This is a genomic window from gamma proteobacterium symbiont of Axiagastus rosmarus (genome assembly GCF_059730925.1).
Genome location: NZ_AP035925.1, coordinates 229,456 through 287,126, shown reverse-complemented (window position 1 = coordinate 287,126; position 57,671 = coordinate 229,456). Strand labels below are relative to the sequence as shown.

Here is a 57,671-nt window from a genome sequence, read left to right as displayed (position 1 = left end):
CATTACCTATTATTTTTATGCACTAGGTGAGGGATATCAGTCATTGGAAAAAAAGGACCGCATTTGCTTTAAGCAAATGCAACCCCCTGCTAATTGTCTGGATAAAAATTTACTGATGAAAATTCAGCGGAAGCAGGATGGTGGCGTGATATTCTCACTGGATTCAGGAGATTACACAGTGAATAAAGACAATGAAATGAGTCGATTGCAGAAGAGCAATTGATACATAGCGCGATAAATCGCGCCGCTACAGTGTGTGCGGTCGATAATGACGAAAGTCACTGTCGAATTTACCGTAGCGGCGCAATTCATTGCGCTAATTAACACGCAAATTTACAGCCCGGCATTGTCACGAATATATTTACGGGCTTTCACTGCATATTCGAATGGGTTAGCGAGGGCCGGATCCTGCTCCGCTTCGACCACCATCCAGCCTTTATAGCCGTAATCATCGAGGATTTTGAATACCGGTTTGAAATCGATCACGCCATCGCCTGGTACGGTGAAGGTGCCTTTTTTCACTCCGTCGAGGAACGACAGCGAGTTTGCGCGCACCTCTGCCACCACGCTGTCACGCACATCCTTCAGATGCACGTGGAAAATACGCGGCAGATGCTGGGTCAGCACATCCAGCATCACCTGCTGTGATCCTTCGGAGTAGTAAATGTGGCCGGTGTCGTACAGCAGACCGACGTTATCGTTGGTCATTGCCATAAAACGGTCGATCTCGGCTGGCGTCTGAATGCCGGTACCCATGTGATGATGCAGCGTCACGCGCATCCCTTTCTGCGCTGCGATCGCCGCCAGTTCGTTGTAACCTTCTGCCGTCAGGCGCCACTCTTCGTCAGTGAAAACCGGCTTCTGCTCCAGCACCGGCAGCGATGTGCCCTGAATGCTTTTGCTCTGTTCCGAGCAGCCAATCACGCGCGCGCCCATGGCGTGCAGGAAGTTCATGTGGTTGATGAACTGATCGATGGTTTTCGCTTTGTCACCGTTGGCAAAAAAGGTACTAAACCAGGCGTTACAAATCTGCATACCGCGGATATCCAGCATCGGCTTCAGCACTGCCGGATCGCGCGGATACTTGCTGCCCACTTCGCTGCCGGTGAAACCCGCCAGTGCCATCTCGCTGACCGTTTGCTGGAAAGTATTTTCGCTGCCGAGTTCCGGCATGTCGTCGTTGGTCCAGCCAATCGGCGCAATCGCCAGTTTGACGTTCTCTTGGTTCATTTTCAGCTCCCTGATACAGAGAGGCAGCGGTAATCCGCTGCCGTGGATAGGTTTAGCGCTCGCGCCTGATTATTTCTGGTAAAACGCCGGACGCGGCGGCATGGCAACGGGCTCAATCGCGCCGCTGGTTTGCGCCTTCAGGCAGGCATCGGCAGCCACCGAGGCGGCAAAGCCATCCCAGGCGGAAGGCCCGCTCAGCTGGCCCGCTTTCACATCATTGATAAACGCCTGCAGCTCAACGTCGTAGGCGTCGATAAAGCGATCTTTCCAGTCGGTCAGCAGCGCGTTGCCAAGGCGGGCATCTTTGCGCATCTGAATGGCCGACGGCTCCGGCAGTCTGGCGATGCCCTCTTCGCCCACCACTTCACACTGAATGTCATAGCCGTACGCACAGTTAACAAAGATCTCTACATCGATGCGGATGCCCTTCTGCGTTTCAAACAGCACGATCTGCGGATCTTTCAGCTTCGCGTGTGACTTTGAAGTCGTGCGCGGGAACACCACCTGCACGCTTTTGTAATCGTCCTCGGTCAGCCAGCGCAGGACATCCAGCTCGTGAATCAGGGTATTGGTAATAGCCATGTCGGTGGTGTAATTCTCGCCGACGCTCTGATTACGGTGTGCGCAGTGCAGCATCAGCGGCTCGCCGATGTCACCGTCGGTGATCACCTTTTTCAGCGCGCGATAGCCGGCATCATACGGGCGCATAAAGCCCACCTGCACCAGACGTTTGCCGTGCGCGATCTCGGCGTCGACAATGCGACGGCAGCCCTCCGCGCTCAGTGCCAGCGGCTTCTCGCAGAACACCGGTTTCCCGGCGGCAATCGCGGCCAGCGTGAACTCTTCATGCGTCGGGTCCCACGAGGTCACAAGCACGGCATCCACTTCCGGCGAGTTAATCACCTGATGACCATCCTGATACACTTCGGCCTGGATATTCAGCCGCTGCAGCGCCGCGCGCGCCCCTTCCACATTGATGTCTGAAACCGCCACCACTTTTGCGCCCTGCAGCACGTTGTTGCAGCGACGAATATGTTCCTGACCAATTGCGCCGGTACCGATTACACCGAGTTTGAGCGTCATAATTACACCTGTAGAGTCGGATAAGTAGGGTAAAACGGGCCGGGCAGCGCCGGCCTGAAAAGGGTTAGTACTTACGCGCCTGTTGAATATGCTGATTGAGCTTGTCGGCCACCTGCTGCGTCCGCTCTGAGGTGGAAGCCTGCGCCACGCCGACGTGCCACCAGCTGAAGTATTTGTGCACCATGGTTTTCGGCAGCACTTTGATGTCAATCAGGGTCGAAACCGTCTGCTGCTGCGCATCTTCCAGTGCCGCTTTCAGCTGCTCCAGCGTGGTGACACGGTAGGTTTTACAGCCGTAGCCGGCGGCTATCGCCGCGAAATCTACCGGCACGAAGCCGCCATCCAGCTTGCCGCCCTGCGGATTACGGAAGCGGAACTCGGTGTTGAAACTGTCCATGCCGTGTTCCATCTGCAGGTTGTTGATGCAGCCATTGGTCATGTTATCCAGCAGGATGACGTTGATTTTCGCCCCTTCCTGAATCGAGGTGACCAGCTCGGAGTGCAGCATCATGAATGAGCCGTCACCCACCATGGCGTAGACTTCGCGCTGCGGCTGTGCCAGCTTCACGCCCAGCGCGGCATTCACTTCGTAACCCATGCACGAGTAGCCGTACTCAACGTGATACGCGTTGTAATCTTTGGTGCGCCATACGCGCTGCAGGTCACCCGGCAGACTGCCGGCGGCGGCGACAATCACCGCATCCTTTGGCAACTGTTCGTTTAAGGTGCCCAGCACGCTGCTCTGCGTCAGCACCGACTTTGTCAAACGCTCAAACTCGGCGAACAGCGCGGTGCGATCGATGTGGTCAGCGATTTCCGGAATAAAGTCGTCGGTGTTGAAAGTGGCGGCGTACACGCGCTGCGTCTCTTTCAGCAGCTTGCTCTGCGCCTGTTCAATCTGACCACCCCAGTGATTCTCAAAGCCGTTCAGTCCGGCTTCCAGCGCGGTTAATCCCTCGCGTGCATCCGCCAGCAGCTGCACGCCATCCAGCTTGTAGCTGTCGAAGTTGTTGACGTTAATGTTGAGGTAGCTGATTTCCGGATGCTGGAAAATCCATTTTGAAGCCGTGGTGAAATCGGTATAGCGCGTACCAATACCGATCACCAGATCGGCCTCTTTAGCCAGCAGGTTCGCCGCCAGACAGCCGGTTTCACCCACGCCGCCCACGTTCAGCGGATGGTCGGAAACGATGGTGCCTTTGCCGGCCTGCGTTTCGGCAAATGGAATATTGAAACGCTCGGCAAAGCTCAGCAGCGCCTGACCGGCATCGGAGTATTTCACGCCGCCACCCACTACAATCAGCGGCTTGTGCTTACGCGCAATCAATGCCAGCGCCGCGTCCAGCTGGGCCGCCGTCGGCAGACGCCGGTCAAGCAAATGCACGCGTTTCTGGAAGAAGTATTCCGGGAAATCCCAGGCTTCGCCCTGCACATCCTGCGGCAGCGCCAGCGTTACCGCCCCGGTTTCCGCCGGATCGGTCAGCACGCGCAGCGCATTGATACAGGCGGTCATCAGCTGTTCCGGACGGCTCACGCGGTCCCAGTATTTACTCACTGCGCGGAAGGCATCGTTGGTGCTGATGCTGAGATCGTGACTCTGCTCGATCTGCTGCAGCACCGGGTCCGGCTGGCGCGTGGCGAACACATCGCCCGGCAGCAGCAGCAGTGGAATCCGGTTGGCTGTTGCCGTGGCTGCCGCGGTAATCATGTTGGCGGCACCCGGTCCGACGGAAGAGGTACAGGCAATGATTTGACGGCGCAGCGACTGCCGGGCAAAACCGATGGCAGCGTGCGCCATACCCTGCTCGTTACGGCCCTGATACACCTGTAAATCGCCGCTGTCCTGCTCCAGCGCCTGGCCGAGGCCGAGCACATTGCCGTGGCCGAAAATAGCAAAGATGCCGTGCACGAATTTGGTTTCAACGCCGTCAACGTTCAGGTACTGGTTATCCAGAAATTTCACCAGCGCCTGTGCGGTAGTCAGTCTGATAGTGCCCATATGCTTCTTCCTTTACATGTGGTACCCGCTCAGGGGGTACGACGCGATTCGGGTCGGCGGTGAAAACGCGCCCGACGCTAAGTGAAACGTGTGGCGATTATAAACAAATGTTTTTTCCATTAAACCTGATTACAGAAGAAACATTTCATTTTGCGATGAAGATCAAATTCGGCGCTGAAACGCGGGCGATGACGGGACGGGATGACAGCAAAGTGAAACAACCTGCTATGCCTCAGCCATCATAACGAAATTTCATTTCACGTCAGCAGCTTCCTCTCATCCGTCATCATTTCCTGCGAGCTGGCTCACAAGCCAGAGCACCCGCGAAACGGGCAAGCCGTAAAGGGCGGGAAAGGTAGCGGCACCAGAGTTTTACCTGGCTCACAAAATCGCGATGGATGTTTCATTTCATATTGTGTTTGGAATTTTTATTCCTCATACTGCCCACATAGCCAGTCAGGCACCCCGAGACCCCGGAAGCATTGCGCTTGATAGTGGGCGGCAGCGCCCGCCGTGTCTGCTTATCACAGAAGGAAACCATCAGTATGAGTACACAACAGAAGCGGCTTGATGTGATTTGTATTGGACGCATCGCCGTCGATCTTTACGGCCAGCAAATTGGCTCGCGCCTGGAAGATATGACCAGCTTTAACAAATACCTCGGCGGCTCTTCCGGCAACGTAGCCTATGGCACCGCGATTCAGGGGCTGAAGTCGGCGATGCTGGCGCGCGTCGGTGACGAACACAATGGCCGCTTCCTGCGTGAAGAACTGCAGCGCGTGGGCTGCAATACTGACGGGCTGATCACCGATAAGCAGCGCCTGACAGGGCTGGTGATTCTCGGCATCAAAGACGAAGAGACCTTTCCGCTGATTTTCTATCGCGACAACTGTGCTGATATGGGGCTGGTTCCCGAGGACATTCGCGAAGAGTTCATTACCTCGTCCCGCGCCGTGGCGGTAACCGGCACCCACCTGTCGCATCCGGACACGCGGGCGGCGGTGCTGAAAGCGCTGGATATTGCCCGGCGCAACGGTCTGCGCACCGCGCTGGATATCGATTATCGCCCGGTGCTATGGGGTCTGACCTCACTGGGTGACGGTGAAACACGTTTCATTGAATCCGGCCAGGTGACGCAGCAGCTGCAGGAAGTGGTGCACTATTTCGATCTGATCGTCGGAACGGAAGAAGAATTCCATATCGCCGGTGGCAGTACCGATACGCTGACCGCGCTGAAAAATGTGCGTAAGGCCAGCAGCGCCACGCTGGTCTGCAAACGCGGGCCGCTGGGTTGTGTGGTGTTTGAGGGCGAAATTCCTGACAGCTGGGAACAGACGCGCCTGCACAGCGGCGTGCGCGTTGAGGTGCTCAACGTGCTGGGCGCCGGCGATGCGTTTATGTCGGGCCTGCTGCGCGGCTGGCTCAACGATGAGAGCTGGGAACAGGCGTGCCGCTACGCCAACGCCTGTGGCGCGCTGGTGGTATCCCGTCACGGCTGTGCACCGGCGATGCCAACCAAAGAGGAGCTGGACGATTTCCTCAGCCGCGATAACGCGGTGAAACGCCCGGATCTGGACGCGCGCCTCAATCATCTGCATCGCGTTACCACGCGTAAGCAGCAGTGGCCGGAGCTGAATGTGTTCGCCTTTGACCACCGTAAACAGCTGGCCGATATGGCGCGCGAAGCGGGCGTCAGCGAGGAGCGCATTCCGCAACTGAAACTGCTGCTGCTGCAGGCGGCACAGGAGGCGGCTAACGAAGCCGGTCTCAATGAGAAGAGTGGTATCCTGGCGGATACCACGTACGGCCAGAAAGCGCTCAACGCCATCACCGGCAAGCACTGGTGGATTGGGCGGCCCATCGAGCTGCCGAGCTCACGGCCACTGCGTCTTGAGCACGGCAATATTGGCTCTCAGCTGGTGGACTGGCCGGCCGAACACGTCGTCAAATGCCTGGTGTTTTACCATCCCCATGACAGTGCTGAACTGCGTAAAGAGCAGGACGAACTGGTTCTTGACGTGTGGCGCAGCTGTAACAAAAGCGGGCACGAGTTGCTGCTGGAAGTGATTCTGCCGGAGAGCAACCCGGACCGTAACGAGTCCTACTATTACGACATGCTGAGCCACTTCTATAGCCTGGGCGTGCAGCCGGACTGGTGGAAGCTACCACCGCTGACGGCGGAGAGCTGGCAGGCGATCGGCGAGCTGATTGAGCAGCAGGATCCGCACTGTCGCGGCATTCTGTTACTCGGCCTTGATGCGCCGGAAGAGAAGCTGAAAGCCGGCTTCGCCGCCGCCGCGCAGGCGACGTGGGTGAAAGGTTTTGCCGTGGGTCGCACCATTTTTGGCCAGCCGTCACGCCAGTGGCTGAACGGTGAGCTGGATGATAAGGCGCTGATTGAGACCGTGAAAGGCAATTATCTGCGCCTGATTGGCTACTGGCGCGCCGCGCGCGGCTGACGGATTTGAAGAGGATGTACTGAGAAGCGGCCTGACGGGCCGCTTTTTAGTGAGTTGCGCGCGGATGCCGTTCAGGCAGGTCGTTAAGCATTGTGGCAGGCCTGTCAGGCCGATCAGACCGCTCCGGACTGTTCCCTCTCTCACTGAATGAAGAAGCAAAACCTTGCGACCCGCCTGATAAACCGCTCCGGACTGTCCCCTCTCCCGCGTGCGGGAGAGGGTTAGGGTGAGGGAAAGCCCTCAACCCCCTGAGTTTTGTGAGGCAATTCATAAACCGATGAAATAGCCTTCACGATAGCGTCAAACAAATGAAATTTTCCATCCATCTGGTACTATAGCGCTCATTATCCAGCCATATTTCCTTTTCTGACGGGCCGAAGTAATGACCAATAACCCAACGCAATTAACCTTGTTACAGGACGATATCCGTCGTCGCTACGAGACGCTGAGTAAACGCCTGAAGCAGGTGGCTCGTTATATCCTTGATAACAGCAACAGCATCGCGTTTGATACCGTCGCTTCTATCGCCCAGCAGGCGGATGTTCCGCCCTCCACGCTGATCCGCTTCGCCAACGCGTTCGGCTTTAGCGGCTTCAACGAAATGAAACAGGTCTTTCGTCAGCACCTGATGGAAGAGACCGTGAACTATACCGAACGGGCGCGCCTGTTCCGCCAGACGGCCACCGACGACAGCGCCAGCTCACCGGAGAGCCCGGTGGAGATCCTCAACGTCTTTACCATGGTCAACAGCCAGGCGCTGCAGCAGCTGGCGATGCAGGTGAATCCCGACCAGCTGAACAAAGCGGTGAAGATGCTCAACGAGGCGGAGAACATCTACATCATCGGTTTGCGCCGCTCGTTCAGCGTGGCCTCGTATCTGGTGTATGCGCTGCGCCATCTGGAGCGTCGCGCTTTTCTGATTGATGGCCTGGGCGGCATGTTCACTGAACAGCTCAGCATGGTGAATCCGAAAGACGTGGTCATCGCCATCAGCTACTCGCCGTATGCGCGTGAAGCAGTGGAACTGGTGGAGCTGGGTGCTAAACGTGGCGCGCATCAGATCGCCATCACCGACAGCCAGGTCAGCCCGCTGGCAGCGTTCAGCGATGTCTGTTTTGTGGTGCGCGAAGCGCAGGTGGATGGCTTCCGCTCGCAGGTGGCCTCGCTGTGCCTGGCGCAAACCCTGGCGGTGTCGCTGGCGCTGAATAACAGCAGCAGCGAATAAACCTCAGGTACCGAATGGAACAAAGGCAGCCATCTGGCTGCCTTTTTTTATCTGTGCGCATCAGTGAATGCGTGTGCCGTTTAACCTGGTGCGCATTTCCGGCGACCGCGCGGAGACCCGATTAACGGCGCGGATACTGCTCACTGTTCACCCAGGCGTGATCCTTTTCCCAGGTAAATTTCCACAGCCGTACCGGCCCGGCCATCACGTTCAGATAATAGTTATCGTAACCGGCCAGAGTCGCCACCGGATGATACCCGCGCGGCACCGTTACCACATCGCGGTTATACGGGGCCATACACTCGTCGAGCGAACGGTCGTCGGTGTAGACGCGCTGCATGGCGAAACCGGGCTCAGGATCGAAACGGTGATAATAGGTCTCTTCCAGATAGGTTTCGTCCGGGCTGTCCTTCTCATCGTGCTTGTGGCTGGGGTACGAACTGGTCGCGCCCTCGTCGGTATACACTTCCACCACCAGCAGGCTGTCGGCCGGTTGATTATCCGGCAGAATGTTATGCACCAGGCGCTGATTGCGCCCTTTGCCACGGTGCTCCACGCCAACATCCTGCGGTGCAATCAGCCGCGCCGGCAGATTGCCACTGCCCGGCGCACTGCATACCGCCAGCTCCAGATCGCTGTCGGCAGTGACTTCAACCTCATCATGATGCGGCACGTAAACCGAGTAAGGCGGCGTGCGCTCAAACGGCGACTGGCGCTTACCGATGCCGGGGAATTCTGCGTCGCGGGTTTTCACCGACGCCAGACCGGCCACCAGCACCAGGCACAGCTCTCTCTCGCCGCTGCTTAACCGCAGCGTCTGGCCCTTTTTCAGCAGATAAGCGTCAAAGCCCACATATTCCCAGCCGGCGCTCTCGGGCGTCACGTGCTGGATACGCCCGTGGCTGTCCGGCTGCTGCACTTTTGAAATCAGTGACATCCTGTTTCTCCTGTTGCGCGACATTAACCCAGCGTTGGCATGCTGAATTCAGAAACGGTCTGCTGACCGCTTGGCCAGCGCACTGTTGCCGTTTTCATGCGGGTGTAGAAACGCACCCCGTCCGGACCGTGCACGTTGAGCGCACCAAACACCGAACGCTTCCAGCCGCCAAAGCTGTGGAACGCCATCGGCACCGGCACCGGCACATTGACGCCCACCATGCCCGCTTCCACGTTGTGCACAAATTCACGGGCGGTGTGGCCGTTGCTGGTGAAGATGGCGCTGCCGTTACCAAATTCGTGGCTATTCACCAGCTGCAGCGCGCTGTCGAAGTCGCTGGCGCGCATGATGCTCAGCACCGGTCCGAAAATCTCTTCGCGCCAAATCACCATCTCCGGCGTGACGTTATCGAACAGCGTACCGCCAACGTAGTAGCCCTCTTCATGGCCCGCGACTTTCACGCCGCGTCCGTCAACCACCAGCGTCGCGCCTTCCTGCTCACCTTTGTCGATGTAGCCCAGCACTTTCTTCTGGTGCGCAGCGGATACCACCGGTCCCATTTCATTCTCTTCGGCACCCTGCTGCATGCCCGGCCCCACGCGCAGCGCTTTGATCAGCGGCGTCAGGCGCGAAATCAGTTTATCAGCTGTATCGTCGCCAACCGCCACCACCACCGGCAGCGCCATGCAGCGTTCCCCGGCAGAACCGAAAGCACCGCCCATGATAGCGTTCACGGTGGCATCCAGATCGGCATCCGGCATCACAATGGCGTGGTTTTTCGCGGCGCCGAAGGCCTGCACGCGTTTGCCATGCGCGCTGGCGGTTTTGTAGATGTGCTCGGCCACGCCGGACGAGCCGACGAAGCTGACCGCCGCGATGCGCGGATCTTTATACAGCTGCTCGGCGTCTTCGTTTGAGGAGTGCACCACGTTGAACACGCCATCCGGCAGGCCCGCTTCTTTCAGCAGCTCAGCCATGCGTACCGAGGCAGAAGGATCGAGCGCCGGCGGCTTCAGCACAAAGGTATTACCGCACGCCAGCGCGATGGGGAACATCCACAGCGGCACCATCGCCGGGAAGTTGAACGGCGTAATGCCCGCGACCACACCCACCGGCTGCATCAGTGAATAGCTGTCGACGCCGGAACCGACGTTCGGTGAGTTTTCCCCTTTGATCAGGTGCGGAATGCCGCAGGCAAATTCGATCACTTCGATGCCGCGCGTCAGCTCACCCAGTGCGTCGGACCAGACTTTACCGTGCTCAGAAACAATCAGTGCCGCCAGTTCATCGCGATGTTTTTCCATCAGCGCTTTGAAGTTGAACATGACGCGGGCACGACGCAGCGGCGCCGTTTTCGACCATTCCGGAAACGCCGCATGGGCGACCTCAATGGCCTGCGCCACTTCTGCCGCCGTGCTTTGCGTCAGTTCGCGGATCACTTTGCCGGTCGCCGGATCGTAGACCGGAATGGTTTCGTTGCTGGCGCTGTGCGTGATTTTGCCGCCGATAAAGTTTCCTACGATAGTCATGTCGTTGCCTCTTTGATGTGTAAGGTCCCTGCAGGCCGCGGGTCAGTCTGGGTCGCGCCCGATCAGGCAATACGGAAAGCGTGCTATGAAGCTATTACAGTGAAATAAATTTTTCAAATAGTTCTTTTTGGAAAATTTACTTTTAGCGGCCTGGATCGCATTTTTCCGCCAGCGTTAGCGGACTGGCGCAAAGTGCGGGCCTGATGACAATGCCTATGCTGCCTGCGCCCGTAATCAGCAGCAGGGAGATTAGCAGGACGAGCAGTCAGCGAGAGGGTCAGCGCCGCAGCGTGGCTGGATGAAACGAAATATGAAATTTTTGCGAGGCAGATCCAATATCCGTTATTTCATAATTCAATTAAAACGAAATAAATGTTTTCTTTGCAGTATCTGCAGGCAATACGATGTGAAACGAACCCTTATCTGTGTCTTAGCGACACGCTTTTGTTAGTGTTGGCCTCGGTCGGAGGCCTTTTTTTCACCTGTTTCCCCCATCCGATGCGTGATTGCCGCAGCGGATTGCCCGATGCACATCAATGCGCGCTCTGTCATGTTGTAGATACCGTCTTGCCGGTTACCTGGCAAGACATATTTCGGCATCGAACGGACGACCCGATTTCAGCACGCCATAAGCCAGCTGCAGCAGCTTCTTCATCGCCGCGCACACCACGACTTTTCCCGTTTTCTTACCCGCATCCAGCCGTTTCTTCAGCGCACTCACCGCCGGATTCCACTTCATCGCCACTATCGCAGGCATGTACAGGGCCTTGCGCATCGCGCTGTTGCCCATCTTCGATATCCTGCTTTTGCCCTTCCACTCACCGGACTCCTGCCGCATCGGATTCAGACCCACCCACGCCACAAGCGCCTTGCTGCTGCTGAACCTCGACATGTCCCCCAGATACGCCAGCATCGTGCTGCTCAGCACGCCCGCGATGCCCGGGATGGACTCCAGCAGTTCCCTGTTCTTTTTAAGGCCCGGATCATTGTCGATATGGTCGTTTATTGCCCGCTTCGTTTCGTCTATCTGCGCATCCAGCGCCGCAATGACCACGCGGATTGAGGGCTGCACCACCGCATCCGAGACCTCCAGCCGGTTCTCTTCCATCTGCCGCATTTCCTGAAGATTCGTCAGGCGCTTCACCAGCGCCTTCAGCCTGCGTTCATTCAGCGGCGCCGGCTGCCACAGCGACGGGCCGTGCAGTTTACAGTAGCGCGCTATCATGCGCGCATCGTCTTTATCCGTCTTGTTACGGCTCAGCTCCGCCTGTCCGAAGCGCCTGATGCGCGCGGGATTTTCCACGCTGACATCATAGCCTTCGTCGTGCAGGAAGGTGGCCAGCGGCTCACTGTACGCGCCGGTAGCCTCCATGCAGATATGGCAGCAGCCGAACGGCTCCAGCCATTTTTTCAGGGCGATAAAGCCCTTAGGGGTGTTGGGAAAGACTTTGGTTTTGTAAGACGTGTCGCCTTTCCAGACGGCCACATCAAACTTTCCGGAGGCAACATCAATGCCGACAGGCATACGGGTTTGCATAGATTCTCCTTAACAGCACAGGGAAACCGCCATGACCATCCTTATGGATGCGTGCTCGGGGCACAGGATACCGTCCGGTCTTGAAGGCGGGAGTTAAGTTGCCGGGGATGAATCTACGAAGCAGGCTTTATGCCCAGGGGGCGCCCCCATCTCACCAGCAACTTCCCGATGATCAGTCGGGGATCATCATACCCGGAGGAGAATGATCGGGATATAAGGGGCGCCATTTATGGCGACCTGGACGCAGTATCCTCGGCTGGCAATCCAGCCTGACGCTTGATCATCCGCAGGGTACAAAGCAGCGCAAATCCCACCAGCAGCGCAGTCAGCAGGTAGACCAGCTGTACACCGGCGAAGCTCATGATAAAGCCCGCGATCGGACCGGTGATGCCGAGCGACAGATCCATAAACGCGGTGTAGGTGGCCAGCGCGCTGCCCTGGTTCTGCTGCGGCACCACTTTGACTGCGACCACGCCAATCGCCGGAAACACCAGCGAGAAACCGGCGCCGGTGAGAAAAGCGCCGAACTTCGCCATCCACGGATCGAACGCGCCCGCCACCAGCAGCAGGCCAATCGCCTCGACGGCAAAACACAGGCTGGCGACGCGCAGTCCGCCGAGCTTATTAATGGCGTTGGGAAACAGCAGGCGCATGCCGACGAACGCAGCGCTGAACAGCGTCAGCGCGAAGGCGGCACCGTCCCAGCCCTGCTCCTGATAAAACAGGGTGATAAAGGTGGCGATCACGCCAAAGCCCGCCGAGCCCATCGCCAGCAGCAGGCCAAAACCGTACACCTTACCGAGCACCGCACGGAACGGCAGCGGTTTGGCCTTGCTGCCTTTCACCGGCGCACGGGGCAGCGCCAGCACTATCGCCAGCACGCTGATGGCGATAATCACGCTGGAGAGCAGCAGCAGGCCGCCGCTGCGAAAGATCATCACCCCAAGCGGTGCGCCAATCGCCATTGCGCCATAGGTGACAATGCCGTTCCAGGAGATCACCCGACCAATATGCAGCGAGCCGACTTTCGCCACGCCCCATAGCGAGGTGCCGGTGCCGCAGAAACTCTGACCGACGCCCAGCAGCACGCGCCCGAGGCACAGCAGCGCGAGGCTGAGCACCTCCTGCTCCTCTATCAGCGCCGACAGCAAAATACACAGTCCGCTCACCAGGCTGCCAAACAGCCCAAGCACCACCACTTTTTTGGGTCCCCAGCTGTCGGCATAGCGACCGGCATGCGGACGGCTCAGCAGCGTGGCGACATATTGCAGGCTGATCACCACGCCGGCCCAGAAAGCGCTGTAGCCCAGGCCGTCATGGACAAAGCCCGGCAGCACCGCCAGCGGCAGGCCAATGGTCAGATAGGTGGCGAAGTTGAACTTCACGATGGAGAGAATCTGTAAATTCAGACGAAAACGGCTGTATTCGGCCGCGGCGGGCTGGTCAGGCATGAGTGATTGCGCTCGTGTTTGACGGAATTTTTATAGCTGAAGCCTCACTATACGCCTTTTCTCGCCGTGCGCACCGTCGATTCGCGGCGGGCTGATGGCGGTATCTCTGGCGGTGCTTATCGGGTTCGCTTCGCTTACTCCTAAACAAACAATTACTTACTGGCGTTCAACTACACTTTCCACAGCGAACCACCATTCAGGAGAGGGAATGAACGAAAAGCCACAGGAGAAAATTGGCCAGAACATCCTGGTCAAGCTGGCGATGTTAGTGATTATTCTGGCGGGCATTCGTGCCGCGTCGGATATTCTGGTGCCCTTCTTACTCGCCAGTTTCCTGGCGATTGTACTTAATCCGCTGGTGACCCTGCTGATGCGCCGGGGTTTGCGGCGCGGCGTGGCGATCTCGCTGGTGATCACGGTGATCTTCATTGTGATGCTGCTGCTGGTCGGGGTGCTGGCCAGTTCGGTAAGCGAGTTCAGCGATACCTATCCGCAAATCCGCAGCCTGCTGGAACAGAAGCTGACGGTGCTGCAGCATTTCGCCGCACAGTTTCATATCAATATCTCCACCAGCGCACTGGCGGCACGGCTCGATCCCAATGTGATTATGAACATGGCCACCACGCTGCTGGCGCAGTTCTCCGGTGCCATGACCAATGTGGTGCTGTTGATTCTGACTGTGGTGTTCATGCTGTTTGAGGTGCACCATCTGCCATACAAATTGCGCAATGCGATGATGAATCCGCAGATCCGCATCGCCGGATTGCACAAGGCGCTGAAGGGCGTCACGCACTATCTGGCACTGAAAACGCTGGTCAGCCTGATTACCGGGCTGGCGGTGTGGCTGGTGCTGATGCTGCTGGACGTCAAATTTGCGCTGTTCTGGGGTGTTGTCGCCTTTATCCTCAATTTTATCCCCAATATCGGCCCGATTATCGCCGGAGTGCCGCCGTTTATTCAGGCGCTGGTGCTGAATGATGTATATGACGCCGTGCTGGTGGCGGCGCTGTTCAGTGCCATTCACATGGTGTTTGGCAATATGCTGGAACCGCGCCTGATGGGACGTGGGCTGGGACTGTCAACGCTGGTGGTGTTTCTGTCGCTGATTTTCTGGGGCTGGCTGCTCGGTCCGGTCGGGATGCTGCTGTCGGTGCCGCTGACCAGCGTTACCAAAATCCTGATGGAAACCACGCCGGGCGGCAGCCGGCTGGCGATAATGCTGGGTAATGGCCGCCCCAAACCGCGCCTGCGCGTCAAAAATAACCGGCCCGCGCCGCGCCCGTAACGTCTTACCACGCCACGATGCCAGACGATCGGTATTTGCCGATCGTCTGGCAGCGCCCCTGCGCAGTGACGTTGCCGCCGTATGGCGTCAGTGCGCATCGCCATACCTGATGATTCTGGCGCAACATTCTTACTCATCTCGTGCCACAGGCTTTTCCTGCCGGGAAATGCCAGTAACGGCAAAACATTGTCAATAAACGCAAAGCGCAAACCATAATTGACTTGTATCAGATTGGTGGAAAATCAAAACGCTAACATGCACGGCCGCGGGAAAGTGTTATGCTGCTGACGCCGTAACGCGCTTCCTGAATGCTGCTTAAACCGACCGAGGAAAGTCTGGTGCCTCTGCAAAAACGACAACGCGATTTTGGCTGGCTGTTGATTGTCTGTGCCGGGTTATTACCGCTGGTGCTGGGCATATTTTGCACAGCCATTGAGGCGCGCCATACGGTCAGCCAGCAGCAAATTGCCACCGCCAATGCCCTGCTGACGCAGGCAGAAAAGATGAGCGACAGCGCCTGGGATATGGTGACCCGCCTGCGTCAGTACCAGAATCGTCGCTGCGCCGATATTGATGAAGATTTGCAGCGCGCCGGCACCCTTAACGCCTACTTCCGCTCGATTGGTACCCTGCAGGGCAGCGAAATCACCTGCTCGTCGGCTTACGGGCTGCAGCACGACACGCTGGCCGGGATGATGATGCAGTCACCGCCGGTGACCGGCAAAGCCTGGTGGAGCCTGTCGATTCGCGGCACCTCCGGCGTACCGGATCGCCCGGCGGTGATTTTCGTGCGTCACCTGCCGGACAGCAGCGGTTTCTGGGCGGTGATTGATGGCCAGTATCTGATGGACTTCATGCGCGCCATCGGTGAGTCGAACCGTTATCAGATGAGCCTGCGCTTCAACGGCGGCAGCCCCATCGCCAGCGGTCCGGACGACCAGCCAGAGCTGCTGTACCTCAGCAGCGCCAACTATCAGGCGGAGTCCAGCCGCTATCCAATCAGCGTCAGCGTGACGGTACCCGCCGCCGAGCTGATCAAAGCCTGGCGTCAGGCGCTGCTTATTTTCCTGCCAATGGCCGCCATCTTTTCGATTTTGCTGATGGTGCTGACCGCCAACTGGCTGCGCCGCCGCCTCTCATGGGCGGATGAAATTCGCCGGGCGATACGCAACCGTGAGTTCACGGTGCACTATCAGCCGGTGTACAGCACCGGGATTCAGCGCTGCACCGGTGCGGAAGCGCTGATGCGCTGGCAGCGGCCCAACGGCGAAATGATCCGCCCGGACATCTTCATCAGCCATGCCGAAGCGGAAGGCATGATCGTGCCGCTGACCCAGCATTTGCTGGCGATGATGGCGGAAGATATCCAGAGCTGGCAGGTTGAACCGGGCTTCCATATTGGCTTTAACCTCGCGGCTGAGCATCTGCAACACCCTGATTTTGTACAGGACATGATGCGTTTTGCCCGCAACATCCGTGACAAACAGATGCTGATCACGCTGGAGCTTACCGAGCGCAGCCTGATCGAGGACGGCGACGCGGTGTCGCGCAAGCTGCGCTATCTGCAGTCACTCGGCATGAAGGTGGCGATTGACGACTTCGGCACCGGCCACTGCGCGCTCTCCTATCTGATGACCTTCCCGCTCGATTACCTGAAGATTGACCGCGGCTTTATCAACGCCATTGAAGGACTGGAGATCGAAACCCCGGTGCTGGATGCCATCATCAATCTGTGCCACAAGCTGCAGCTCGAGGTACTGGGTGAAGGGGTAGAAACCGCGTTGCAATTTCAGTATCTGCAGCAGCGTGGCGTGGTATTTATTCAGGGCTATTATTACGCCCGTCCGATGGACAATAACCAGCTTCGCGCCTGGCTTAATCAGCAGGGGCGCCAACCGCTTCCCGTTGAGGACCACCATGAGCCTGAACTGCATCATTCTTGATGATTATCAAAATGTTGCCCTGTCGCTGGCCGACTGGGCATCGCTGCAACCGCAGGTACAAACTACCGCGCTGCACCGCCACTACGCCGACGAAGATGAACTGGTCGCTCACATCGCCCACGCCGACATCCTGGTGGTGATGCGCGAACGCACGCCGCTCAGCGCCCGGCTGATAGGCCGCCTGCCCAATCTGAAGCTGATTGTCACCTCCGGCATGCGCAATGCCTCAATCGATCTGCACGCCTGTGCCGAACGGCTGATTGCGGTGTGCGGCACCGCCAGTAGCAGCGCGGCGCCGCTGGAACTGAGCTGGGGGCTGCTGCTCGGTCTGGCACGCCATATTCCGGCGGAAAGCCAGGCGCTGCGCAGCAACGGTGCGTGGCAGCATACGCTGGGCATGGCGCTGCACGGCAAAACTCTCGGCCTGCTTGGGCTGGGCAAGATTGGCGGTGAGATGGCTAACGTGGCGCGCGCCTTTGGCATGCGCGTGTGCGCCTGGAGCCAGAACCTGAGCGAAGCACGCGCAGCGGCGTGCGGCGCAGAGAAGATGGCTTCGCTGCCGGCGCTGCTCAGGGCGAGCGATGTGGTATCGATTCATCTGGTGCTGAGTGAGCGCACCCGTCATCTGCTGGACGACGCGGCGCTGGCGCACATGAAGCCGGGCGCGCTGCTGATTAACACCTCGCGCGCCGGGATTGTCGATCAGCAGGCGATGATCAGCGCGCTGCAGTCTGGTCAGCTGGCGGGCGCCGGGCTGGATGTCTTTGAACAGGAGCCGCTACCGGCCGATCATCCGCTGCGTCAGCTGCCGAACGTGCTGGCGACGCCGCATCTGGGCTACGTCGCCGACACTAATTACCGCACCTACTTCAGCGAGGCGGTGGAAGATATTGCTGGCTGGCTGCACGGCGCGCCGCTGCGCTCGCTGCTTTAAGCCCCCGGCGCGTCGACAGCACCAGGGTTAGCTGTGGCAGTACAGGCGCGGCAGCCCGGCATAATTAATCATCTGGTCGCCATTGGGCAGCTGGTACATCTGGTAATAATCGTTATTGCCCTCGCGCGCTGGCGAAAACACAATCTGCGCCGCCAGCGCGGGCGGTACGGTGTCGTCTGCCAGAATACGTACGTTGCGCGTGGTGCTGAGCATGAAATCGCCCTGGCGGCGCCAGGTGGTATCGGATACGCGATGCAGGCGATAGTGGCGATCGCGTACCGTGACGGTGCCGGTTAGCGTTGAGCTGCCGCTGCCGTCCGCCTTAAAGCGCGTGCGAATAGTGGCATCAATCGCGCCAGCCGGCGCGCCTTCATGATCAATACGATACGGTACTTCACACCACTCCGGCACCGGTTCTGCCGGCCGCAGCAGCAGCGCCAGCGCCCACGGCAGCACAAAGGCCAGCACCACCGCCGTGGTGATTATCGCTTTACGCATCGGGTATCTCCTGCGCGGACACCATCCATGAAATACATTCGTTGTCCTTCTGCGCGATCGGTTTGGCGCACAGGAAGGTGCTGGAAAAGAGTCGGGTGCGCACCGGGTTGATGTACACCATCGGCGGCGCTGAGCCATCCGGCAGGCGCGGCTGCCACTGCCGATAGCGGCGCAGCGCGTCCTGCACCACCCACGAATCGGCTTTCAGGTGGCTGGGGATAAACACCTGGCTGTTCTGAATGCGCAGCAGCGGCCGGAAATCCAGCGCATCGTGCTGCACAGGCGCAAACATCTGGCGTGCCAGCAGCGCCAGCGCGACATTCACCAGCAGCAGCGCAACGATTACCCAGCGCAGCACAGGCCGCTTTTTCTTTACGCTGGCCGGCGCGGGCGCAGGTTGCGGACTGACCACCGCTGCCGCTGGCGCAGCCACCGGCTCATCGCTCAGCGGCGCCACATCGACCTGATCGGCCAGCACGCAGCCAATCAGCGGCACCTGATGCACCAGCGGCCCCGGCGCGCGTGCCAGCTGCGCCTGCTGATTGATGGCGGCAATGGTGGCCGTCAGGCGTTCGGCGAACGGTGTGTCGCTGGGGACGCGCTGGAACAACGCATGCAGGGTCTGGTTGCGCACCAGTTTGCCATCCGCATCAATTACGCGCCGCAGAATAGCGGTTTGCAGCGGCGTCAGTGCCACGCGGTGCGCGGGCGACTGCACCGGGAAGAGGACCTGCTGGTCAACGTCAAAACAGAGACTTTTTGCAAATAAAACAAAGCGTGCCATGCGGCGCCCGATCTCCGGCAGAGAAACTGGCGCAAGTATAGATATTTTCGCTCGCCCGCGCATCTACGCTGCGGCCTGCGTCGCGATTCAGACAATTTTTTTGCCGCGATTGCGGACCAAAACGGCCATAGTTTTAGCCAAAAAATAGCCAGTTATTGGCGGAAACATGACAAATATCACATTTAAACGGTATACTCTGTCGCGGGATGCAATAATTACCTGAGTAATAATTGCTTTGGCAGGCTAGGGAAAAAACCACTTTCACGGCTATGCTTTAATTTTCTCAACGCCGCGGACTGAACGCTCCACCGAGTCCGCAGCGTTGAGGACTTTTTGAATTCCAATACAGGGTAACCTCATGAAATTACGTAGGAAGCGTGTAAAACCTATTGGGCTGGATGACGTCACGATTATCGATGACGCTCGTTTACGTAAGGCCATTACCGCCGCGTCACTCGGTAACGCGATGGAATGGTTCGATTTCGGTGTTTATGGCTTTGTGGCCTACGCGCTGGGTAAAGTGTTCTTCCCGGACGCCTCGCCAGGCGTGCAGATGATTGCCGCGCTCGGGACCTTCTCGGTGCCGTTCCTGATCCGTCCGCTGGGCGGCCTGTTCTTCGGCATGCTGGGCGATAAATACGGTCGCCAGAAAATCCTGTCGATTACCATTGTCATCATGTCGATCAGTACCTTCTGTATCGGCCTGATACCGTCTTACGCCTCGATTGGCATCTGGGCACCGATACTGCTGCTGCTGGCGAAAATGGCGCAGGGCTTCTCGGTAGGCGGGGAATATACCGGTGCGTCAATCTTCGTCGCCGAATATTCGCCGGACCGTAAGCGCGGCTTCATGGGAAGCTGGCTGGACTTCGGTTCGATTGCCGGCTTCGTACTGGGCGCGGGCGTGGTGGTGCTGATCTCAACGGTGATTGGCGAGCAGAAATTCCTCGACTGGGGCTGGCGTATTCCGTTCTTCCTCGCGCTGCCGCTGGGCATTATCGGCCTGTATCTGCGTCACGCACTGGAAGAGACCCCAGCGTTCCAGCAGCATGTTGAGAAGCTGGAGCAAGGTGACCGCGAAGGTCTGCGCGACGGCCCGAAAGTGTCGTTTAAAGAGATCGCCAGCAAACACTGGAAAAGCCTGCTGGCCTGTATCGGTCTGGTGCTTGCCACCAACGTGACCTATTACATGCTGCTGACCTACATGCCGAGCTATCTGTCGCATAACCTGCACTACTCGGAAGATCACGGCGTGCTGATTATCATCGCCATCATGATGGGGATGCTGTTTGTGCAACCGGTGATGGGCATGCTGAGCGACCGCTTCGGCCGTCGTCCGTTCGTGATCGTCGGCAGTATCGCCCTGTTCTTCTGTGCGATTCCGGCCTTTATGCTGATCAACAGTAACGTACTGGGGCTGATTTTTGCCGGTCTGCTGCTGCTGGCGGTGATCCTCAACGCCTTCACCGGCGTGATGGCCTCGTCGCTGCCGGCGATGTTCCCGACGCACATTCGTTATAGTGCGCTGGCCAGCGCCTTCAACATCTCGATTCTGATTGCCGGCCTGACGCCAACCGTGACCGCCTGGGCGGTGGAAGCCAGCAACAATCTGTATATGCCGGCTTACTACCTGATGGTGGTGGCGGTGGTCGGTCTGGTGACCGGTCTGTACATGAAAGAGACCGCCAACAAACCGCTGCGCGGCGCGACACCGGCGGCATCGGACCTCGAAGAAGCGCGTGAGATCCTGCAGGAGCATCACGACAATATCGAGCAGAAGATTGAAGATATTGATGAAGAGATCGCCCGCCTTGAGGCGAAGCGGAAAAACCTGGTGCAGCAGCACCCGGACATCAACGAGTAATCTGCCCTTTCACTCCCGCCACCCGGCGGGAGTTTTGTTTTTGCGGTGGCCGGGTGCGTGAGCATGTGTGTGCTGCGGTGATGCTTCCAGGTGCGCATGAATGTGCACCCTACGGGTAACGGCGGGTTGGGATGCTGCAGTTGCCTGGTGCGCTGTAGGGTCGGCATTGATGCCGACCGGCAACAACGCCCGGCCCGCACCGCACACAATCCTTCATGCTACCCGGCGAAAAGGGGTAAACTGTCGCCACTTTTTTCACCAGCATAAGTTAACCGAGCATGTCTGATTTCAATCTCATTCAGCGCCCAAGAAGACTGCGCAAAAGCGCGTCAATGCGCGAACTGTTCCAGGAATCCCACCTCAGCCTGAACGATCTGGCCCTGCCGATCTTCGTTGAAGAAGGCGTGGATGATTACGTGCCAATCAACGCCATGCCGGGCGTGATGCGCATTCCGGAAAAACGTCTGGCGTACGAAATCGAACGCATCGCCAAAGCCGGTATCCGTTCGGTCATGACCTTCGGTATCTCGCACCACACCGATGCCACCGGCAGCGATGCATGGAACGAAAACGGCCTCGTGGCGCGCATGTCGCGCATCTGCAAAGACACGGTGCCGGAAATGATTGTCATGTCCGATACCTGCTTCTGTGAATACACCAGCCACGGCCACTGCGGCGTGCTGTGCGATCACGGCGTCGACAACGACCAGACGCTGATTAACCTCGGCAAACAGGCGGTGGTTGCTGCGCAGGCCGGTGCCGACTTCATCGCGCCATCAGCAGCAATGGATGGCCAGGTGAAAGCGATTCGCCAGGCGCTGGACGCGGCCGGTTTTACCGATACCGCTATCATGTCCTATTCCACCAAATTCGCCTCGTCGTTCTACGGCCCGTTCCGTGAAGCAGCGGGCACCGCGCTGAAAGGCGACCGCAAAACCTATCAGATGAACCCGATGAACCGCCGTGAAGCGATTCGCGAGTCGCTGATTGATGAAGCGGAAGGTGCAGATTCGCTGATGGTCAAACCGGCAGGCGCTTACCTCGATATCCTGCGTGATATCCGCGAGCGCACCACGCTGCCGCTGGCGGCTTACCAGGTGAGCGGTGAGTATGCGATGATCAAATTTGCCGCTCAGGCGGGCGCCATCGATGAACGCAACGTAGTGCTGGAGAGCTTAGGTGCCATAAAACGTGCCGGTGCCGATCTCATTTTCAGCTATTTCGCCCTTGATCTTGCCGAGCAAAAAGTGCTCTGATCCTCTCGTTACGCTAAACAATCGCGCATTGCCGCGGTTGTTTAGTGCTCTCTGTCCCTGCGCGGGCACGACATCCGGTTTGCTGTAACACATCCATCATTAACAAGAGTTACGCGATGAAAGCACCTGCACTGCCTGCGGACGAATCACAGCGTCTGGCCCAGTTACGTGCGCTCAACATTCTGCACACACCCACAGAAGAGCGTTTTGACCGTTTAACCCGCCTCGCCCGACGTCTGTTTGACGTTCCGGTCGCGATGGTCAGTCTGCTGGAGAATGACTATCAATGGTTTAAATCCAGCGACGGTTTTGATCGGCCAACCACCGCGCGTAACATCTCTTTTTGCGGTCATACCATTCTGCAGGATGAGGTGATGGTGGTCGAGGACGCGCTGGCCGACACGCGCTTCAGCGATAATCCGCTGGTTACCGATGCAGACAATCCGGTGCGTTTCTACGCGGGCTATCCGCTGCGCACGCCGTCTGGTGCCAAAGTCGGTACGCTGTGCATCATCGATAATCATGCGCGCCAGTTTAACGCGGAGGATCTGCACGCGCTGCGCGATCTGGCGGCCATGGCCGAAGCCGAGCTGGTAGCGTTTCAGACCGCGACGTCCGATGAGCTGACGCAAATCACCAACCGGCGCGGCTTTATGACGCTGGGACAGATGGCGCTGAATGAGTGCCTGCTGAGACAACTGCCCGCCAGCCTGACGTTTCTCGATCTCGACGGCTTCAAGGCCATCAACGACCGGCATGGTCACCGCGAGGGCGACCGCGCGCTGATGGACTTTGCCGATGCCATGAAGGTGAGTTTTCGCCATGCCGATATCTTTGCCCGACTCGGCGGTGATGAGTTTGTGGTGCTGCTGAACGGCATTCGTCAGGACGAGGCGGAAGCGACGCTGGCGCGCTTCGCCCACTATCTGCATAAACAGATGCAGGATCTGGAGCGGCGTTACACGCTGCAGTTTTCATCGGGCATCGTGGAATTTGATCCGCAGCAGCCGCAATCGCTGGAGCAGCTGCTGGAAAGCAGCGACGCACGCATGTACGCCGCCAAGTACCAGAAAAGGCAGCCGCGCAGATAGCCGCTCCTTAATGCGCCAGGTCGTCAATCAGCGTCTGATTAAACTTCGCTGGCGCTTCCATCTGCGGCGCGTGCCCCATGCCGGGGAACTCAATCAGTCGCGCGCCGGGAATCAGCTGTGCCACCTGTTTGCCCAGCACATTGTAATGGCCGAGCTGCGCTTTCACCGCCGGTGAAGCGATATCGCTGCCAATCGCTGTGGTATCGGCCGTGCCGATCATCAGCGTGGTCGGCACCTTCAGGTCTTTAAACTCGTAATAGACCGGCTGGGTGAAAATCATGTCGTAGATCAGCGCCGAGTTCCACGCCACTTTCTCATGCCCCGGTCCTTTATTCAGCCCGGCCAGCATCTGCACCCATTTGTCATATTCCGGCTTCCACTGGCCGCTGTAATAAGTGTGCTGCTCATATTTCTTAATGCCCGCCGCATCGAGCTTCAGCTCGCGCTGATACCACTGATCCACTGAGCGCCACGGCGCGCCCTTCGCCTTCCAGTCCTCAAGGCCAATCGGATTGACCAGCACCAGCTTCTGCGTCTGCTGCGGATACATCAGTGCGTAACGCGTCGCCAGCATACCGCCGGTCGAGTGGCCAACGATCACCGCTTTCTCAACGCCGAGCTGCGCTAACAGCTGATGAGTATTTTGCGCCAGCTGCTGGAAGCTGTACTGATAGCGGGCGGGTTTGGTGGAGGTGCAGAAACCAATCTGATCCGGCGCAATCACGCGATAGCCCTGCTGGCTCAGCGCGTTGATGGTGTCTTCCCAGGTGGCAGCGCAGAAGTTTTTACCGTGCATCAGCACCACTGTCTGACCATTAGCCTGCTGCGCCGGCTTCACGTCCATATAGCCCATGCTGAGCGACTGCTGCTGGGAGGAGAAGGTAAAATGCTGCAACGGATAAGGATAGTGAAATCCCTCCAGCTGCTCGCCATACACGGCCTCTGCGGCCTGCGCGCTGAGCGTGCCGCACAGCATCGCTGACGTCAGCGCTACGCTGAGTAACGGTTTTAATCGAAAACGAAACGTCATGTGACCTCTTCTGTACAGGGGAAAAACCCTCAGTCTGGCACGAAAACCGCCGGTGGATATTGATGCGCCGTGCCGCCGCCCGTCACACCTTTAACTGTTAAGCCGCGCAAAGCGATAACCCATTTGCGTTAATAATAACGGCCGTAATTACGGCAACTATTCAACATCATCACAACATGTCGGTGATTAATTTCACGATAAACAAGACCAGTCTTGATGACAATTAATAAAAAAGCCATTTCCTGATAAAACTTTACGTTACGCCAGTGCTTAAAAAGTTTAATTTAATTACACTGTGTCGAGTTATTGGAGGACCATAATGATGCAGCAAAAATACAACCAAGGGGTGATTGATTCGGTGACCGAATGGATTATGGCCAACCTGGATCAACGTTTGAGCATTGATGATATTGCACTGAAATCTGGCTATTCCAAATGGTATTTACAGAAACTGTTTGCCCGTTACCATAACGAAACGCTGGCGCGTTATATTCGCAAAAAGAAACTGATTTGTTGCGTGAACGAGCTGAAATTCAGCCGCACGCCGATTATCAGTCTGGCGGTTAAATACCATTTCGAAAGTCAGCAATCCTTTACCCGCTCGTTTAAACAGGTGATGGGCTGCACGCCGCTATTCTGCCGCAAACGCCAGCTGAGCGATGCTGCCGAAGCCCTGCTGCGTAATAGTGACGATCCCTGCGCGCTGTGTCGCAAAGTCGGGTTTAATCGCAGCGAGCAGGAAAAACAGGTTTGTAATCCGGTAAGCGAAAATAATGGGAAGTTTCCAGCGCGTATTAGCTGCGCGGTACGTTAATCACGTCTGATATTTCGGGAAAATATTTATAACCGCGTGAGTAGAAGCGGCGCGATTTATTGCGCTGATGTTCAGGTGCACCGTGCCTGTCCGGGCGGTGCGCAATAAATTCGGACCCTACAACCGTGCAATTACCTTGTTACGGTGCGCATAAATGCGCACCCTACAACCGTGCAATTATCCTGACACGGTGCGCATAAATGCGCACCCTACAACCGTGCAATTATCCTGTCGCGGTGCGCATAAATGCGCACTCTACAACCGTGCAATTATCCTGACACGGTGCGGATAAATGCGCATCTGACAAAACCGTGTAACGTTCCTGTAGGGTCGCCATTTATGGCGACCTTTCGGCATTGCAAACAGAAACACCCCCGGTTATTTTCCGGCCGGTGAAACCCTGTTATTCCTCAGCGCACCGGCTGGCCCGGCAGCAGCTTATCTGACATCAACTGGCGACAAACAAACGCGTCCTGCCGCGCCTGCTGCTGCTGTTGCGGCGACAAATCCTGCCATACCGTTTGCAGATGCTCCGCCAGCCCGGACTGGAAATGAATCTTCTGCAGCGCGTAATCCGAATTACCGCCTTCAATAATCTGCTGCATCGCCTGCGCGCTGTTATCGCGCCCGTCGTGGGTCAGCGTACAAAAGGTCGCGATGTAGTAAGCCTTGTCCTCATCGCTGTAATGCGGCATCAGCCACCAGACCAGCGCACTGATAACCAGCAGCAGCGGCAGCAGGAATTTGATTTTTAACATGGATTTATTGACCAGCTGAAAAAGAAACCGCCGCGATCTTAACAGATTCGCCGCGCCATGCCGCACGCCATTTTCAGGCTTTTCTCCGGCAGATTGAGACGAGGCTTAACGGGTGATACACCGATGTGCTTATAAAGTAGCCCGCTCAATTTTCCTCGTCATTCAGGGAATGAACATCATGAAAAAAAGCCAGCTGGCGCTGCTGATTGGTACCTTATGCCTTAGCGGTTCACCCTATGCCGGGATTATGCGCCATGACATTGACGTGCAGGAATACCGCGATTTTGCCGAAAACCGGGGCAAATATGCTATCAGTGCCACCGATATTCCCCTCTATCGCAAAGATGGCACTTTTTAAGGCTAGGTACTGGACGTGCCGATGCCGGACTTCAGTATGGTCAGCGACGAGGGTTTCAGCTCATTTATCGCACCATCTTTTGTCACAGGCGCCAAACATATTCGATATGTCCTGTCGCTGAACTTAGGCAACAAAGCCAGGTTCGCGCCGACTTACCGCGGCATTAACTATAACGATGATCCTTCTAGAGATTTTCACTTGCCGCGGGTGAATAAGGTAATTGTTGAAAGCGCGCCTACCCCATATATCACCGAAGAAGACTTTCTGGCAAATCGCAGTCGTTATACCGTATATGCACGCCTGGGTGCCGGTTATCAGCAAATTGATGATCCCGAAACCGGTAAATTGATACCCATCGATGGGGCCTACGTCTATAACACTGGTGGAACCTTCAAACCCGAAGCCATTACAACTTTCTATCATTACTACATAAAGTGGCGAACCTTCGCGCCAGATAATCCGGCATTTTCTCCGTTGAGCATTGGTACCCGTCCGGGTGATAGCGGTAGTCCGATATTTGCCTGGGACAGTATCGACAAGCGCTGGATACAACTCGGCGTCCATTCTAACATTTATGGTGGTGGCACCACCTACAAGCATTTCGCTGGCAGTACCTTAATTAATGTGAAGTATGTGCAGGAGGTAATGGATTCCGTCAGGGATGCTGATGTTGAAGACAGCGGCGGCACTACCCTCGAATGGCGCGGTGACAGCATTACGCAGGATGGCAAAAGCTGGCAATGGCACGGGCTTGATCAGGCTCAGGCAGAAACCGCACCCGCCAGCGCCAGCAATGAACAGCTCAACGCCACCAAAGATCTGCGCTTCAACGGCGAAGGCGGCATCATCGAGCTGGCGCAGTCGGTCAATCTCGGTGCCGGCCGCCTGCATTTTTCCAATGACTACATCCTGCGCGGCGCAGGCGACAGCAACTTCAGCTGGGCTGGCGGCGGCGTAGAGGTCGACAAGGACAAAACCGTGCTGTGGCAGGTTAACGGCCTGCAGGATGATGCGCTGCACAAAATCGGCGCCGGCACGCTGCACGTTAACGCCAGCGGCATCAATCCCGGCGCGCTTAACGTTGGCGACGGCACGGTCATCCTCGACCAGCAGGCCGACGCGCAGGGGCGTAAACAGGCGTTCTCCACCGTCACCCTGTTCAGCGGCCGCCCGACCGTGGTACTCAACAGCGCCGATCAGTTAAGCACCGACAACATCCGCTTCGGCTATCGCGGCGGTACGCTGGACGTTAACGGCCTCGATTTGACCTTCGACGATATCCTGCACAACGACAGTGGCGCGCGCATCGTTAACCGCAGCCAGACGCTGGCGCATCTCGATCTCACCGGCGATAACCGCCTGTTCCTCGGCGAGCTGGGCGAAGCGGACTCACGCGATAACCTCAACGTGACCACCCATCAGCGCTGGCAGCTGGCCGGCGGCGCGCAGCTTAATCAGCTGGCGGTGGCCGACGGTGTGCTGACGCTGAGCGGCGAACAGGTGGAACACGCCGGGAAGGTGTTCTTTGCCAATGACTGGCAGGACAAAACGTATCACATCAACCAGCTGCAGGTGGCGCAGGACGCCGCGCTAACCGTCGCTGAGCACGCCCACGTTACCGGCGATATCACGCTGGCCGATGAGGCCACGCTTAACGTGCTGGGGCGATCCACGCTGGCCGGCGACATCAACCTGAGCGGCACCGCTTCCAGCCTGATTGCCGATATCGCGCAGTACGTCAGCACGCTGGGCGAGCTGGCTTCCACCATCAGCGCCAATATCAGTGGCCAGGGCCGCATAATTAAAAGCGGTGACGGCCGGCTGACGCTGAGCGGTGACGTCAGTAACCAGCAGGGCATTGAAGTGCAGCAGGGCGAGCTGGAAGTGAGCGGCCGGCTGCACACGCCGCTGAACATGGCCACCGGCACGCTGCTCTCCGGCGGCGGCGTCATCAATCATGCCAGCCTCGCCGATAACGTCACGCTGGCACCGGGCTGGAACAATGCGCCGGACAGCTGGTCAGCCATGCGCCTTGGCGATCTGCACCACGGGCGCGACACGGCGCTGGTGCTGAACTCCGCGTTCCGCAATAACGCCAGCGATCGCCTGCTGATCGATGGCGATCTGCAACAGCCGGACGATGCGCCGCTGTGGCTGACGGTAAAACCGCAGGCCAGCTGGATCGATAGCGATCGCAACCACAACGGCGCAGCGGATAACAATGAAGGTGTGTCGCTGGTGCAGGTCGGTGGCCAGGCGCACGCCGACAGCGTCCAGCTGGCCGGCAGCTATGTGGCGCGCGGCGCCTGGGCTTACGGTCTGTACGCCTTTGCACCGGGCCGCGCCAGTGGCGATGAGCGTCTGGTGGCGGGCGAAGGGGATCAGTTCTGGGATTACCGCCTGCAAAACATTCTGCTGGCGGAAGGGGATAACCGCGAACCTTACCTGCCGGAGCCGGAGCCTGAACCGCAGCCCGAGCCTGAACCGCAACCCGAGCCAGAACCGCAGCCGGAACCGGAAAATCCGCAGGTGCCGCAGCCAGAGCCAAAACCGGAGCCGGGCAAGGTGCGCGCGGCAGTGATTCCGCAGGTGCCGGCCTACATCTCGCTGCCTGCCGCCTTCCACAGCGTGACGCACAATCTGCAAGCGCTGTTCAGCAGCAGCGCGCAGCAGGCGGGCGCAGAGGGCCGTCCGGATCTGTTTGTGTCCGGCTACACCGGCGACGACCGCTATCACAGCGCGGGCGGCTTTATGGATTACGGCTACGATTTTCACAGCCGCTATCAGGGCTGGATGATTGGCAGCCGCTTCCCGCTGCAGTCCGCGCTGGCGCTGAGCGTCGGCGTCAATAAAGGCAACCTGAGCATCACGCCGGAAGCGCGCGACGGCAACAGTCACGCCCGCATCGATACGCTGGGCGCCAGTGCGCTACTGAGCTGGCAGCCCGATCAGGGTCTGCAGCTGGCCGTGCCGGCTGGCGTGATGCAGTATCGCGGCAGCGTCAGCACGGATCTGCGCGGTAACGTGACGCAGCTGAAAGCGCGCAGCGCAAACCTCGGGCTCGACAGCGGCTGGCGCTGGCAGTCCGGCGCGCATGCGCTAACGCCGGTGGCCGGTGTGAATGCGCAGTGGCTCGATATCAATGATTTCACCGACAGCGACGGCGCACAGGTGAGCTACGATAATCCGCTGCAATGGCAGCTCTCCGGCGGCGTAAAATACGACTTCCGCCTCAACGAGAAGCTGAAGCTGGGCGCGGAAACGCGCTACGTGCAGCGCATCAGCCAGCGCGATGGGGTGGCGATTGGTGACGGCCAGCAGGCGGCGCGCTTCGCCACCGGACGCGGCGGCAACAGCCTGCAGTACAGCGGTTACGCCGGCTGGCAGGTGCTGGATAATCTGGAGCTTAACACCCAGCTTCAGGGCCAGCAGCGCCTGACGCAGGAAGGCATCAGCGACTGGAATCTGCAGGCCGGTGTGAAAATCAGTTTTTAATCGCGGCTCTCATCACGCATCAGCCCGGGACATGTCTTACCGGGCTTTTTTATGCTTTTCTGAAAAAAAACCAGACAAAACTTAATTGCCACGTTAGTCGGTCGCTTTAGGTTTGCGATTCTCGCTATTTTCATCCATGGAAGAGAATATGAAACTTACCCCGCTGACGCTGGTGATCAGTACGTTCTGTTATAGCCTTCCTGCATTCGCTGATGAGCGCTACCCTGCATTTTCACCCTTACAAAATAATAACGTTAACGCTGCGAATATTCCGCATCCACCGGAATCCTTTCATGGTCCATCAACCCAGGAAATCCCTGAGCTGCCGCTGCTTGCGCAGGCCAGCCGCCAGACCGGCGAAGGGATTAAACAGCTTGGGAAAATGATCGCCCGCGGCTCGTGGTTTGATGAGATCAATCCGGCAACCTCGGGCCTGGTGAGAAGCAGCGTGCTGGCCGGCAATAACAGCCATCACTTGTGGTATTACCGGTTACAGACCATGGTCCTGACCGGGGAGAAAGATGAAGGATTGCCGAATATTAATAATCCCGGTGTCGTGGCTCCGATACCCGACCCCGGTAAAGGCGAAGCTGTCATATTGCCGCCGCCACCGCCGCCTGAGCCGGAACCGCCACAGCTTACACCCGCGCCACAAATCCCGACCTATCTCGCCCTGCCCAACATGCTGTATGCTCTCAACGACACCATGCAAACCCGCTTCCACTTCGCTGCCCGGCAGATGAGCCTGGATGATCATCACAACCTGTTTGTGTATGGCTATAGCGGCGGCGAGCGCTATCGCAGTGCGCAGGGTGATAGCGATGCCACCAGCCGCTATCAGGGCTGGATGCTGGGTGCACGCTGGACGCCAGAAGCGGAACAGAGCCCGCTGGCCTTCAGTGCGGGCGTGCATAAAGGCGTGATGACTATGCTGTCGGATACGCCGGCGGGGCGCAGCCAGCTGCGTATGCAAACCCAGGGCATTAATGCGCTGATTGGCATTCAGCCGCCTGAGGGCTGGCAGCTGGAGATACCGCTGGGGCTGACGCATTATCGCGGCACTTTACGCCATGAAACCCAGGGGGAAGTGGCGCGGATCAGCGCCGTTAGCGGAAATATCGGCGCAGAAGCGGGCTGGCGCTGGCAGCAGGATGCGCATAGCCTGATGCCGCTGGCCGCAGCCGGTGTGCAGTGGCTGCATATTGCGGATTTCACCGAGCAACAGGGTGCACAGGTGAACTATCAGCTGGCGCCGCAGTTCAGCCTGGCTGGCGGTGTGAAGTATGACTATCAGCCGCTGTCGTCAGTGAATCTTGGGCTGGACGCGCGTTATGTCTGGCACAGCGGCAGGCAGAATACGCTGGATGCCGGCGATATGCGCGGATTACCGATTGAGCGCGCCCGCCACAGCGCCCAGCTGGGCGGTTACGTCAGCTGGCAGCTGCATGAAAACGTGGAGGTCGGCACGCAGTTGCAGGTGCAGCAGCGGCTGGATCGCCCCGGCGTGAGCGACTGGAATGTGCTGAGTGGCGTGAAAGTGGCGTTTTAAATTAATAATAAGGAAAGGGGTGGTGAATGGCTGGCGATGGGTGGTTTGGTCGCCATAAATGGCGCCCCTACAACGATGCGGGACAGGTTTTGTCGTCAGGCGTATTCATGCGCATCTGTGGCAAGGTTGCACAGTACCGTAGGGTGCGCATTCATGCGCACCGGTGTGAATCGGTGGATAGATTCATGCACGTCTGTAATAAGGTTGTAGAGCATCGTAGGGTGCGCATTCATGCGCACCGGCGTGAAGATGAAAATGTTTGCTTTGATAAACGTCATTGCGCAATAAATTGCGCCGCTACCACTCGTGCGGTTATCAGCGGCATCACATGGAAGAGATATCTGCGCGAGAAATCGCGCCATCATGATTTATTGCGGATGCGATTTCTGCATTATCCAGTCGCACAAACCGTAGCGGCGCGATTTATCGCGCATTTCAATGACCGCACCGCGCCATCACGACGCCTGCAAATAATGCACTACCGACTGGTTCAGCGTATCCAGTTTCTCTTCCAGCAGGAGAAGCCCTTCGCGGATGACCTCCTGATCTTCAGCGCTTTGGCAGGCGCGCTCGATCTGCCCGCACAGATCATCGATCTCCCCGGCATAAATGATCTGCGCCGATCCGCCCAGCCGATGCAGCGATGAAGCCAGCGCCGGCCAGTCCTGCGCATCAAAATGGCGCCAGCACTGCTGCATATCGTTGCGGCTCTCCTCGCCAACCTTCTCCAGCATCTTCGCCACCATCGCATCGTCGTGATACACCATGGCGCGCAGCGATTCGAGCGACAGCAGCGAATCCAGCGCCGGCACTTCGGCGGCCGGTTCGTTGCTGCTCAGCAGCTCGGCCAGCTTGTCAATTTTCAGCGGCTTAAACAGGCAGGCGTTCATGCCCGCTTCCAGACAGCGCACGCGCACGTCCGATTGCGCATTCGCCGTCAGACCAAAAATTTTCACCGCGTTGCCACTGCGGCGCAGGGTCTGCGTCAGTTCGATGCCGCTCATGCCCGGCATATTGCAGTCGGTGATAATCAGATCGAACGCCTGATGCGCCAGCAGCGCCAGCGCCTCTTCGCCGCTGCTGGCTTCGCTGATCTGCTGACCCAGCTCGCTGAGCTGGCTTCGCAGCAGCAGGCGGTTGGCCGGATGGTCGTCGACCACCAGAATATTCAGCTGCGGCAGCGCACGGCTGCGCGCCACGCGGGTTTTCTCCAGCAGCTTGCGCGCCCGGCGTGCCGGCATCATCACGTTAAGCTGAATCAGCGTGCCGCGTCCCGGCTGGCTGTTGAGGTTCATGGTGCCCTGCATCTTCTCCAGCAGCTGGGCGCTAATCACCAGACCAAGACCGGTGCCGGTCTGCTTGCGCCCCTCTTCGGTCTGGGCAAACGGCTGAAACAGTTTGGCCTGGTCGACAGCGCTGATGCCCACGCCGCTGTCTTCGATCTCAATTTCCAGCTCCAGCGAGCCATCTTCCCACTCATGGCCGATCACCCGCACTTCCACGCCGCCTTCGTGGGTAAACTTGATGGCGTTATTGATGTAATTGGCGATCACCTGGCGGAAGCGCGCGGCATCGATAAACACTTCCAGCCCCGGCGGCGTGTCGCTGTGGTAGTGCAGCGTCAGATTTTTGCCGCTGGCCATGCCGTCAAACAACCGCACCACCGGCAGCACCAGTTGCTCGGTGCTGACCCACTCCGGCATCAGCTCCAGCTGACCGCTCTCAATCTTGGCCATATCGAGGATATCGCCAATCAGCCCCAGCAGCGTGTTGGCCGACTCGTAGGCGATTTGAATGGCTTCGTTATCGCGCTGTTTGCGCCCTTCCAGCTCCAGCAGGCCGATGATGGCGCTGATCGGCGTGCGGATCTCATGGCTCATGGTGGCGAGGAACGAACTCTTGGCGCGGTTGGCTTCATCCGCCACCTTTTTCTCCGCCTGCAGCGCCAGCATCAGCAGCTCGTAGGCGGTGACATCCTGCCAGCCGCAGATCAGTCCGGTGATATTGCCCTGCGCATCGCGCTGCTCCTGCGCCCAGTGATGCACCATGCGCGCTTCGCTGCCGTTTTCGATCTCAATTTCCAGATCCTGGGCGGTATCGCCCCACAGACTGTTATGCGCCAGCGCCACCAGTTCCGGATCGTTGACCGCTTCCGGGCTCATCAGCGGATAGAGTTTGCTGATGAGCGGCGACAGCGGATGGCGCTGATCGTAAAGCGAAAAACTCAGGCGCTGTGCGTCGACGCCGGCGAAAAAGCGCTGAAACGCACCGTTAGCACTGACCACGTTCCAGTTGCGATCCAGCACGTAGACCGGCGTTGGCAGGCCATTCAGCAGCGCATCGCGAAAGCGCAGTTCAGCCTGCAGGTCAGCTTCAGCGCGACGGCGATGCTTCACCTCTTTGCCGCGATAGTAAACCCACGCCAGACAGGCGATCAGCAGCAGCGCGGTCAGCAGAGAAATGGCGTAAAACTGCGCGCGGTACAGCTGCCAGGTGGTGCGCGTGGTCTGCGGTGTGCCCTGCCAGCGGCTGGCAATCAGCGAGATTTCGCTCGGCTGAATGTCGGCCAGCGCCTTATCAATAATGCTCAGCAGCTCCGGCTGATCGCGGCTGACGGCAAAGCTCAGCTCCACCGGCGGCAGCGCCAGACGCGACACGATCTTCAGCGGCTGCTGCGCGTAGCGCGCCAGTAACGTGTTCACGCTCAGCTGGTTATCGATCAGCCCGGCGACCTTGCCCTCCTGCAACAGTTGCAGCGCCAGGCTGGCGTTATCCACTTCAGACAGCTGCAGCGTGGGGAAGCGATCCAGCAGCGCCTGACGCGCCGGATTGCCTTTGACGATACTGAGCTTCATGCCGGGATAGAGCGCCTGCGGCGCATCGGGCTGGTCCGGCACCAGCAGCACCAGCGGCACCTTCAGGTAAGGTCGGGTAAAGCGCACTGCCTCCTGATGGCCGCCATCCTGCGCCATCGCTGCCAGCATCGCTACCTGATGCTGCTCCAGCTGCTGTACGCCGTCACGCCACGAATACGCCGGCACCGGGGTGAAAAACAGCCCGGTGCGCAGCTGGATCAGATGCAGCAGATCGGCGCTGATGCCCTGAAATTCACCCTGCTCATCCAGCAGCGCCAGCGGTGCGGAGAACGGATTGAACGCCACCTTCACCTGCATATGCTGCTGCAGCCACTGCTGCTCGCGCGGCGTCAGGCTGAGCGGATCCTGCAGCCGCCAGACGTCCGGCCGCTGCGTCCACTGCCGCGAAATCAGCCGATGCTGTTCGCCGGGAATGGCGGCGATGGCGGCATTCAGCGCTTGCAACAACGGCTGATTGTCGGCTTTCACCACCAGACGGCTGCCGTACAGCGCGTCCTGCGGCAAAATCGCGGCCAGCGCCAGCTGATTGACATAGCTACGCTCAATCAGAAATGCTGCCGCCAGCAGGCTGCCGAGCGCATAGTCCGCTTCGCCACTGGCCACTGCCGCCAGCGCCGCCTGGCTGGAGGGATAACGCATGATGGTGGCGTCAGGGAAATGCTGTTTGATTTGTGCATCGGTCAAAAAGCCTTCGCGCATGGCGAGGCGCAGCGGTGCATCGTAGGGCACCGGCTGTGAGGCCTGCTTCTCCGCGGCGATCACCACCGGACGATTGATGAGAAAACTGTCTGTTGCCCTGAAGGCCGCCGCATCGTGCAGTTCGCGCCCCGGTGAGTTAAACAAGGCGTCCGCCGCGCCACTTTTCACCGCCGCCTGCGCCGCCGCCTGGCTGGGATAACGCACCATCACCGCCTGCACGCCAAGATTACGCGCCAGCAGTTGCAGATAATCGGCGTAAATCCCTTCCACGCTGTTGCCGCTGCCCGCTGCCTCCTGATAGATCAGGTAAGGCGGCAGCTCCGGTGTCCACACCGCAATGCGCAGCTCATGTTTAATGCGCAGCCAGCGCCACTCGTCACCGCTCAACTCAATATGCATCGGTGCCAGCTTTTCACGGCTGAACAACTGAAATATCTCGGGCTGCGGCTGGGCGGCCAGCAGCGGGCTCAACAGCAGCAGAAGCAGAGTGACCAGGCGCAGCATCGCTACTCCATATGATTACGATTGGCAAAGGCAAAGAGATCGCGCAGGCTCTGACAATGCAACTTATCCAGCAGACGGCTTTTATAAGTAGAAACGGTTTTATTGCTAAGATTCATGCGGTTAGCAATGCGCATGTTATCCAGCCCCTTCAACAGGTAGTTAAATACCTGAAATTCCTGCGGCGACAGCGATTCCAGTAGCCGGATATCGGGATGAGTGCTGCTCTGTTCCGGTGGTGCATTAATACCGGCTAACGGAAAGTAGCCATAACCATTTTGTGCCGCCCGAATTGCGGTGATGATTTCCGGCAAATTGTCTTTTTTACTGATAAAACCATTTGCGCCACAGCGAATACTCTGTATTGCATAGAAACTCTGATTCTTACCTGAGACGATAATAATAATACCCGGAAAACTCCTGGCGCGCAGAGTTTTTACTACTTCAATACCATTTATCGAGTGAATATCAATATCCATTACGACGATTTCCGGGTAATGCTGATCAACCAGCTCGAGTGCTTCGCGACCATCATCAGTTTCGGCAATTAAGGTATGCCCTTCTTTTTCAAGTAAAAAAGTTACAGCCATACGCGCCATGGGATGATCGTCGACGACGATAAAGTTCGCCATGATTCATTTCCTGTCAGTAGCCAAATATAAACTTCCTCTATCCAACTATTAGACTAATAAATTCAACAAATAATCAATAATAATCAAATAACAAAACGTAGGCCACGTCCTACACGGCACCGATGAACAATCCCATATCTTTGTAAGAACATTAATCGTATGATCTTCATGTCGCAATTAATCACCCTGTAAACAATTTCACAAACCGTCATAAAATAAGAGCACAAAAATGGGAATGGATATTCTGTTCAACACTGGTGACGATAATAAACCAAAAAAAATCATTATTGCGCTAAGCTGCAATTTTGCACTGACGGGGTTACACGAGCTTTGCCGTTCACTCCCGGGATGTGAAGTGCAAACGATACTGGGTGCGCCAGAAGCGATATCAGATGAGCTCATGTTTAGTTATGCCGATTTAGTGATTACCGACCTGCCTCGTGATGCAGCAGGTCTGGCAGAATTACTTCTCATCCCTGAGTGGTTCAAAGGCAATACGTTGATTTTATTGGATGAAGAGACTACAGCGATGCGTCGCACGCTTCTGGACGCAGACTTCAGTGATGTAGTAATGAAAAAAGAAAATTTAACGACACTACGTCAGGTAATACATAATCTGTTGCAAGCTAAACCTGAATCGGTTGAAGAACAGTTAATCGGGAAAAACGCCCTCATACGTGAAAAACGCGTCATTTGCGCTTTATTACGCGGAGTGAAACCGTCTTTGATTGCCCGAGAGATGGGACTGCACCCACGTGAAATCAGTCGTAGCAAAATTAATTGCCTGGCAAGAAGCGGTTTTTCATCGCTTAATGCCATGCTGGCGTGCGCATCAAGGACATCACAATGATGTCACTTTCAGTTAATAAAATTTTCTTGCGTTAACAGCGCTCGATTTTTAACACGGAGGGAATAATCCGATAACAACAAAATGCTAACTTTAACAGCGCGACACAATTTTGTTGAAGCAGTATCCTTCAGGCTTTAATTTCCCCTGCCATGGCCGTGTCCAAAACAAATCAGACGTTAAATACAACCTATCCATACATCGCCTGTCTGGTCGAAAAGGAAAAATTTCCCGGCTGCAGGGCTAATAACCAGCCTTAGCTTACACCTTTGCGGCTGCAGTTCCCCCAGCGCCAGCGTGCGCGCGTCATTGAAATCCGTCACCAGCGCCGGAAAATGCGCCATGCCGTTAATCTGCGCCCGGTACTCGCGCATCATGCTGCGTCGCAGGTGCTGCACATCGTTTGTGAGCCAGCGCGGCAGGCTGTTCGCCAGCTGATGCGCTGCCACCGGCCCGCCGGTATAAGCCAGCAAACGCACGCGCGCCTGGCGCGGCGGCTGAATAAAGTGGTGAATGAACCAATCCATGTATGCGTCTTTCATCCCTGCGCTTCCCCTGTGCTGACCGGCTGGCCTCAGGCTATTTTAAGGACTGGCAGGTTTAAGGTTAATGAGACCAGGCCTACGCGCCGGTCAGTGCAGTCTGACAAATGGGGGAGATTCTTAGTCGTTTGGGTTTGGGTTTGGGTTTGGGTTTGCCCTCACCCCGGCCCTCTCCCACAAGCGGGAGAGGGAGCGGTCCGCTGCGGGCGGGGAAGGCAGTGCGTAACTGGGGAAAATAAGGGGCATGAAGCGGGGGCAAGTGTGAAAAGCTCGCAGGCAAAGGCTGAAGATGACCGATTACACCCTGGCGCGCCAGCCAGTTCCTTCTTCCCCTACCAGCACCGCCCAGTTCCCTCTTCCCAACCGGCACTGGTCAGTTCCCTCTCCCGCTTGCGGGAGAGGGTTAGGGTGAGGGAAAGATCACTCTGATTTCAAACGATTAAACCGCCTGCGCGCACGCCCATGCCGAGCTCCACGCCCACTGGAAATTGTAGCCACCCAGCCAGCCCGTCACGTCCACCACTTCGCCAATGAAATAGAGCCCCGGCACATCACGTGCTTCCATGGTCTTTGACGACAGCTGCGTGGTATCCACGCCGCCCAGCGTCACTTCGGCGGTGCGATAGCCTTCGGTGCCGTTTGGCTGCACGCGCCACTGGTGCAGCGTAGTCACCAGCTCGCTCTGCTGCTTGCTGTTGAGCTGCTTCAGCGTCACGTCCGGAATCTGCTGCAGCTCCTGCAGCACTTCCACCAGCCGCTTTGGCAGAATCTTCGCCAGGCTATTTTTCAGGCTGAGGTTGGGATGCGCCGCGCGCTGCACGTCGATAAAATCGTCCAGCGCGGTCTCCGGCGACAGATTGACGGTGACAAACTCGCCCGGCTGCCAGTAGCTGGAGATCTGCAGCACCGCCGGACCGGAGAGGCCGCGGTGGGTAAACAGCATCGCCTCTTTAAACAGCGTACCGTCCTGAGCGGTAATGGTGGTCGGCAGCGCCACGCCGGAAAGCGTGTTCAGTTGCTCCAGCAGCGGCTTATGCAGCGTAAACGGTACCAGCGCGGCGCGCGTTGGATGGACGCGCAGGCCAAACTGCTCCGCCACCTTATAACCGAACGGTGTGGCCCCCAGTCCCGGCATAGACAGTCCACCGCTGGCAATCACCAGCTTTTCCGCGCGAACCGCCGAGCCATTCAGCTGCAGCGTATAACCGTCGTCGTCGCGCGCCACGCTCAGCACTTCGCTGCGCAGCCGCAGCGTCACCTGGCCGGCTTCACACTCTTTCAGCAGCAGGTCGACAATCTGCTGCGCCGAGTCATCGCAGAACAGCTGGCCAAGGGTTTTCTCGTGATACGCGATGCCGTGACGATTAACCAGATCGATGAAATCCCACTGGGTGTAACGCGCCAGCGCCGATTTACAGAAATGTGGATTGTGCGACAGGTACGCCGCCGGCTCAGTGTAGAGATTGGTGAAGTTGCAGCGGCCGCCGCCGGACATCAGGATTTTGCGCCCTGCCTTCTTGCCGTTATCCAGCAGCAGTACGCGACGGCCCAATTGCCCGGCCTGTGCCGCGCAGAACATGCCGGCCGCGCCTGCACCAATAATGATAACGTCAAATTTTTCCACGGCCTTAACCCACCTGATTGAAAGGCGCTGATTGTAGAGATCTGCGGCTTTTCGCGCCAGCGTCAAAAAAAAGCCGTAAATGTGTCATATTGTAACTTGCTCATTTTCCGGTCTTTTTGTCCTTAATTACCTGCCGGATGACAAATTTAAGACAAAAAAGAGCTATATTTTTCTTTCCCATAGCGCACGTTGTCGCAGATAATGCGCCGCGTTCATGTCCTCCAAAATGGCGTAACGTTTATGCTACATCTGTTTGCTGGTCTTGACCTAAGCACCGGCCTGTTATTGGTTCTTGCTCTGCTGTTTGTGTTGTTTTACGAAGCAATCAACGGCTTTCACGACACTGCCAACGCGGTCGCTACAGTCATTTACACCCGTGCGATGCGGGCGCAACTGGCGGTTGTGATGGCCGGTGTGTTCAACTTCTTAGGTGTGCTGCTCGGCGGTTTGAGCGTGGCTTATGCCATCGTGCATATGCTGCCAACCGATTTGCTGTTGAATGTCGGTTCGGCGCATGGGCTCGCCATGGTGTTCTCCATGCTGCTGGCGGCGATTATCTGGAACCTCGGTACCTGGTATCTCGGCTTACCGGCGTCCAGTTCGCACACGCTGATCGGCGCCATCATCGGTATTGGTCTCACCAATGCGCTGATGACCGGCACGTCGGTGGTGGATGCGCTGAACCTGCCAAAAGTCATCAATATTTTCCTCTCCCTGATTCTGTCGCCGATTGTTGGTCTGATCATTGCGGGTGGCCTGATTTTCCTGCTGCGTCGCTACTGGAGCAGCACCAAAAAACGGGCTCGCATCCACATGACGCCCGCTGACCGCGAAAAGATCGACGGCAAGAAAAAGCCGCCGTTCTGGACGCGTATCGCGCTGATTGTCTCCGCCATTGGCGTGAGCTATTCGCACGGTGCCAACGACGGTCAGAAAGGCATCGGCCTGATCATGCTGGTTCTGATCGGTGTCGCGCCGGCGGGCTTTGTGGTGAATATGAATGCCTCCGGTTATGACATCACCCGTACGCGCGACGCGGTGAACCATCTGGAACAGTATTACCAGCAGCACGGCCAGTCGCTGACGCACATCGTGCAGATGGCGCCACCGGCAGTGCCGACGCCGGAAGAGTCGCTCGGCGGCCCGCAGGAGTTCCATTGTGATAGCTCCCGTGCGCTTGATGCGATTAACCGTGCGCAGGGTCTGCTGGGTAATCTGCAGAGCTACAGCGATCTCACACCTGACCAGCGCGGTCAGATGCGTCGTCTGCTGCTTTGCATCTCCGACACCGCGGACAAAGCCGCTAAGCTGCCGGAGACCAGCGCCGACGATAAGCGCTTCCTCAATAAGCTGAAAGGCGATCTGCTCGGCACCATCGAGTATGCGCCGGTATGGATTATCGTGGCGGTCGCGCTGGCGCTCGGCATCGGTACCATGATTGGCTGGCGCCGCGTGGCGACCACCATCGGCGAGAAGATCGGTAAAAAAGGCATGACGTATGCGCAGGGCATGTCGGCCCAGGTAACGGCGGCGGTGTCGATTGGTATCGCCAGCTACACCGGGATGCCGGTTTCGACCACGCACATTCTGTCATCGTCGGTTGCCGGTACCATGCTGGTGGATGGCGGTGGGCTGCAAAGCCGCACCATCAAAAATATCGCAATGGCCTGGGTATTCACCCTGCCGGTGTGTATTTTGCTGTCTGGCTCGCTGTACTGGATTGCGCTAAAGCTGATTTAACGCTTCAGCGTTGCAGGGTTCTGTCGTGGTGCGTTGCGAATACAATACAGCGCGCCGCGACAGAACCCGCTCCCCTTCTCAGTGCCAAATCGCTAAGGCGATCAGGCTCACCACCACCAGAAAACACAGCCCGCTGGTCAGAACAAACTGACCGCGCACCCGCTCGCAGCGACGAATAAATTCATCGTCGTGATGATCGCGATAGCGTTTCTCCCAGATATAGCGCACCAGCCGCACCTGCTTGCTCGGCTGACCGTGGGACGTAAAGAAACCGGCACCATCAACATACTGATACAGCAACGGATCGCACCCGCGCAGCACCGCCAGCAGTGAGCGCAACGATGAGAAGTAACGCGCCATATTCACCAGACAAACCACACACAGAGCCCAAAAAAGCGCGATAGTGCTGATCATGTTCCCCTCCCGGCTGGAGCCGCAATGACGTTACGTGCAGCGGGGAAAAGCTGCAGACGCCCCACGGGAAATAAGCCAGCCACAGATGAATCGAATTGCATTGTTGTTATGCGGACCTGAGCGCGCTACCCGGACTGGAGTGGCCCTCATTTTCAGTGTAGGAGATCTGTTTAAATTTTTTCCAGCGATGATTTTCGTTCAGCGCGAGCGAAAAAAGCGATAACCCATGATCTGACTCACAGCCGGGCTTCGGTTTGCAGCATTTGCTACCCACTCTGGCTATACTCGGGATATAACAATTATTCGCCTGCGTGGCTGACATTGTGGTTGGTGGCGCTTCATCGCCGTTACGCGCAAAGGATTACGCCAGCCGAACGGCAGAAATTCGGTTGCCCCAGAATCTTGAGAAAGGAGTTTTATCATGGCTTATAAACACATCCTGATTGCAGTAGACCTTTCCCCGGAAAGCCAGTTACTGGTTGATAAAGCGGTATCACTGGCCCGTCCTTATGATGCAAAAATCTCGCTGATTCACGTTGATGTGAACTATTCAGATCTCTACACCGGGCTGATTGACGTCAACCTCGGCGACATGCAGAAGCGAATTTCGGAAGAGACACACACCGCGCTGCGCGAGCTTTCCACCAACGCCGGTTATCCGATTAGCGAAACCCTGAGCGGCAGCGGCGATCTCGGCCAGGTGCTGGTGGACGCGATTAAAAAATACGATGTTGATTTGGTGGTGTGCGGACACCATCAGGATTTCTGGAGCAAGCTGATGTCGTCAGCGCGCCAGCTGATCAATACCGTGCATATCGATATGCTGATTGTGCCGCTGCGCGATGAGGAAGAGGAATAACCAGTAAAAAAGCCCCTCGGACCGAGGGGCAAAAGACTGCAATAACAGAACAACTACAACATGGCTTAGGGAAATTCCTGACGCTTACGGCTGTTGGTTCAGCGCCACCCGCACCACCACCCGGCGATTCGGCGCGTTACAGGCAATCTGTGCGGCGCGCGATCCTTCACAATACTCCACCACCGGTTCACTGCTGCCCGCGCTGCTGGCGCGGATAACCGTGGCTGGCAGGCCGCCGTCAATCAGCATCTGGCGTACCGTCGCAGCGCGCTGCTGACCGAGCTGGCGGTTGGCGCTGGCGTTACCAATCGGGTCGGTGTGACCAATCACTTCAAGGCTCTTCAGCTCGGCGCGATCGCGCTGCAGCTCGGCAATCAGTGCGCCAACCGCGCGGCGGCCGGCGGCGGAGATATCGCCAATGGACGATTTGCCAAAGTTAAACAGCACGTCACCAGCCAGCACGTAGTCTTTGTAGCTGCGCGGCGCGAGGTTGTCACACTTCACTACCGATGATGCGCGCGACAGCGCGTGGATCTGCTGCTGCGCTCCGTTGAGTTCCCGCTCCGCCTGCTGGCGGCTGACCACCTGCGGCTGGCCAGTGGTGACGTTGCCGAGGCGCACAAAGTAGGTAGTGCCGCCGGCAAAGTTGTCGCGCCACGCCTGGGCGCGCTTACCGCTGTAGCGCGGCGCGTCTTTCATATAGTTATCCAGCGAGTGGCTGCCCGGCTTGAGGCAGAACACGCTGAAACCGCCCGGCAGCAGCGCGGTCTGGAATTCGCCGTCGACATACACGTGCGCCGCATCATTGCCCGACTGCGCCAGTGTGCGGTAGTACACCACCTGGGTCTGCGATGCCGGTACGCCGCTTACGGGCTGATACAGTTCGCCGAACGGTTTTGCTGCCAGCGCGGTATGGCTGAGGGTGACGGAACCGGCCAGCAGTGCGGCCAGCAGGGTAAGGCTGAAAGTTTTCATAACTCCTCCACGGGTGCCCACAAGGGCACCCGATTAGTATTGATGGTTAACAGGTTAAAAAAGCCACGGCTGATTAATGGTTATCCAGTTCGACTTTTACCCCCTGCTGCACCAGCAATTCGCCTTCCACTCCGCTGTGACGATAGACGTCGTAGACCTGACCGCCCTGAGTAATCGTACCCGCCACCTGCGACCAGTCGCCGAGATCTGTGCCATCTTTAAGAAGATCAGAAAGCTGAATAATATTAAAATCCTCTCCGTTGACAATTACATTTTCAATCTCTTCGCTTGATTCATCCTGAGTTAGAATATCAACAATTCGAATACCAACATTCTGCCTTTCAGTTTCAGTCAGGATATCCATATCAAAAACATGACCACCCCCTGATTGAGAAATGCTTAGGTCTTCTTCTAATATTGAGACTGTATCCTCGCTCAGAAGCGAGACATCTGTTAAGAAGTAATCATTATTTTGCAGGCTATTCAACGAATTGGTGTTTGTGCCACTCCCCCACCATAAGTTATCAAATTGCAGGCCCCAAGGATCGTTGACGGTTAATATAACATGACCAATTAATTCTCCATTTGGGGCATTAAAAGAAGCGTCACGCCAAGTAGAATCGTAATCGTTAGAGTTAGATGAACCTTGACCTTTAACAGTTCGCGATCCTAATAACTGACCTTCAAGATTATAGTAATCTAGGGTGTATCCTCCGCCATTAAATATTGAACCGGCCAGACCAAACTTATCGGTTGGGCCAACGTCAATTTTAACCTTTGCTCCATCACCAATATATAGAAATTTATTATTATTGTACTGTTGAATTCCTGGCGAATATATACCGGTACCGGTACCACTGCCAACGCTATAAACGTGATAATTGACATCACCAATTTTGTAATCCTGTCCATTAGAAAAAATCGTAAGATTTCGACTTTGATAATCCTCTTTGCCAGAATTGGTATCAGGCATAATATTAACCATCCAATTACTGGATTTGGCACTTATATTTCCTGCTCTATCGCTCGCCTGAACATTGAAATGATGATCACCATTGCTCAGCGCCGGTGACGGCGTAAACGTCCACTTGCCATCTGCCCCCGCGGTCACCGAACCCAGCTTCGTGCTGCCATCATAAATGGTCACCACACTGTTGGCTTCCGCCTTGCCTGACAGCGTCGGCGTGGTATCGTCGGTTTTGCCGCCGTTAGCCACGTTACCGGTTTTGCTGCCGGCGTTGTCATACACTGTATCGATGGTCGGGGTGCTGATCACCGTATCGACGGTGATATCCCACGTCTGAGCCTCACCGCTGCTGTTGCCGGCGCTATCGCTGGCTTTGGCGCTGATGTGGTGCAGTCCGTCCGTCAGGTCACTGGCTGGGATGAAGCTCCAGTTGCCGCTGCCATTGGCGCGGGTGCTGCCCATGGCAATGCCATCAATGTACACCGTCACCAGACTGTTGGCCTCGGCGGTACCGTTGAGGGTCGGGCGTTTGTCGTCAGTAACGCCATTTTTGTCGATGTTGCCCTTAATGCTGCCGACATCATCTTCAATGGTGACAATGACCGGTGCGTTTGGTGCCACGGTGTCTACGGTAATGTTCCACGCCGCGGTCTGGCCGCTGGTGTTGCCCGCGGTATCGGTGGCGGTGGCGGTGATGCGGTGCAGGCCGTCGGCCAGATCGCTGCCCGGGGTAAAGCTCCAGTTGCCGCTGCCATCGGTGCGTACCGTACCGGCAGGCGTGCCGTCGATATATACGGTAACGATACTGTTGACCTCGGCGGTGCCGCTGATAGTCGGCCGCTTATCATCGGTAATGCCGTTGTTCAGCACATCACCGGTGATGCTGCCGGCGTCATCGTAGACGCGTACAATCGCTGGCAGGTTCGGCGCCACGGTATCAACGGTTATCGCCCACGGCTGGGTTGGGTAGCTGGTGTTACCGGCCGCGTCGGTGGCGGTGACGGTGAACTCATAGCGTCCGTCAGCCAGATCGCTGCCCGGCGTAAAGCTCCAGTTGCCGCTGGCATCCGCTTTCACCGAGCCTACTGCATCTTCACCAATGTAAATGGTCACCAGGCTATTGGCCTCGGCAGTACCATTCAGCGTTGGCCGCTTGTCGTCGGTCACGCCGTCGCGCTTAATCTCACCTGTCACGCTGCCAACGTTATCCATAATGCTGGTGAGCACCACCGGATTCGGTGCCTGGGTATCGACAATCACCGGCCAGACGTCAGACGGTGCCGAGCTGTTGCCCACCGGATCGGTCATCACCACGGTGAAGTTGTGCGTACCATCGTTAAGCGGCGTAGTCGGGGTAAAGCTCCAGCGCCCGTCGTTACCAACGGTGACCTCACCAATCGGCGTACCGTTATCGATGATGGTGACCTTATCATTTGGCGTACCGCGGCCGGACAGGGTTGGCGTGGTGTCATCGGTGTAGCCGCCTTTGCCAATTGGTCCCTGAACCGTGCCGACGTCGTCGCTGACGGACTCAATCACGCCCTTATTCGGCGCGGTGATGTCAATCAGCAGATCGAACTGGCTGGTTGGCTCACTTTCGCCGTGTGCTTCAGTGGTCGCCGTCACGGTCAGGGCGTGTGAACCTTCGCTGAGCGCTGTGCCCGGCGTGAAGTTCCACTGGCCTTGCGCGTTAGCGCTTACCTGACCAATCAGCTTGCCGTTGTCATAAATTTTGACCAGCGCGTTCGGCGTTGCGGTGCCGTACAGCGTTGGCGTGGTGTCATCGGTGGCCTGGCCGGAACTCAGATCGCCTTTGACACTGCCGGCGTTGTCTTCCACGCGGGTCAGCGCTACCACCACCGCAGAAGTGTCGACGGTAAAGTCAATCGCCCCGCCAATCGGGCCCTGGTTACCGGCGAGATCGACCGGCTGCGCAGTGAAGCTGTGCTTGCCATCCGTCAGCGGCGTGCCCGGGGTAAACGTCCAGTTACCGCTGTCATCGGCGACCGCTCTGCCCAGCTCTTTGCCGTTGTCGCGCACAATTACTGTAGCGCCCGGCTCAGTTTTACCGCTAAAGGTCGGCGTGGCATCGTCGGTGGTCTCGCCGCTGCGAATCGGCCCCTGTACCTGGCCGACATCATCCGTCAGTACCGGATTGATGATGTTGCCTGGCGCCGTGGTATCCACTTCAATCGGATAGACGCCGGTTTCCGGGCTGACGTTGCCGGCAGCATTGGTGGAAGTCGCGCTGATGTTATGCACGCCGTCACGCAGATCGCTGGCTGGCGTATAGCTCCAGTTACCGTTGGCGTCTGCCGTTACCGTGCCCAGCTTAATGCCGTCTGCATAAAGCGTAACGAGGCTGTTCGGCTGTGCGGTACCGTTAATGGTTGGTCGTGCATCGTCGGTGACGCTTCCCTTCTGCACCAGGCCCTGAATGTCTCCTACGTTATCCATTACGCTGGTAATCGCCGGCGCATTCGGCACACCGCCGCTGATCAGGCCAAACTCAAACTTGTCTGACGACTCGCTGACGTTACCAGCGGCATCTACCGCTTCCGCTGTCAGCGCATGGGCACCGTTGGCCAGCGGTAACGGTGGCTCGAAGCTCCAGTTGCCTTTGCCGTCAGTGCGGGTTGAGCCTATCAGCACGCCATTGTCATAAATATTCACCAGACTGTCGGCTTCAGCAGTACCGCGTACCGTCGGTGTCGCATCATCAGTGGTGTCGCCTGCAGCGATTGGTCCACGGCGATCGCCCTGATCGTCATACACTTCAGTGATCGCTGGCTTATTCGGTGCCTGCGTATCCACATTCACTACATAAGGATCAGACGGCTTGCTGCTGTTGCCCGCCGGATCGGTGATCACGGTTTCAAATTTGTGCTCGCCGTCGTTGAGCGGGGTTTCCGGCGTGAAGGTCCACTTGCCATTCTCGCCAATTACCGCGCTGCCGATGGTTTCACCGTTATCGATAATGGTTACCACGTCGCCCGGCTTACCGCCGCCAGTCAGCGTTGGCGTGGTATCGTCAGTCGCGCCGCCGTTGTCCACGGTGCCCTGCTCTGTACCCACGTCATCACGGACATCCTCAATACCCGCGTTGTTTGGCGCCGTGATATCAATAGTGATATCGAAGGCGGCTGTGGCCTCACTCTCGCCGTGTGCCGGCGTGGTGGCGGTCGCCGTCAGGCTGTGCGGCCCTTCGCTCAGCGCAACGCCAGGCGTAAAGCTCCAGCTGCCGTCTTTGGCTGCCACCGTGCTGCCAATCAGCTGGCCATTGTCGTAAATTTTCACCAGCGCGTTGCCGGTTGCGGTGCCTTTCAGGGTCGGCGTGGTGTCATCTGTCACCTGACCGGACGTGAGATTACCGGTAATGCTGCCCGCATCGTCATACACCTGAGTGATAGCAATCACCACTTTGGAGGTGTCTACGGTGAAGTCAATGGCGTCAGTTTCCGGCCCTTTGTTACCGGCCTTATCCACCGGCTGAACGGTAAAGCTGTGGTCGCCATCCGCCAGCGGCTGATCCGGCGTGAAGCTCCAGTTACCGTCTTTATCAGCTACCGCGCGACCCAGTTCATTACCGTTATCGCGCACGATTACCGTGGCGCCCGGCTCGGTTTTACCTTTAAAGGTGGGCGTCGCGTCATCGGTGATGTCGCCGCTGTTAATCGGACCCTGCACCAGGCCAACGTCGTCAATCAGCTGATTACCTTTGCTGGCTTCTGGCGCGGAGGTATCGATATCAATTGGATACGCCCCGGTTTCCGGACTGATATTACCGGCCGCGTTAGTGGCGGTAGCGGTGATGTTGCGCACACCATCCGCCAAATCGCTGTCCGGCGTAAATGACCAGTTCCCGGCGCCATCGGCCTGGGTGCTGCCCACAGCTTTGCCATCAACCAGCAGCGTAACGATGCTGCCCGGCTGGGCGGTACCGTTGATGGTCGGACGCGCGTCGTCGGTCAGACCGCCTTTCTGGATTGCACCCTGAATGTCACCTACGTTGTCCATCACGCCAGTGATAGCCGGTGCCGTTGGCTTACCGCCGGCTGCCAGCGAGAAGTCAAACTTCTCTGATGGCTCGCTAGCGTTGCCCGCCGCGTCGATCGCTTCCACGGTCAGCGAGTGTGCGCCGTTAACCAGCGGTTTGCCCGGTTCGAAGCGCCAGTTGCCCTGCCCGTCAGCGCGCACGCTACCGATCAGTTCACCGTTGTCATAAATCTTCACCAGGCTGTTGGCTTCCGCAGTGCCCTTCACGGTAGGAATGCTGTCATCGGTGGTATCACCGGATTTCAGCGCACCGGTGCGATCGCCCTGGTCATCAAACACTTCGGTAATCGCTGGCTTGTTCGGCGCCTGCGTATCAACAGTCACAATGTACGGATCGGACGGCTGGCTGCTGTTGCCGGCCGGATCGGTGATCACGGTTTCAAATTTATGCTCGCCGTCGTTGAGCGGGGTTTCCGGCGTGAAGGTCCACTTGCCATTCTCGCCAATTACCGCGCTGCCGATGGTTTCACCATTGTCGATAATGGTCACCACATCGCCCGGCACGCCTTCACCTACCAGCGTTGGCGTGGTGTCGTCAGTAATGCCACCGTTGTCGACCGGGCCCTGCACCGTGCCCACGTCATCCAGGACGCTATCAATACCGCCCACGACTGGCGGGGTCAGATCGATGGTGAGGTCAAAAGGTGACGACTCGGCGCTGGTTCCGGCGGCGTTTGTCGCCGTAGCCGTAAAGTGATGTTCACCTTCCGCCAGCGCAACATCTGGCGTAAAGCTCCACTCGCCTTTGTAGTTGGCTTTTGCGGAACCGATGAGCGTGCCGTTGTTATAGATGTGAATCAGCGCGTCTGGCGTCGCCGAACCGTTGAGGGTTGGCGTGGTGTCATCGCTGACCGCACCGCTGGTCAGGTTGCCCGTGACAGAACCCGCATCGTCATAAACGCTATTGATGGTCACCAGCACCGCAGAGGTATCGACAATGAAATCAACTGGCTGGCTTTCCGTACCTTTATTACCGGCTTTATCAACTGGCTGCGCAGTGAAGCTGTGATCGCCATCCGCCAGCGGCTGGTCCGGCGTAAAGCGCCAGTTGCCGTCTTTGCCGGCGACCGCGCTGCCAATCGGCTGGCCGTTGTCGCGGATAATAATGGTCGCACCCGGCTCGGTCACACCGCTGAAGGTTGGTTGCGCGTCATCCGTAGTGTCGCCGCTATTAATCGGCCCCTGAATGTCGCCAACGTCATCCGTCAGCTGATTATCGCTGCTGGCATCAGGCGCGGTGGTGTCAATCACAATCGGGTAGAGTCCGGTTGACGGGCTGATATTACCGGCCGCGTTGGTCGCGGTAGCACTCAGATTACGCAGCCCTTCGGCCAGGTCACTATCTGGCGTGAATGACCATTTGCCTGCGGCATCGGTCAGGACGGTCCCCAGCACTTTGCCATCGGCATACACGGTGACTACGCTGTCTGGCTGCGCGGTACCGTTAATGCCAGGGCGGACATCATCGGTCACGCCGCCTTTTTCAATTGCGCCCTGCACATCTCCGACGTTGTCCACTACGCCAGTGATCGCCGGTGCGGTCGGCGCGCCGCCGGCCTCCAGCATGAAGTCAAAGCTGTCGGACGGTTCGCTAATGTTACCGGCCGCATCAACTGCTTCCACAGTGAGTGAATGCGCGCCGTTCAGCAGCGGTCGGGTTGGCGTGAATTCCCATTGGCCTTCAGCATTCGTGACAGCTGAACCCACCAGTTGGCCATTGTCATACAGGTTGACCAGGCTACCCGGCTCCGCTTCGCCGCGCACGGTCGGCTGGGCGTCATCCGTCACCTCACCCGGATTGAGTGCACCCTGCTTATCACCTTGATTATCATATACTTCTTTAATTACAGGTTTTTCTGGCGCCTGCGTATCCACGATAATGGTGTAATCGTCAGACGGTGAGGATTCATTACCTGCCGGATCGGTCACGATGATGCCGATATTGTGTTCGCCGTCTTCCAGCGGCTCTTCCGGGGTAAATTCCCACTTGCCATCGTCACCGATCACGGTGCTGCCGATTGGATTACCGTTGTCGATGATAGTCACTACGTCACCCGGTGTGCCGCCACCGCCGATGGTCGGCTGCGTGTCGTCGGTTGATTCGCCGTTTTCGATAGGCCCGGTTTCGTTACCGACATCGTCAATGATATCGCCGATTTCCGGTTTCGCGGGTGGGGTGGTATCCACGATGACAGTGTAAGGATCGGACGGTTCGCTGGTGTTACCCGCCGGATCGGTGATTACGGTTTCAAACTTGTGTTCACCGTCGTTGAGTGGCGTTTCTGGCGTGAATTCCCACTTGCCGTCATCACCGATGACGGTACTACCGATGGTTTCGCCGTTATCAATAATGGTCACCACGTCACCCGGCGTGCCGCCACCAACCAGCGTTGGCGTGCTGTCATCAGTCACCTCGCCGCTTTCGACGGGTCCCTGAACGCTACCTACGTCATCCTGCACCTCGTCAATGCCGTCGTTGCCCGGGGCAGTGATATCAATGATCAGATCAAACGGTGCGGTCGGTGCGCTGACGCCATTGGCTTCGGTCGTCGCCGTGGCGGTAAAGCTGTGTTCGCCTTCATTCAGCGGCTCCGCTGGTGTAAATGACCATTCGCCCTTGTAATTTGCCAGCGCGGAGCCAATCAGCTCACCGTTGTCATAAATATGGATCAGCGCACCTGGCGTCGCTGAACCATTGATGGTCGGCGTGGCATCGTTAGTCACGCCACCTTTTTGCACGTAGCCAGCTTCGCCTGCGTCGTCATAGACGTTGATAATCGTCACTTCAACACCAGAGGTATCGACGATGAAGTCGACTGGCGCGCTTTCTTCACCTTTGTTACCGGCGTTATCTACCGGTTGCGCAGAAAAGCTGTGATCGCCTTCGGCCAGCGGTTGTTCCGGGGTGAATGTCCAGTTACCGTCTTTGTCCGCGACAACGCGGCCAATTTCTTCACCGTTATCACGGATAATCACCACAGCGCCCGGCTCAGTTTTACCGTCAAAGGTAGGTGTGGCGTCATCAGTAGTATCGCCACTGTTAATCGGGCCCTGAATCGCGCCGACATCATCAGTCAGGGTGTTGTCGCCGCTATTTTCTGGCGGGGTAGTGTCAATGATAATCGGATACACGCCGGTCTGCGGACTGATGTTGCCCGCCGCATCGGTAGCAGTAGCGGACAGCTGATGTTCACCTTCAGCCAGGTCCACTTCCGGTGTAAAGCGCCAGCGGCCGTTTTCATCAGCGGTGGTGGTGCCCAGCAGCACATCACCGTCATAAACGGAAACGGTATAGCCTGGCTGCGCCGTGCCATGCACGGTTGGGCGGGTGTCATCGGTGACACCGTTTTTCGCGACGTTGCCCTGAATATCACCCACATCGTCCAGCACACCAATAATCGCCGGCGCGCTTGGTACACCACCGGTGATCAGGGTGAAATCAAAGCTGTCAGACGGTTCACTGACGTTACCCGCCGCGTCCGTTGCTTCTGCCGTGAGAGAGTGTCCGCCATTGCTGAGCGGTTTGTTTGGAGTCAATTCCCAGTTGCCTGCGGCGTCTGCTCGCGCGGAGCCAATCAGCACGCCATTGTCATACAGATTAACAATGCTGCCAGCTTCAGCCTCGCCTTTTATGGTCGGGAGCGCATCATCGGTCGTATCGCCCGGCTGCAGTTCACCCTGCTGTTCACCCTGATTGTCGATAACCGCAACAATACGCGGCTTATCCGGTGCCTGGGTATCAACAATAATGGTGTAATCATCTGATGGTGCAGACTCGTTGCCGACCGGATCGGTGATGATGATACCGATGTTGTGCTCACCGTCTTCCAGGGGCTGTTCTGGCGTAAACTCCCACTTGCCGTCATCACCCACGACAGTGCTGCCAATCGGCTTGCCGTCATCAATAATGGTTACCACGTCGCCCGGCGTGCCGCCGCCGCCGATGGTAGGAGTCCTGTCGTCGGTGCTGCCGCCGTTGTCTACCGGTCCGACAATGCTACCCACGTTGTCAGTGACTTCACCAATGCCCGGATTTACCGGTGCCTGCGTATCAATAGTGATGATGTGAGGAGCAGAGGGCAGGCCGATATTACCAGCACGGTCGGCAGCTACCACGGTGAATGCGTGCTCACCATCAGCCAGTGCCGTTGCAGGGGTGAAGGTCCAGTTGCCGTTGGCATCAGTCAGTGCTTCACCGATTTTTTCACCGTTGTCGTAGATCGATACGGTACTGTACGGTTCCGCTTTGCCGGAGAGGGTCGGCGTATTGTCATCGGTGGCCTCGCCGTTGCCAATCAACCCGGTGAGCGAACCGTGATCGTCGAATACGCTGTCCAGCGTAGCCTGTGCTGGCGCTTTGAGATCGATAATTAGCTCAAACGGTTCGGAAGGCTGGCTGGTGTTACCCTTACCGTCGCGTTCAATCACCGTGAAGCTATGGTCGCCTTCAGCCAGCGCCGTGCCTGGCGTAAATGTCCAGTTACCATCCTGATCGACAATGGCTTCACCAATTTTTGTGCCGTTATCCCAGATCTCAACAGTATTACCAGGATTGGTGCCGGTGCCGCTCAGAGTTGGCGTCGCGTCATCGGTATAGTCGCCGCTGGCCAGCGGTCCCTGAATGGCGCCCACGTTATCCGTCACCGCATCAATGGTTGCGCCTCGCGTGAATACCGGATCAGGCAGATTCCCGCCTTCACCCTCACCTGACTTACCGTGATCTTTTTTGTGATTGTGATAAATGATGCCTGCCGCTGCACCAATCGCGCTCAGTAAACCCAGACCCAACAGCATCGGGTTAATCAGACCATTTTCGGCAATCAGCAGATTATCCAGCCCCGGGACGGATTCTGACCCGAGCACCAGCGCCGAATAATCGCCATCAGCAAGCGCTGCAGCTTCGTGATCATCACGCGCATCAGAGGCGATGTATTCATGGAAAGCGTTATCTTCTGCTTTACCAACCAGCTGACCAGGGTAGACAAAAAAATCCTCAATGATGAGATCGGGTTTATCCAGATCGCCATCCTCCAGGATAACCCAGAGACTTTTGCCTACGCGCTTGACGGTGATGTTTTCAGGTGCAACACCCTTCTCACCTTCAGCAAGGATATATTTCCCATTGGCAATGGCTTTGATTTTTACTGGTTTTCCATTTTTACCGTTGCGAAGCACCTGCGCTTCGACAACCGTTTTTTTGTCTACAACGGCGACATTAACGGGGATGGCGTTCATAATTTATTTAGTCCATGTATTTTAATAGTCACGCTAAACAACCAGGTTAGCGTTGAGAAATTTCCCGGATGAGAGAGCACAATGAAAGCTCCATCCTTAACGCGGAAATAATATCAACAAGGACCGCACTTTCTTATTGAGACATGTCGCAAAACAAATCCAGATAAAAAATACAGATAATTAATTTTATCAATGACTTAAATAAATATTAAGATTAATCTCTTAGGGGAAAAATCTTATATAGTCGGATGTTTATCAGTAATTTCACCCTTAAAAATAAAAACCATAAAAATAGCAATACTGATATCAAAAAAATAACGGAAATATACTTGATGGGTTAGCATAAGTCTGGAAGGAGTGAATTTCCGGGCGGAAGACAGTAAATATATGAGTTTTAACCAGTTAACTTATGGCTATGCACAATCCACGTTATGCATCGTCATGATATGAAATTATATGGCTTGCAGCGACGCGATGATTCACGCCGCTAAGCCATAGTGACTGCTTACGACAACGGCGGATAAATATCGAAACGGTGGCTTTTGGTCACCACCGCCGATTGAGTGGCGACGCCGGCCAGCGGCGGTGCGTAATCCGGGCGCTTCACCACGATGCGCTTCTTCGCCAGACGGCGCGCCGGTTCGAGCAGCGCATCGGCATCTTCGTCCGGCCCCACCAGCGACTGAAACACCCGCATCTCCTTCTTCACCAGCGCGCTTTTCTGCCGGTGCGGATACATCGGATCGAGATACACCACGTCCGGTGCCGGCGTGATATCACTCAGCGCCTGCTGGCTGACCACATGCAGCAGCGTCAGGCGCTCGCGCAGCCAGCCGCCGATCTCCGCATCTTCATAGCCACGCCGCAAACCATCTTCCAGCAACGCCGCGACCACCGGATGACGCTCCAGCATACGCACGCGGCAGCCCAGCGCGGCCAGCACAAAGGCATCGCGCCCCAATCCCGCCGTCGCGTCCACCACGTCGGGCAGGTAATCCCCTTTGATGCCCACCGCTTTCGCCACCGCTTCGCCGCGTCCGCCGCCAAATTTGCGCCGGTGCGCCATCGCGCCGGAAACGAAATCGACAAAGATGCCGCCGAGCTTCGGCTCGTCCACTTTACGCAGCTCCAGATGCTGCGCTGTCAGCACCAGCGCCAGCGTGGCGCTGTCGTCCTGCTCCAGCCCCCAGCGCTGCGCCAAATGTAATAAGGCGCCGTCTCCGGCGCCTGTTTCATCCACTAAACCGATCTTCACAAGCAGGCTTATCCCTGAATTCCGTAGTGTTCCAGCATCGCATCCAACTGCGGTTCACGGCCGCGGAAGCGTTTGAACAGCTCCATCGGCTCTTCGGAACCGCCGCGTGTCAGGATGTTGTCGAGGAACGACTGACCGGTCTGACGGTTGAAGATGCCCTCTTCTTCGAAGCGCGAATAGGCATCGGCAGCCAGCACGTCGGCCCACAGATAGCTGTAGTAACCCGCCGCGTAGCCACCGGCAAACACGTGGCTGAAGGCGTGCGGGAAGCGGCCCCACTCCGGGCTCGGCACCACGGCAACCTGCTTTTTCACTTCACGCAGGGTTTCGAGGATTTGCGCGCCCTGCGCCGGATCAAACTCGGTATGCAGACGGAAATCGAACAGGCCGAACTCCAGCTGACGCAGAATGAACAGCGCCGCCTGATAATTTTTCGCCGCCAGCATTTTATCCAGCAGCGCTTTCGGCAGCGGCTCACCGGTTTCGTAATGGCCGGAGATGAACGCCAGCGCTTCCGGCTCCCAGCACCAGTTTTCCATAAACTGGCTCGGCAGCTCGACCGCGTCCCACGGCACGCCGTTGATGCCGGATACGCCCGGCGCTTCGATGCGCGTCAGCATGTGGTGCAGGCCGTGGCCGAACTCGTGGAACAGCGTGGTCACTTCATCATGAGTGAACAGCGCCGGTTTGCCCTGGACCGGGCGATTGAAGTTACAGGTCAGGTACGCCACCGGCTTCTGCAGGCTGCCATCGGCTTTACGCATCTGCCCGACGCAGTCATCCATCCACGCGCCGCCGCGCTTGTGCTCGCGCGCGTAAAGGTCGAGGTAGAAGCTGCCACGCAGCTCGCCGCTCTCGTCGAACAGGTCGAAGAAACGCACGTCCGGATGGTAAACATCCACGTCGGTACGCTCTTTGGCGGTGATGCCATAAATACGCTTCACCACTTCAAACAGGCCGTTTACCGCGCGTGATTCCGGGAAGTACGGACGCAGCTGTTCGTCGCTGATGGTGTACAGATGCTGTTTCTGCTTCTCGCCGTAATAGGTGAGATCCCACGGATTCATGTCATCCACGCCAAACTCTTTTTTGGCGAAGGCACGCAGCTGCGCCAGCTCTTTTTCACCCTGCGGGCGCGCGCGTTTGGCGAGGTCGTTCAGGAAGTCGATCACCTGAGACGGGCTTTCCGCCATTTTGGTTGCCAGCGATTTGTCGGCGAACGAGTCAAAGCCCAGCAGCTCGGCCAGTTCGTGGCGCAGCGCCAGCTCTTCCGCCATGATTGGGCCGTTGTCCCATTTACCGGCGTTCGGGCCCTGATCGGAGGCACGGGTGGAATAGGCGCGATACATCTCTTCACGCAGCGCGGCGTTGTCACAATAGGTCATCACCGGCAGATAGCTCGGGATATCCAGCGTCAGCAGCCAGCCTTCCTGCTGTTTGGCTTCCGCCTGCGCTTTGGCCGCGGCCAGTGCGCTCTCCGGCATGCCCGCCAGCTCGGCTTCGTCGGTGATCAGTTTGCTCCAGCCCATGGTGGCGTCCAGCACGTTGTTGCTGTAAGCCGATCCCAGTTCGGAGAGGCGCGCGGCGATCTCGCCATAGCGTTTCTGTTTCTGTTTATCGAGGCCGATACCGGACAGCTCAAAGTCGCGCAGGCTGTTATCCACCGCTTTCTTCTGCGCGGTATCCAGCTGTGCGTAGCTCTCGCCCTCACGCAGGTTGCGATACGCCTGATACAGGCCTTCGTGCTGACCCACCCAGGTGCTGTATTCGGACAGCAGCGGCAGCGTCTGCTCGTAGGCTTCGCGCAGTTCCGGGCTGTTTTTTACCGAGTTGAGATGGCTGACCGGCGAGAAGATGCGGCCCAGGCGATCGTCCACTTCCGCCAGCGGCTGGACTAAATTTTCCCAGGTGTAAGGCGCGCCCTGCGCCACTACGCGCTCCACCGCCGCGCGACAGTCGTTCAGCGCTTCAGTTACAGCGGGAACCACGTGCTCAGGTTTGATGGCGGAAAAAGGCGGTAGCGTAAAAGGCGTGAGTAACGGATTGGTCATAAGCGCAGTCCTTTCATCATGGAGTGGGGCCGCGCGCAGGGGCGCGGCGCAATTTTACTAACATGCGGCCAGACGAGGGGAAAATCAATGCCACCCGCAAGGGCAGAGAGAAAAACGCGCGATGAATCGCGCCGCAACAATAAGTGCACGTATCAGTAGCGGCGCGATCTAGCGCGCAATGTTGAAAAAAAAAGCCCGCCAGACGGCGGGCCAGAGGTTATTTGATGGTCAGCTGATAATGGATCACATCATACGGCGCGACCCACGGTGGCAGCGGCTCGCGCTCATAAATATCTTTCGCCAGCGCCCAGCCTTCCACTGCGCCGCCTTTACCGGTCAGCGACATGCCTTCCTGCAACAGCGGCGGCAGGCTGTCGTTGAACGGCACCTGATCGTGCGAAAAATCGTTGATTACCTTGCCGCTCAGAGTGGTGACGCGGACGCTGACCGCCGCCTGCTGGTCCGGCAGCAGTTTGCCTTTCACGCTTTTCACCGCAAACCACTGCATGCCGAGATCTTTCTTCAGCGCTTTACGCTTCGCCACTTTCTTGTCCAGCTGCGCGTAACCTTTTTCAATCAGTGCGTTTAGTCCTTTGCCAATGGAAGCCTGCATGGTGGCGTAACGGCGCGCCATCTCTTCGCCATCGAGCAGCGAATCACCGCTTTGCAGCTGGGTGGTTAAGCCGGCAATCAGCTGATCCATACTGATGCTGAGGCCGATGTCTTTGACCATCTGCAGCTGCACCACCGCATTGCTAGCGATGAACTGACCCAGCGTATAACCATCGCGTTCGGCATCGCTTTTCGGGGCAGAAAGTTTCGGCGCAGCGGCCGGTTGCTGCTTCGCCGCCTCCAGTTCCCGCGTCAGCTGCGCCAGGTTGTGCGCCTGCTGCTGTTTTTCGCTATCCAGCGCGGCGAGTTGTTTTTCACGCTCGGCCTGCTGCGTCTGCAGCGCGGTGAGCTTCTTCTCGCTTTCCGTCTGCTGAGACTGTAACGCTTTCAGCTGTTTGTCGCTTGCAGTCTGCTGCGCGGCCAGTTTTTGGGCGCTCTCAGCCTGCTGTGCGCTGAGCTGCTTTTTACTTTCAGCCTGCAGCGCCGCCAGCGCCTTGTCGTTTTCTGCCTGTAGGGCCGCCAGCTTTTTGTCGTTCCCGGCCTGCTGCGCGCTGAGCTGCTGTTTGCTTTCAGCCTGCAGCGCCGCCAGCGCTTTCTCGTTTTCGGCTTTCAGCGCTTTCAGCGCGTCGGCGCTCTGGGTGGCCGCCGCGCGCGCTTCACTGAGCTGTTTCGTCAGC

37 protein-coding genes and 1 pseudogene (2 of these 38 only partly in view) are annotated in these 57,671 nt (G+C 57.4%); 16 read left to right on the top strand and 22 right to left on the bottom strand.

Going from position 1 to position 57,671, the window contains the following annotated elements:
* A protein-coding gene (locus tag AC6I8F_RS01250; RefSeq protein WP_058770956.1) for a DUF943 family protein crosses the window boundary here: on the top strand, positions 1–223 show its end. It extends 236 nt beyond the left edge of the window; 223 of the gene's 459 nt are visible here — the last part of the coding sequence; its start codon lies beyond the left edge, outside the window; the stop codon is at positions 221–223.
* Between the two features lie 110 nt (positions 224–333).
* Here AC6I8F_RS01250 and iolE read toward each other — a convergent pair whose 3' ends face one another.
* The 3 genes from iolE to iolD form a co-directional block, all read right to left on the bottom strand.
* Positions 334–1,230 carry a myo-inosose-2 dehydratase gene (iolE, locus tag AC6I8F_RS01245; protein WP_127834680.1) on the bottom strand — a complete coding sequence of 299 codons (897 nt, stop codon included), beginning with the start codon at positions 1,228–1,230 and terminating at the stop codon, positions 334–336.
* Between the two features lie 69 nt (positions 1,231–1,299).
* Complete coding sequence (gene iolG, locus AC6I8F_RS01240) at positions 1,300–2,313, bottom strand: bifunctional inositol 2-dehydrogenase/D-chiro-inositol 1-dehydrogenase (protein ID WP_021507394.1); 1,014 nt, start codon at positions 2,311–2,313, stop codon at positions 1,300–1,302.
* 64 nt (positions 2,314–2,377) lie between these two features.
* Positions 2,378–4,312, bottom strand: coding sequence for a 3D-(3,5/4)-trihydroxycyclohexane-1,2-dione acylhydrolase (decyclizing) (gene iolD, locus AC6I8F_RS01235; protein ID WP_021507393.1), 1,935 nt, complete (start codon positions 4,310–4,312; stop codon positions 2,378–2,380).
* A 545-nt stretch (positions 4,313–4,857) separates the two neighbouring features.
* On the opposite strand from iolD, the gene AC6I8F_RS01230 reads away from it, so the two are divergent.
* Together AC6I8F_RS01230 and AC6I8F_RS01225 are read left to right on the top strand one after the other, a co-directional pair.
* Positions 4,858–6,771, top strand: a complete 1,914-nt coding sequence (locus tag AC6I8F_RS01230) for a bifunctional 5-dehydro-2-deoxygluconokinase/5-dehydro-2-deoxyphosphogluconate aldolase (protein WP_021507392.1) — start codon at positions 4,858–4,860, stop codon at positions 6,769–6,771.
* A gap of 382 nt (positions 6,772–7,153) precedes the next feature.
* Positions 7,154–7,996: a MurR/RpiR family transcriptional regulator gene (locus AC6I8F_RS01225; RefSeq protein WP_031279682.1), complete on the top strand. Its 843-nt coding sequence runs from the start codon at positions 7,154–7,156 to the stop codon at positions 7,994–7,996.
* A gap of 121 nt (positions 7,997–8,117) precedes the next feature.
* Here the strand turns inward: AC6I8F_RS01225 and iolB are convergent, their stop codons facing one another.
* From iolB to AC6I8F_RS01205, 4 genes are all read right to left on the bottom strand, one after another.
* On the bottom strand, positions 8,118–8,933 hold the full coding sequence (gene iolB / locus AC6I8F_RS01220) for a 5-deoxy-glucuronate isomerase (RefSeq protein WP_211726999.1): 816 nt from the start codon (positions 8,931–8,933) through the stop codon (positions 8,118–8,120).
* A 23-nt stretch (positions 8,934–8,956) separates the two neighbouring features.
* Positions 8,957–10,462 (bottom strand): CoA-acylating methylmalonate-semialdehyde dehydrogenase, encoded by a 1,506-nt coding sequence (locus AC6I8F_RS01215; protein ID WP_021507389.1) that lies wholly within the window; start codon positions 10,460–10,462, stop codon positions 8,957–8,959.
* 574 nt (positions 10,463–11,036) lie between these two features.
* On the bottom strand, positions 11,037–11,999 hold the full coding sequence (locus AC6I8F_RS01210) for an IS110 family RNA-guided transposase (protein WP_021312959.1): 963 nt from the start codon (positions 11,997–11,999) through the stop codon (positions 11,037–11,039).
* Between the two features lie 227 nt (positions 12,000–12,226).
* Positions 12,227–13,450 carry an MFS transporter gene (locus tag AC6I8F_RS01205; protein ID WP_498028407.1) on the bottom strand — a complete coding sequence of 408 codons (1,224 nt, stop codon included), beginning with the start codon at positions 13,448–13,450 and terminating at the stop codon, positions 12,227–12,229.
* 208 nt (positions 13,451–13,658) lie between these two features.
* Between AC6I8F_RS01205 and AC6I8F_RS01200 the strand changes: the two genes are divergently transcribed.
* The 3 genes from AC6I8F_RS01200 to AC6I8F_RS01190 all read left to right on the top strand — a co-directional run bounded on the left by AC6I8F_RS01200 (position 13,659) and on the right by AC6I8F_RS01190 (position 17,612).
* Positions 13,659–14,735 carry an AI-2E family transporter gene (locus AC6I8F_RS01200; RefSeq protein ID WP_150059640.1) on the top strand — a complete coding sequence of 359 codons (1,077 nt, stop codon included), beginning with the start codon at positions 13,659–13,661 and terminating at the stop codon, positions 14,733–14,735.
* 338 nt (positions 14,736–15,073) lie between these two features.
* Complete coding sequence (locus AC6I8F_RS01195; protein WP_498028406.1) at positions 15,074–16,678, top strand: EAL domain-containing protein; 1,605 nt, start codon at positions 15,074–15,076, stop codon at positions 16,676–16,678.
* Complete coding sequence (locus AC6I8F_RS01190; protein ID WP_260642069.1) at positions 16,653–17,612, top strand: D-2-hydroxyacid dehydrogenase family protein; 960 nt, start codon at positions 16,653–16,655, stop codon at positions 17,610–17,612. Before AC6I8F_RS01195 ends, AC6I8F_RS01190 begins: the two co-directional genes overlap by 26 nt.
* 27 nt (positions 17,613–17,639) lie before the next feature.
* Here the strand turns inward: AC6I8F_RS01190 and AC6I8F_RS01185 are convergent, their stop codons facing one another.
* A complete protein-coding gene (locus tag AC6I8F_RS01185; RefSeq protein ID WP_021508122.1) occupies positions 17,640–18,110 on the bottom strand; it encodes a hypothetical protein in 471 nt (156 codons plus the stop codon).
* On the bottom strand, positions 18,103–18,894 hold the full coding sequence (locus AC6I8F_RS01180) for a hypothetical protein (RefSeq protein WP_498001747.1): 792 nt from the start codon (positions 18,892–18,894) through the stop codon (positions 18,103–18,105). The genes AC6I8F_RS01185 and AC6I8F_RS01180 overlap by 8 nt, the downstream gene beginning before the upstream one ends.
* Positions 18,895–19,252: 358 nt before the next feature.
* Between AC6I8F_RS01180 and proP the strand changes: the two genes are divergently transcribed.
* The 3 genes from proP to AC6I8F_RS01165 all read left to right on the top strand — a co-directional run bounded on the left by proP (position 19,253) and on the right by AC6I8F_RS01165 (position 23,105).
* Positions 19,253–20,758 (top strand): glycine betaine/L-proline transporter ProP, encoded by a 1,506-nt coding sequence (gene proP / locus AC6I8F_RS01175; RefSeq protein WP_021508120.1) that lies wholly within the window; start codon positions 19,253–19,255, stop codon positions 20,756–20,758.
* Positions 20,759–21,036: 278 nt separating this feature from the next.
* Complete coding sequence (gene hemB / locus AC6I8F_RS01170; RefSeq protein WP_031279816.1) at positions 21,037–22,014, top strand: porphobilinogen synthase; 978 nt, start codon at positions 21,037–21,039, stop codon at positions 22,012–22,014.
* A 116-nt stretch (positions 22,015–22,130) separates the two neighbouring features.
* On the top strand, positions 22,131–23,105 hold the full coding sequence (locus tag AC6I8F_RS01165; protein WP_104094165.1) for a GGDEF domain-containing protein: 975 nt from the start codon (positions 22,131–22,133) through the stop codon (positions 23,103–23,105).
* Positions 23,106–23,112: 7 nt separating this feature from the next.
* On the opposite strand, the gene AC6I8F_RS01160 is transcribed toward AC6I8F_RS01165, so the two are convergent.
* The gene (locus tag AC6I8F_RS01160; RefSeq protein WP_058780201.1) at positions 23,113–24,135 is read right to left on the bottom strand and encodes an alpha/beta fold hydrolase; all 1,023 of its coding nucleotides are present in this window, start codon (positions 24,133–24,135) and stop codon (positions 23,113–23,115) included.
* Between the two features lie 319 nt (positions 24,136–24,454).
* Between AC6I8F_RS01160 and AC6I8F_RS01155 the strand changes: the two genes are divergently transcribed.
* Positions 24,455–24,949, top strand: coding sequence for a helix-turn-helix domain-containing protein (locus tag AC6I8F_RS01155; protein ID WP_215480654.1), 495 nt, complete (start codon positions 24,455–24,457; stop codon positions 24,947–24,949).
* 410 nt (positions 24,950–25,359) lie between these two features.
* Here AC6I8F_RS01155 and AC6I8F_RS01150 read toward each other — a convergent pair whose 3' ends face one another.
* The gene (locus AC6I8F_RS01150) at positions 25,360–25,707 is read right to left on the bottom strand and encodes a hypothetical protein (RefSeq protein WP_088516543.1); all 348 of its coding nucleotides are present in this window, start codon (positions 25,705–25,707) and stop codon (positions 25,360–25,362) included.
* A 169-nt stretch (positions 25,708–25,876) separates the two neighbouring features.
* Here AC6I8F_RS01150 and AC6I8F_RS01145 point away from each other — a divergent pair.
* From AC6I8F_RS01145 to AC6I8F_RS01135, 3 genes and pseudogenes are all read left to right on the top strand, one after another.
* Positions 25,877–26,647 (top strand): annotated as a pseudogene (locus tag AC6I8F_RS01145) (S6 family peptidase); the annotation flags it as partial.
* A gap of 63 nt (positions 26,648–26,710) precedes the next feature.
* Positions 26,711–29,560, top strand: a complete 2,850-nt coding sequence (locus AC6I8F_RS01140) for a S6 family peptidase (protein WP_498028774.1) — start codon at positions 26,711–26,713, stop codon at positions 29,558–29,560.
* 148 nt (positions 29,561–29,708) lie between these two features.
* Complete coding sequence (locus AC6I8F_RS01135; protein WP_215480656.1) at positions 29,709–31,109, top strand: autotransporter domain-containing protein; 1,401 nt, start codon at positions 29,709–29,711, stop codon at positions 31,107–31,109.
* A 95-nt stretch (positions 31,110–31,204) separates the two neighbouring features.
* Here the strand turns inward: AC6I8F_RS01135 and AC6I8F_RS01130 are convergent, their stop codons facing one another.
* The 3 genes from AC6I8F_RS01130 to AC6I8F_RS01120 form a co-directional block, all read right to left on the bottom strand.
* Positions 31,205–31,474 (bottom strand): hypothetical protein, encoded by a 270-nt coding sequence (locus AC6I8F_RS01130; RefSeq protein ID WP_215480657.1) that lies wholly within the window; start codon positions 31,472–31,474, stop codon positions 31,205–31,207.
* Positions 31,475–31,564: 90 nt separating this feature from the next.
* Complete coding sequence (locus AC6I8F_RS01125; RefSeq protein ID WP_498028405.1) at positions 31,565–35,188, bottom strand: response regulator; 3,624 nt, start codon at positions 35,186–35,188, stop codon at positions 31,565–31,567.
* 2 nt (positions 35,189–35,190) lie between these two features.
* Positions 35,191–35,817 carry a response regulator gene (locus tag AC6I8F_RS01120; RefSeq protein WP_059012542.1) on the bottom strand — a complete coding sequence of 209 codons (627 nt, stop codon included), beginning with the start codon at positions 35,815–35,817 and terminating at the stop codon, positions 35,191–35,193.
* Positions 35,818–36,046: 229 nt separating this feature from the next.
* Between AC6I8F_RS01120 and AC6I8F_RS01115 the strand changes: the two genes are divergently transcribed.
* Positions 36,047–36,667, top strand: a complete 621-nt coding sequence (locus AC6I8F_RS01115) for a hypothetical protein (RefSeq protein WP_338670653.1) — start codon at positions 36,047–36,049, stop codon at positions 36,665–36,667.
* 176 nt (positions 36,668–36,843) lie between these two features.
* Here AC6I8F_RS01115 and AC6I8F_RS01110 read toward each other — a convergent pair whose 3' ends face one another.
* Together AC6I8F_RS01110 and AC6I8F_RS01105 are read right to left on the bottom strand one after the other, a co-directional pair.
* The gene (locus tag AC6I8F_RS01110) at positions 36,844–37,191 is read right to left on the bottom strand and encodes a hypothetical protein (protein ID WP_338670652.1); all 348 of its coding nucleotides are present in this window, start codon (positions 37,189–37,191) and stop codon (positions 36,844–36,846) included.
* Positions 37,192–37,645: 454 nt separating this feature from the next.
* Positions 37,646–38,830 carry a BaiN/RdsA family NAD(P)/FAD-dependent oxidoreductase gene (locus tag AC6I8F_RS01105; protein ID WP_498028404.1) on the bottom strand — a complete coding sequence of 395 codons (1,185 nt, stop codon included), beginning with the start codon at positions 38,828–38,830 and terminating at the stop codon, positions 37,646–37,648.
* 240 nt (positions 38,831–39,070) lie between these two features.
* On the opposite strand from AC6I8F_RS01105, the gene pitA reads away from it, so the two are divergent.
* Positions 39,071–40,570: an inorganic phosphate transporter PitA gene (gene pitA / locus AC6I8F_RS01100; RefSeq protein WP_021508108.1), complete on the top strand. Its 1,500-nt coding sequence runs from the start codon at positions 39,071–39,073 to the stop codon at positions 40,568–40,570.
* Between the two features lie 78 nt (positions 40,571–40,648).
* On the opposite strand, the gene uspB is transcribed toward pitA, so the two are convergent.
* Positions 40,649–40,984 (bottom strand): universal stress protein UspB, encoded by a 336-nt coding sequence (gene uspB / locus AC6I8F_RS01095; protein WP_010618665.1) that lies wholly within the window; start codon positions 40,982–40,984, stop codon positions 40,649–40,651.
* Positions 40,985–41,405: 421 nt separating this feature from the next.
* Here uspB and uspA point away from each other — a divergent pair, with 421 nt between their 5' ends.
* Positions 41,406–41,843, top strand: a complete 438-nt coding sequence (uspA, locus tag AC6I8F_RS01090; RefSeq protein WP_021508107.1) for a universal stress protein UspA — start codon at positions 41,406–41,408, stop codon at positions 41,841–41,843.
* A gap of 84 nt (positions 41,844–41,927) precedes the next feature.
* On the opposite strand, the gene AC6I8F_RS01085 is transcribed toward uspA, so the two are convergent.
* From AC6I8F_RS01085 to AC6I8F_RS01065, 5 genes are all read right to left on the bottom strand, one after another.
* A complete protein-coding gene (locus tag AC6I8F_RS01085; protein ID WP_498028403.1) occupies positions 41,928–42,818 on the bottom strand; it encodes an OmpA family protein in 891 nt (296 codons plus the stop codon).
* A gap of 73 nt (positions 42,819–42,891) precedes the next feature.
* Entirely contained in the window at positions 42,892–53,076 is a 10,185-nt protein-coding gene (locus tag AC6I8F_RS01080; protein WP_498028402.1) for an Ig-like domain-containing protein, read from the bottom strand.
* 505 nt (positions 53,077–53,581) lie between these two features.
* Entirely contained in the window at positions 53,582–54,331 is a 750-nt protein-coding gene (gene rsmJ / locus AC6I8F_RS01075) for a 16S rRNA (guanine(1516)-N(2))-methyltransferase RsmJ (RefSeq protein WP_021508104.1), read from the bottom strand.
* An 8-nt stretch (positions 54,332–54,339) separates the two neighbouring features.
* Positions 54,340–56,382, bottom strand: a complete 2,043-nt coding sequence (prlC, locus tag AC6I8F_RS01070; protein ID WP_058759342.1) for an oligopeptidase A — start codon at positions 56,380–56,382, stop codon at positions 54,340–54,342.
* Positions 56,383–56,599: 217 nt separating this feature from the next.
* A protein-coding gene (locus tag AC6I8F_RS01065) for a hypothetical protein (RefSeq protein ID WP_498028401.1) crosses the window boundary here: on the bottom strand, positions 56,600–57,671 show its 3' portion. Its footprint extends 449 nt past the window's final position; only the last 1,072 of its 1,521 coding nucleotides appear in the window; its start codon lies off the right edge, out of view; the stop codon is at positions 56,600–56,602.

Bases quoted from the DNA above. Each gene is read 5' to 3' on its own strand.
- proP (WP_021508120.1), top strand. From the start codon at position 19,253: ATGAAATTACGTAGGAAGCGTGTAAAACCTATTGGGCTGGATGACGTC.
- AC6I8F_RS01190 (WP_260642069.1), top strand. From the start codon at position 16,653: ATGAGCCTGAACTGCATCATTCTTGATGATTATCAAAATGTTGCCCTG.
- AC6I8F_RS01185 (WP_021508122.1), bottom strand. From the start codon at position 18,110: ATGCGTAAAGCGATAATCACCACGGCGGTGGTGCTGGCCTTTGTGCTG.
- AC6I8F_RS01125 (WP_498028405.1), bottom strand. From the start codon at position 35,188: ATGCTGCGCCTGGTCACTCTGCTTCTGCTGCTGTTGAGCCCGCTGCTG.
- uspA (WP_021508107.1), top strand. From the start codon at position 41,406: ATGGCTTATAAACACATCCTGATTGCAGTAGACCTTTCCCCGGAAAGC.
- hemB (WP_031279816.1), top strand. From the start codon at position 21,037: ATGTCTGATTTCAATCTCATTCAGCGCCCAAGAAGACTGCGCAAAAGC.
- AC6I8F_RS01160 (WP_058780201.1), bottom strand. From the start codon at position 24,135: ATGACGTTTCGTTTTCGATTAAAACCGTTACTCAGCGTAGCGCTGACG.
- AC6I8F_RS01215 (WP_021507389.1), bottom strand. From the start codon at position 10,462: ATGACTATCGTAGGAAACTTTATCGGCGGCAAAATCACGCACAGCGCC.
- prlC (WP_058759342.1), bottom strand. From the start codon at position 56,382: ATGACCAATCCGTTACTCACGCCTTTTACGCTACCGCCTTTTTCCGCC.
- AC6I8F_RS01200 (WP_150059640.1), top strand. From the start codon at position 13,659: ATGAACGAAAAGCCACAGGAGAAAATTGGCCAGAACATCCTGGTCAAG.
- AC6I8F_RS01150 (WP_088516543.1), bottom strand. From the start codon at position 25,707: ATGTTAAAAATCAAATTCCTGCTGCCGCTGCTGCTGGTTATCAGTGCG.
- uspB (WP_010618665.1), bottom strand. From the start codon at position 40,984: ATGATCAGCACTATCGCGCTTTTTTGGGCTCTGTGTGTGGTTTGTCTG.
- AC6I8F_RS01085 (WP_498028403.1), bottom strand. From the start codon at position 42,818: ATGAAAACTTTCAGCCTTACCCTGCTGGCCGCACTGCTGGCCGGTTCC.
- AC6I8F_RS01225 (WP_031279682.1), top strand. From the start codon at position 7,154: ATGACCAATAACCCAACGCAATTAACCTTGTTACAGGACGATATCCGT.
- pitA (WP_021508108.1), top strand. From the start codon at position 39,071: ATGCTACATCTGTTTGCTGGTCTTGACCTAAGCACCGGCCTGTTATTG.
- AC6I8F_RS01080 (WP_498028402.1), bottom strand. From the start codon at position 53,076: ATGAACGCCATCCCCGTTAATGTCGCCGTTGTAGACAAAAAAACGGTT.
- AC6I8F_RS01140 (WP_498028774.1), top strand. From the start codon at position 26,711: ATGGATTCCGTCAGGGATGCTGATGTTGAAGACAGCGGCGGCACTACC.
- AC6I8F_RS01155 (WP_215480654.1), top strand. From the start codon at position 24,455: ATGATGCAGCAAAAATACAACCAAGGGGTGATTGATTCGGTGACCGAA.
- AC6I8F_RS01210 (WP_021312959.1), bottom strand. From the start codon at position 11,999: ATGCAAACCCGTATGCCTGTCGGCATTGATGTTGCCTCCGGAAAGTTT.
- AC6I8F_RS01130 (WP_215480657.1), bottom strand. From the start codon at position 31,474: ATGATGGCGCGATTTCTCGCGCAGATATCTCTTCCATGTGATGCCGCT.
- iolE (WP_127834680.1), bottom strand. From the start codon at position 1,230: ATGAACCAAGAGAACGTCAAACTGGCGATTGCGCCGATTGGCTGGACC.
- iolD (WP_021507393.1), bottom strand. From the start codon at position 4,312: ATGGGCACTATCAGACTGACTACCGCACAGGCGCTGGTGAAATTTCTG.
- AC6I8F_RS01165 (WP_104094165.1), top strand. From the start codon at position 22,131: ATGAAAGCACCTGCACTGCCTGCGGACGAATCACAGCGTCTGGCCCAG.
- AC6I8F_RS01110 (WP_338670652.1), bottom strand. From the start codon at position 37,191: ATGGATTGGTTCATTCACCACTTTATTCAGCCGCCGCGCCAGGCGCGC.
- iolB (WP_211726999.1), bottom strand. From the start codon at position 8,933: ATGTCACTGATTTCAAAAGTGCAGCAGCCGGACAGCCACGGGCGTATC.
- AC6I8F_RS01205 (WP_498028407.1), bottom strand. From the start codon at position 13,450: ATGCCTGACCAGCCCGCCGCGGCCGAATACAGCCGTTTTCGTCTGAAT.
- AC6I8F_RS01180 (WP_498001747.1), bottom strand. From the start codon at position 18,894: ATGGCACGCTTTGTTTTATTTGCAAAAAGTCTCTGTTTTGACGTTGAC.
- AC6I8F_RS01230 (WP_021507392.1), top strand. From the start codon at position 4,858: ATGAGTACACAACAGAAGCGGCTTGATGTGATTTGTATTGGACGCATC.
- AC6I8F_RS01115 (WP_338670653.1), top strand. From the start codon at position 36,047: ATGGGAATGGATATTCTGTTCAACACTGGTGACGATAATAAACCAAAA.
- iolG (WP_021507394.1), bottom strand. From the start codon at position 2,313: ATGACGCTCAAACTCGGTGTAATCGGTACCGGCGCAATTGGTCAGGAA.
- AC6I8F_RS01135 (WP_215480656.1), top strand. From the start codon at position 29,709: ATGAAACTTACCCCGCTGACGCTGGTGATCAGTACGTTCTGTTATAGC.
- AC6I8F_RS01120 (WP_059012542.1), bottom strand. From the start codon at position 35,817: ATGGCGAACTTTATCGTCGTCGACGATCATCCCATGGCGCGTATGGCT.